Annotated in this window: 50 protein-coding genes and 3 pseudogenes; 23 read left to right on the top strand and 30 right to left on the bottom strand. The window is 71.2% G+C overall.

Features of this window, described 5'->3' with window-relative positions; all coding sequences use genetic code 11:
- Positions 1 to 24: 24 nt before the first annotated feature.
- A pseudogene (locus FNH08_RS53890) lies at positions 25 to 1194 on the bottom strand (MMPL family transporter); the annotation flags it as partial.
- 260 nt (positions 1195 to 1454) lie between these two features.
- Between FNH08_RS53890 and FNH08_RS03705 the strand changes: the two are divergent.
- Both FNH08_RS03705 and FNH08_RS03700 read left to right on the top strand, forming a co-directional pair.
- Positions 1455 to 2609 carry a glycoside hydrolase family 64 protein gene (locus FNH08_RS03705; RefSeq protein ID WP_152769793.1) on the top strand — a complete coding sequence of 385 codons (1155 nt, stop codon included), beginning with the start codon at positions 1455 to 1457 and terminating at the stop codon, positions 2607 to 2609.
- 23 nt (positions 2610 to 2632) lie between these two features.
- Positions 2633 to 3088 (top strand): RpiB/LacA/LacB family sugar-phosphate isomerase, encoded by a 456-nt coding sequence (locus FNH08_RS03700; RefSeq protein WP_152769779.1) that lies wholly within the window; start codon positions 2633 to 2635, stop codon positions 3086 to 3088.
- On the opposite strand, the gene FNH08_RS03695 is transcribed toward FNH08_RS03700, so the two are convergent.
- From FNH08_RS03695 to FNH08_RS03675, 5 genes are all read right to left on the bottom strand, one after another.
- Entirely contained in the window at positions 3085 to 3771 is a 687-nt protein-coding gene (locus FNH08_RS03695; RefSeq protein ID WP_152769778.1) for a Clp protease N-terminal domain-containing protein, read from the bottom strand. The two genes, FNH08_RS03700 and FNH08_RS03695, sit on opposite strands and share 4 nt — an antisense overlap.
- An 87-nt stretch (positions 3772 to 3858) precedes the next feature.
- Positions 3859 to 4668: an SAM-dependent methyltransferase gene (locus FNH08_RS03690; protein WP_152769777.1), complete on the bottom strand. Its 810-nt coding sequence runs from the start codon at positions 4666 to 4668 to the stop codon at positions 3859 to 3861.
- Between the two features lie 59 nt (positions 4669 to 4727).
- Positions 4728 to 5228 carry a hypothetical protein gene (locus tag FNH08_RS03685; RefSeq protein ID WP_152769776.1) on the bottom strand — a complete coding sequence of 167 codons (501 nt, stop codon included), beginning with the start codon at positions 5226 to 5228 and terminating at the stop codon, positions 4728 to 4730.
- A gap of 268 nt (positions 5229 to 5496) precedes the next feature.
- Positions 5497 to 5742, bottom strand: coding sequence for a DUF397 domain-containing protein (locus FNH08_RS03680; protein WP_152769775.1), 246 nt, complete (start codon positions 5740 to 5742; stop codon positions 5497 to 5499).
- Position 5743: 1 nt separating this feature from the next.
- Positions 5744 to 6565, bottom strand: coding sequence for a helix-turn-helix domain-containing protein (locus FNH08_RS03675; RefSeq protein WP_152769792.1), 822 nt, complete (start codon positions 6563 to 6565; stop codon positions 5744 to 5746).
- Between the two features lie 302 nt (positions 6566 to 6867).
- Between FNH08_RS03675 and FNH08_RS03670 the strand changes: the two genes are divergently transcribed.
- The gene (locus FNH08_RS03670) at positions 6868 to 8298 is read left to right on the top strand and encodes a tetratricopeptide repeat protein (RefSeq protein ID WP_152769791.1); all 1431 of its coding nucleotides are present in this window, start codon (positions 6868 to 6870) and stop codon (positions 8296 to 8298) included.
- 128 nt (positions 8299 to 8426) lie between these two features.
- Entirely contained in the window at positions 8427 to 8993 is a 567-nt protein-coding gene (locus FNH08_RS03665; RefSeq protein ID WP_152769774.1) for a DUF6624 domain-containing protein, read from the top strand.
- Between the two features lie 33 nt (positions 8994 to 9026).
- Here the strand turns inward: FNH08_RS03665 and FNH08_RS03660 are convergent, their stop codons facing one another.
- The 4 genes from FNH08_RS03660 to FNH08_RS03645 form a co-directional block, all read right to left on the bottom strand.
- Positions 9027 to 9989: an aldo/keto reductase gene (locus FNH08_RS03660; protein ID WP_152769790.1), complete on the bottom strand. Its 963-nt coding sequence runs from the start codon at positions 9987 to 9989 to the stop codon at positions 9027 to 9029.
- Between the two features lie 53 nt (positions 9990 to 10042).
- Positions 10043 to 11395: an MFS transporter gene (locus FNH08_RS03655; RefSeq protein WP_407704326.1), complete on the bottom strand. Its 1353-nt coding sequence runs from the start codon at positions 11393 to 11395 to the stop codon at positions 10043 to 10045.
- A 79-nt stretch (positions 11396 to 11474) separates the two neighbouring features.
- Positions 11475 to 12152 carry an NUDIX domain-containing protein gene (locus FNH08_RS03650; protein WP_152769788.1) on the bottom strand — a complete coding sequence of 226 codons (678 nt, stop codon included), beginning with the start codon at positions 12150 to 12152 and terminating at the stop codon, positions 11475 to 11477.
- A 129-nt stretch (positions 12153 to 12281) separates the two neighbouring features.
- Positions 12282 to 13784, bottom strand: a complete 1503-nt coding sequence (locus tag FNH08_RS03645; RefSeq protein WP_152769773.1) for an FGGY-family carbohydrate kinase — start codon at positions 13782 to 13784, stop codon at positions 12282 to 12284.
- 119 nt (positions 13785 to 13903) lie between these two features.
- Here FNH08_RS03645 and FNH08_RS03640 point away from each other — a divergent pair, with 119 nt between their 5' ends.
- Together FNH08_RS03640 and FNH08_RS03635 are read left to right on the top strand one after the other, a co-directional pair.
- Complete coding sequence (locus tag FNH08_RS03640; RefSeq protein ID WP_152769772.1) at positions 13904 to 14581, top strand: AIM24 family protein; 678 nt, start codon at positions 13904 to 13906, stop codon at positions 14579 to 14581.
- Positions 14582 to 14695: 114 nt separating this feature from the next.
- Positions 14696 to 15337, top strand: coding sequence for an alpha-ketoglutarate-dependent dioxygenase AlkB (locus FNH08_RS03635; protein WP_152769771.1), 642 nt, complete (start codon positions 14696 to 14698; stop codon positions 15335 to 15337).
- Between the two features lie 43 nt (positions 15338 to 15380).
- Here FNH08_RS03635 and FNH08_RS03630 read toward each other — a convergent pair whose 3' ends face one another.
- The 3 genes from FNH08_RS03630 to FNH08_RS03620 form a co-directional block, all read right to left on the bottom strand.
- Positions 15381 to 16592, bottom strand: a complete 1212-nt coding sequence (locus FNH08_RS03630; protein ID WP_152769770.1) for an FAD-dependent monooxygenase — start codon at positions 16590 to 16592, stop codon at positions 15381 to 15383.
- A gap of 72 nt (positions 16593 to 16664) precedes the next feature.
- Complete coding sequence (locus FNH08_RS03625) at positions 16665 to 17375, bottom strand: ribonuclease H family protein (protein ID WP_152769769.1); 711 nt, start codon at positions 17373 to 17375, stop codon at positions 16665 to 16667.
- 63 nt (positions 17376 to 17438) lie between these two features.
- On the bottom strand, positions 17439 to 18236 hold the full coding sequence (locus FNH08_RS03620; protein ID WP_152769768.1) for a VOC family protein: 798 nt from the start codon (positions 18234 to 18236) through the stop codon (positions 17439 to 17441).
- A 160-nt stretch (positions 18237 to 18396) separates the two neighbouring features.
- Between FNH08_RS03620 and FNH08_RS03615 the strand changes: the two genes are divergently transcribed.
- The 3 genes from FNH08_RS03615 (at position 18397) to FNH08_RS03605 (ending at position 21979) form a co-directional block, all read left to right on the top strand.
- Positions 18397 to 19413: a zinc-binding alcohol dehydrogenase family protein gene (locus FNH08_RS03615; RefSeq protein WP_152769787.1), complete on the top strand. Its 1017-nt coding sequence runs from the start codon at positions 18397 to 18399 to the stop codon at positions 19411 to 19413.
- Positions 19414 to 19638: 225 nt separating this feature from the next.
- Positions 19639 to 20313, top strand: coding sequence for a response regulator transcription factor (locus FNH08_RS03610; protein WP_152769767.1), 675 nt, complete (start codon positions 19639 to 19641; stop codon positions 20311 to 20313).
- A 16-nt stretch (positions 20314 to 20329) separates the two neighbouring features.
- Positions 20330 to 21979, top strand: a complete 1650-nt coding sequence (locus FNH08_RS03605) for a hybrid sensor histidine kinase/response regulator (protein ID WP_152769766.1) — start codon at positions 20330 to 20332, stop codon at positions 21977 to 21979.
- A 23-nt stretch (positions 21980 to 22002) separates the two neighbouring features.
- Here the strand turns inward: FNH08_RS03605 and FNH08_RS03600 are convergent, their stop codons facing one another.
- On the bottom strand, positions 22003 to 24909 hold the full coding sequence (locus FNH08_RS03600; protein WP_322723598.1) for a SpoIIE family protein phosphatase: 2907 nt from the start codon (positions 24907 to 24909) through the stop codon (positions 22003 to 22005).
- Positions 24910 to 25115: 206 nt separating this feature from the next.
- Between FNH08_RS03600 and FNH08_RS03595 the strand changes: the two genes are divergently transcribed.
- Positions 25116 to 26039: an SGNH/GDSL hydrolase family protein gene (locus FNH08_RS03595; RefSeq protein ID WP_152769765.1), complete on the top strand. Its 924-nt coding sequence runs from the start codon at positions 25116 to 25118 to the stop codon at positions 26037 to 26039.
- Here FNH08_RS03595 and FNH08_RS03590 read toward each other — a convergent pair.
- The 8 genes from FNH08_RS03590 to FNH08_RS03555 form a co-directional block, all read right to left on the bottom strand.
- The gene (locus FNH08_RS03590; protein WP_152769764.1) at positions 26032 to 26670 is read right to left on the bottom strand and encodes a TetR/AcrR family transcriptional regulator; all 639 of its coding nucleotides are present in this window, start codon (positions 26668 to 26670) and stop codon (positions 26032 to 26034) included. The two genes, FNH08_RS03595 and FNH08_RS03590, sit on opposite strands and share 8 nt — an antisense overlap.
- Positions 26667 to 28685, bottom strand: coding sequence for a CocE/NonD family hydrolase (locus FNH08_RS03585; protein WP_322723596.1), 2019 nt, complete (start codon positions 28683 to 28685; stop codon positions 26667 to 26669). The genes FNH08_RS03590 and FNH08_RS03585 overlap by 4 nt, the downstream gene beginning before the upstream one ends.
- A complete protein-coding gene (locus FNH08_RS03580; protein ID WP_152769763.1) occupies positions 28682 to 30430 on the bottom strand; it encodes a dipeptide ABC transporter ATP-binding protein in 1749 nt (582 codons plus the stop codon). The genes FNH08_RS03585 and FNH08_RS03580 overlap by 4 nt, the downstream gene beginning before the upstream one ends.
- Entirely contained in the window at positions 30430 to 31326 is an 897-nt protein-coding gene (locus FNH08_RS03575) for an ABC transporter permease (protein WP_152769762.1), read from the bottom strand. Before FNH08_RS03575 ends, FNH08_RS03580 begins: the two co-directional genes overlap by 1 nt.
- On the bottom strand, positions 31323 to 32279 hold the full coding sequence (locus tag FNH08_RS03570) for an ABC transporter permease (protein WP_152769761.1): 957 nt from the start codon (positions 32277 to 32279) through the stop codon (positions 31323 to 31325). Before FNH08_RS03570 ends, FNH08_RS03575 begins: the two co-directional genes overlap by 4 nt.
- Before the next feature lie 2 nt (positions 32280 to 32281).
- Positions 32282 to 33865: an ABC transporter substrate-binding protein gene (locus tag FNH08_RS03565; RefSeq protein WP_152769760.1), complete on the bottom strand. Its 1584-nt coding sequence runs from the start codon at positions 33863 to 33865 to the stop codon at positions 32282 to 32284.
- Positions 33866 to 34087: 222 nt separating this feature from the next.
- A complete protein-coding gene (locus FNH08_RS03560; RefSeq protein WP_322723594.1) occupies positions 34088 to 35059 on the bottom strand; it encodes a TerC family protein in 972 nt (323 codons plus the stop codon).
- Positions 35060 to 35290: 231 nt separating this feature from the next.
- The gene (locus tag FNH08_RS03555; RefSeq protein WP_152769758.1) at positions 35291 to 35773 is read right to left on the bottom strand and encodes a VOC family protein; all 483 of its coding nucleotides are present in this window, start codon (positions 35771 to 35773) and stop codon (positions 35291 to 35293) included.
- Positions 35774 to 35898: 125 nt separating this feature from the next.
- On the opposite strand from FNH08_RS03555, the gene FNH08_RS03550 reads away from it, so the two are divergent.
- On the top strand, positions 35899 to 37125 hold the full coding sequence (locus FNH08_RS03550; protein WP_152769757.1) for an epoxide hydrolase family protein: 1227 nt from the start codon (positions 35899 to 35901) through the stop codon (positions 37123 to 37125).
- Positions 37126 to 37151: 26 nt separating this feature from the next.
- On the opposite strand, the gene FNH08_RS03545 is transcribed toward FNH08_RS03550, so the two are convergent.
- Positions 37152 to 37400 carry a hypothetical protein gene (locus FNH08_RS03545; RefSeq protein WP_407704328.1) on the bottom strand — a complete coding sequence of 83 codons (249 nt, stop codon included), beginning with the start codon at positions 37398 to 37400 and terminating at the stop codon, positions 37152 to 37154.
- On the opposite strand from FNH08_RS03545, the gene FNH08_RS53885 reads away from it, so the two are divergent.
- The 3 genes from FNH08_RS53885 to FNH08_RS03535 all read left to right on the top strand — a co-directional run bounded on the left by FNH08_RS53885 (position 37311) and on the right by FNH08_RS03535 (position 39050).
- Entirely contained in the window at positions 37311 to 37688 is a 378-nt protein-coding gene (locus tag FNH08_RS53885; protein ID WP_407704327.1) for an aromatic-ring hydroxylase C-terminal domain-containing protein, read from the top strand. The two genes, FNH08_RS03545 and FNH08_RS53885, sit on opposite strands and share 90 nt — an antisense overlap.
- A 103-nt stretch (positions 37689 to 37791) precedes the next feature.
- Positions 37792 to 38445 (top strand): ATP-dependent Clp protease proteolytic subunit, encoded by a 654-nt coding sequence (locus tag FNH08_RS03540; RefSeq protein ID WP_152769756.1) that lies wholly within the window; start codon positions 37792 to 37794, stop codon positions 38443 to 38445.
- Positions 38446 to 38447: 2 nt separating this feature from the next.
- On the top strand, positions 38448 to 39050 hold the full coding sequence (locus tag FNH08_RS03535) for a ClpP family protease (protein ID WP_152769755.1): 603 nt from the start codon (positions 38448 to 38450) through the stop codon (positions 39048 to 39050).
- Between the two features lie 26 nt (positions 39051 to 39076).
- Here the strand turns inward: FNH08_RS03535 and FNH08_RS53440 are convergent, their stop codons facing one another.
- Entirely contained in the window at positions 39077 to 39553 is a 477-nt protein-coding gene (locus FNH08_RS53440) for a helix-turn-helix domain-containing protein (protein ID WP_322723591.1), read from the bottom strand.
- 104 nt (positions 39554 to 39657) lie between these two features.
- Between FNH08_RS53440 and FNH08_RS03525 the strand changes: the two genes are divergently transcribed.
- Positions 39658 to 40440 carry a class I SAM-dependent methyltransferase gene (locus FNH08_RS03525; protein WP_152769754.1) on the top strand — a complete coding sequence of 261 codons (783 nt, stop codon included), beginning with the start codon at positions 39658 to 39660 and terminating at the stop codon, positions 40438 to 40440.
- A 29-nt stretch (positions 40441 to 40469) separates the two neighbouring features.
- Here the strand turns inward: FNH08_RS03525 and FNH08_RS03520 are convergent, their stop codons facing one another.
- A complete protein-coding gene (locus tag FNH08_RS03520) occupies positions 40470 to 41375 on the bottom strand; it encodes a MurR/RpiR family transcriptional regulator (RefSeq protein WP_152769753.1) in 906 nt (301 codons plus the stop codon).
- 126 nt (positions 41376 to 41501) lie between these two features.
- Here FNH08_RS03520 and FNH08_RS03515 point away from each other — a divergent pair, with 126 nt between their 5' ends.
- From FNH08_RS03515 to FNH08_RS03485, 7 genes and pseudogenes are all read left to right on the top strand, one after another.
- On the top strand, positions 41502 to 42704 hold the full coding sequence (locus FNH08_RS03515) for a C45 family autoproteolytic acyltransferase/hydolase (protein WP_152769752.1): 1203 nt from the start codon (positions 41502 to 41504) through the stop codon (positions 42702 to 42704).
- A gap of 31 nt (positions 42705 to 42735) precedes the next feature.
- Positions 42736 to 44382: pseudogene (locus FNH08_RS03510) on the top strand (ABC transporter substrate-binding protein).
- A gap of 4 nt (positions 44383 to 44386) precedes the next feature.
- Positions 44387 to 45340 (top strand): ABC transporter permease, encoded by a 954-nt coding sequence (locus FNH08_RS03505; RefSeq protein WP_152769751.1) that lies wholly within the window; start codon positions 44387 to 44389, stop codon positions 45338 to 45340.
- Positions 45337 to 46179, top strand: coding sequence for an ABC transporter permease (locus FNH08_RS03500; protein WP_152769750.1), 843 nt, complete (start codon positions 45337 to 45339; stop codon positions 46177 to 46179). The genes FNH08_RS03505 and FNH08_RS03500 overlap by 4 nt, the downstream gene beginning before the upstream one ends.
- Positions 46180 to 47136 carry an ABC transporter ATP-binding protein gene (locus tag FNH08_RS03495; protein WP_152769749.1) on the top strand — a complete coding sequence of 319 codons (957 nt, stop codon included), beginning with the start codon at positions 46180 to 46182 and terminating at the stop codon, positions 47134 to 47136. It begins immediately after the preceding gene.
- Positions 47133 to 47954 carry an ABC transporter ATP-binding protein gene (locus FNH08_RS03490; protein WP_152769748.1) on the top strand — a complete coding sequence of 274 codons (822 nt, stop codon included), beginning with the start codon at positions 47133 to 47135 and terminating at the stop codon, positions 47952 to 47954. The genes FNH08_RS03495 and FNH08_RS03490 overlap by 4 nt, the downstream gene beginning before the upstream one ends.
- Positions 47955 to 48091: 137 nt before the next feature.
- Positions 48092 to 49561: an FG-GAP-like repeat-containing protein gene (locus FNH08_RS03485; RefSeq protein WP_152769747.1), complete on the top strand. Its 1470-nt coding sequence runs from the start codon at positions 48092 to 48094 to the stop codon at positions 49559 to 49561.
- A 2-nt stretch (positions 49562 to 49563) separates the two neighbouring features.
- On the opposite strand, the gene FNH08_RS03480 is transcribed toward FNH08_RS03485, so the two are convergent.
- Positions 49564 to 50820 carry a DUF6777 domain-containing protein gene (locus FNH08_RS03480; protein WP_322723589.1) on the bottom strand — a complete coding sequence of 419 codons (1257 nt, stop codon included), beginning with the start codon at positions 50818 to 50820 and terminating at the stop codon, positions 49564 to 49566.
- A 215-nt stretch (positions 50821 to 51035) separates the two neighbouring features.
- On the opposite strand from FNH08_RS03480, the gene FNH08_RS03475 reads away from it, so the two are divergent.
- Complete coding sequence (locus FNH08_RS03475) at positions 51036 to 52325, top strand: streptophobe family protein (RefSeq protein ID WP_322723602.1); 1290 nt, start codon at positions 51036 to 51038, stop codon at positions 52323 to 52325.
- A 12-nt stretch (positions 52326 to 52337) separates the two neighbouring features.
- Here FNH08_RS03475 and FNH08_RS03470 read toward each other — a convergent pair whose 3' ends face one another.
- The 4 genes and pseudogenes from FNH08_RS03470 to FNH08_RS03455 form a co-directional block, all read right to left on the bottom strand.
- A complete protein-coding gene (locus FNH08_RS03470; RefSeq protein ID WP_152769746.1) occupies positions 52338 to 53282 on the bottom strand; it encodes a serine/threonine-protein kinase in 945 nt (314 codons plus the stop codon).
- Entirely contained in the window at positions 53279 to 53944 is a 666-nt protein-coding gene (locus FNH08_RS03465) for a hypothetical protein (protein WP_152769745.1), read from the bottom strand. The genes FNH08_RS03470 and FNH08_RS03465 overlap by 4 nt, the downstream gene beginning before the upstream one ends.
- Positions 53945 to 53948: 4 nt before the next feature.
- Positions 53949 to 56282, bottom strand: a complete 2334-nt coding sequence (locus FNH08_RS03460) for an FHA domain-containing protein (protein ID WP_152769744.1) — start codon at positions 56280 to 56282, stop codon at positions 53949 to 53951.
- A 62-nt stretch (positions 56283 to 56344) separates the two neighbouring features.
- Positions 56345 to 56585: pseudogene (locus tag FNH08_RS03455) on the bottom strand (hypothetical protein); the annotation flags it as partial.

The following is a 56585-nucleotide window of genomic DNA, read 5'->3' as shown; positions in this document are numbered from 1 at the left end:
GAGGAACCACCACGGGCGGCGCTCCACGCGTTGCGCGTAGCGGTGCCAGGTGCCCTGCGGCTGAGCGCCCTCCCCGGTACCGATCTCGGCGACGGGGCGGCGGACGTGGTACCGGTCGATGTGCCGGCCGATGAGCCCGAGCAGGGCCGGTACGAGCGTGAGGGCCCCGAGGACGGCCGACACCACCGTCACGGCGGCGGCGATGCCGAGCTTGCCGATGAAGGAGACGCCGGACACCCACAGGCCCAGGAGGGCGACGATCACCGTGCAGCCGGAGACGAGTACGGCGCGACCGCTGGTGGCGGTGGCGTGGCCGGCCGCGCGCTCCGGGTCCATGCCGTCCATGAGGTTCTGCCGGTGACGGGTGATCAGGAACAGGGCGTAGTCGATGCCGACACCGAGCCCGATCATGGTGGCCAGGGTCGGGGACACCGTGGCGAAGACGAAGCCGGCGGCGAGCAGCCCCAGGCAGGCGAGACCCACGATGACGCCGACGAGGGCGGTGACCAGGGGGAGGACGGCGGCGATCACGCTGCCGAAGCCGATGAGGAGGACGACGATCGCCACCCCGAAGCCGATCAGTTCGCTCACCCGGTCGTCGGCGGCCGGACGCGCCAGTTCGCCGAGCTGTCCGCCGTACTCGACCTGGGCGCCGGCGGACCGCAGCGGCTGTACGGAGCTGTCCACTCCGTCGAGGTAGCCGTCGCCGAGCAGGGAGGGCTGCTCGTTGAAGCGGATGGTGATGTACGCCGTCTTCTTGTCCGTCGACAGGGGGCCGACGTTCGGCTGCTGGGAGTCGCCCGACGGCTGCGAGCCGGACGCGGTGAGCGGGTTCTGGACCGACAGGACGTGCGGCAGCTTCTGCAGATCGCCGACGGTCTGGGACATCTGGGAACTCAGCGAGGTGAGCTGCTTCTGCGCGTCGTGCACGACGATCTGGCTGCTGTAGCCGCCGGCCGACGGATCGTGCTCCTTGAGCACGTCGAGGCCCTGCGTGGACTGCACGTCCGACAGGGCGAAGTCGTCCGAGTAGTCCCCGCCGACGGAGCGGTCCAGCACTTGCAGGGCCACGAGGGCCGCGAGCCAGACGACGATGACGACCACGAAATGGCGGGCGCACCACCGGCCGAGTCGGCGCAGCCTCCCCTCTGAGGCCTGCTCACCGCCCTCTGCACGGGAAGGGGTTGCACGCATGGGTCGGCCTCTCCAGCAGGAGACACGTCGGGCATCAGTCATTAAATGCCCCAGCCGTCACTCCAGCATCTCGGGCGACACCGCGGCGCGGGAGGGTGGTGGCGTCGAGAGCGTTGACATGTACGCACCCCCAACGGGACGCTGAGAGCGCTCTCAAAAAAGTACGGACCAAACCCCCACTACGGCTCTCGTACAGGAGGCGGAGAGTGCTGACCGAACGACTCAAGCACCGAACCCTGGCCGTCACCGCGGCGCTCGGCATGGCTCTCGCACTGGCGGTCGCCCTGCCCGAGTCGGATGCGCCCGCCCACGCGGCGGTCCCCGACACCATCCCCCTGAAGATCACCAACAACTCGGGCCGGAGCGAACCGGTCTACGTCTACACCCTCGGCACCCAGCTCTCCTCGGGCCGGCAGGGCTGGGCCGACGCGGGCGGCGCGTTCCACGCGTGGCCCGCCGGCGGCAACCCGCCCACCCCGGCACCGGACGCCTCCATCGCCGGTCCGGCCGCGGGACAGTCGAAGACGATCCAGATCCCGAAGTTCTCCGGGCGGATCTACTTTTCCTACGGCCGGAAACTCGACTTCAGGCTGACCACGGGCGGACTCGTGCAGCCCGCCGTGCAGAACCCGAGCGACCCGAACCGCGACATCCTCTTCAACTGGTCCGAGTACACGCTGAACGACTCCGGGCTGTGGCTCAACAGCACCCAGGTCGACATGTTCTCCGCGCCGTACGCGGTCGGCGTGCAGCGCGCCGACGGCAGCACGACCAGCACGGGCCACCTCAAGCCGGGCGGCTACAACGGCTTCCTCAACACCCTGCGGGGCCGGCCGGGCGGCTGGGCGGGCCTCATCCAGACCCGCTCCGACGGCAGCGTCCTGCGCGCGCTCTCCCCGCTCTACGGGCTGGAGAACGGCGCGCTGCCGAGGTCCGTGATGGACGACTACGTCAACCGTGTCTGGCAGAAGTACGCCACGACGACCCTGACGGTCACCCCGTTCGCCGACCAGCCCGGCACGAAGTACTACGGCCGGGTGTCGGGCAACGTCATGAACTTCACCAACGGCGCCGGAGCCGTCGTCACCAGCTTCGAGAAGCCGGACGCGGGCAGCGTCTTCGGCTGCCACAAACTGCTCGACGCCCCGAACGACCAGGTGCGCGGCCCGATCTCCCGCACCCTGTGCGCGGGCTTCAACCGGTCCACCCTGCTCGTCAACCCCAACCAGCCCGACGCCACCTCGGCCGACTTCTACAAGGACGGGGTGACCAACCACTACGCCGCCGGGATCCACGCGCAGATGGCCGACGGCAAGGCGTACGCCTTCGCCTTCGACGACGTCGGCAACCACGAGTCGCTCGTCCACGACGGCGCCCCGCGGCAGGCGTGCCTCACGCTGGATCCACTGAGCTGAGCCCGTCAGGTACCCTCCGGGACATGCGGATCTCCGTCTCCTCCGACATGGACGAACCCGTGGCGCGCTTCCTGCTCGCGGAGCTGCGGGGTCGCGGCCACGAGGTGGTGGCGCACGGGGCGCTGAGTCCCGGCGACGACCCCCAGTGGGCGGCCTGTTCGGAGGCGGCCGCCCGAGAGGTCGCCTCCGGGACGTCGGACCAGGCGGTCGTGTGCTGCTGGACCGGCACGGGCGCGTCGATCGCCGCCAACAAGGTGCCGGGTGTCCGGGCGGCCCTGTGCACGGACGCGTACACGGCGGACGGCGCACGCCGCTGGAACGACGCCAACGCGCTGGCGCTCAGCCTGCGGCTGACGTCCGAGCCGCTGCTGAGGGAGATCCTCGACGCCTGGTTCGCCGCCGACGCCAGCGAGGACGCCGACGACCGGGCGAACGTGGACCGCGTCGGGCGGCTCGACGAGGGCAGGACCGCCTCCTAGAAGGCGACCACGTCCGCCAGGTCGAAACCGGCGTCCGCGAGGACCGTCGCCGCCGCTCCGCGGCCGACCTGCGCGAGACCGACGAGCAGGTCGTCGCAGTCGATGAGGTCGCCGCCACCTCCTTCGGAGCGTGACTCCGCGAGGGCGATCGCCTTGCGGGAGTAGGGCGTCCACGCGATCCGCTCGGCCGCCTGGGAGGCCCCCATGCTCAGCCGGGTCGCCACGGAGTGGTGGACGGTCTCGGGCTCGACCCCGACGTCCCGCAGCAGCCGGGTGGCGCTGTTGTCCTCCACCGTGAGCCCCCACAGGAGGTGCTCGGTGCCGATGTAGTTGTTGCGGTTCTGCACGGCCGCCCGCTTGACGTGCGCCATCGCCTTGCGGAGGTCTTCCGTCATCGTCTCGGGGCTGTAGCGCTTGTGGGGGGCGTGGAAGCGCTGCTGCACGGCCTGCCGGGTCACGCCGAGCGCCGCGCCGACGTCCGTCCACGAGCACCCGTGCATACGGCAGTGCTCGACGTAGTCCTCGACCAGGTCGTCCGCCAGCGCCTGGAGTTGACCCGATATCTGTGCGGCCGCCGTCAACAGGGCGAGCCAGTCCGGTTGTTCCTGCCCGTCGGCGCGGTGCGCGGTGGCGCAGGTTCGGTCCACTTCGGCGATGAGGTCGTCAAGATCCGGGAGAGGCATGACGCAAGTACGCCTTGACAGTTCGGAATTGTCAAGGCGTACTTGCCCCATGCTCCTTCGCCGCGCACCCACCCGGCGGGCGGCGGGTCACCGCTTGTACGCCACTCCCCCGTACACGTCCGTGGGAACCGGGCTCGTGCCGGGCTCCGGGCGCCACAACGGGCAGGAGACGATGCCGGGTTCGAGCAGTTCCAGGCCCTCGTAGTACGCGGCGAGCTGTGCCGGACTGCGCAGGACGTAGGGGACGGCGCCGGTGTCGTCGTAGCCGTCCTGGGCGCGCTTCAGCTCCTCGTCGGTGTCCGTGCTGTCGTAGTGCACGAAGTAGCTGCCCGGGGGGAGCGCGGCCTGGAGGCGGCTGACGATCGACTTGGCCTCCTCGTAGTCCTGGATGTGCCCGAGGATGCCCATGAGCATCAGGGCCACGGGCTTGTCGAAGTCCAGGATCTTGCCCGCCGCCTCGAGGATGTTCTCGGGGTCGTGCAGGTCGGCGTCGACGTAGTCGGTGACGCCCTCGGCGGTGCTGGTGAGCAGGGCCTGGGCGTGACGCAGGACGAGGGGGTCGTTGTCGACGTAGACGATGCGGGACTCGGGGGCGACCTTCTGGGCGACCTGGTGGGTGTTGTCGTACGTGGGCAGCCCGGTGCCGATGTCGAGGAACTGCCGGATGCCGCGTTCCCGGGCCACGAAGGTGACCGTGCGGATCAGATAGACCCGGGACGCCTTCGCCATCGTCTCGATGTTCGGGGCGATCTCGTGGTAGGCGTCACCCGCGATGCGGTCGACCTCGTAGTTGTCCTTCCCACCCATCCAGTAGTTCCAGATGCGGGCCGAGTGCGGCACCGTGGTGTCGATCTTCGACAGGGCTTCCTGGTCGGGGGTGGGACGGCCGTCTGTCATGGGGGGTCTCCTGCCTCGCATCGCGGTCATCGCAAACCTACCGTCAACTTCCGTGCCATTCACCAGAGTTGGTACTCCTGAGCAGGGTGGGCGCGGATGGGGTTCGCCGGCTCCCCGACGTCGAGGGTCACCACGGGCACGTACTGGGCGAGGGTCACGAACACGCGGACGTACGCCGCCGCGGCGTCCACCGCCTCCTCGCCGTGCTGCCGCGCGCGTGCGGCGGGGAGCGACGCGGTGAGGTGCAGCATGACTCCGTCGCGCTCGGCCACTGCCTCGGCGAAGTCGAGGGCCTGGATCCAGGTGACCCGGGAGCGTCCGCGGCGCAGCGGTCCGTAGACGAGTTCCCTGATGATGCTGCCGTCGACGGCGAGGCGGCCCGGGGCGGAGAGGAGCTCGCGGTAGGGCCGGGTGGGATCGAGGTGGTGCGGTGTCGTCGGCATACGGCGGACCAGAAAGCCGAGGTGGGCGAGGTCCGCGACGAGGTCGTCCCTGCGGGTGCCTTCATGGCCCTCGACGATCACGGTCCGGTACCGGGTGAGGAGATGCGGCGGGGTCATCCCCGCCCCTCGGGAGCGGCCCGGCCCCGGCAGCCCGGGCCTCCGCCGGGCGGCACGGCTCGTCCCGGGTCGCGCGGCGGCATACGCATGCCGCTCCCTTCGACTGATACCGGGCGGGTGACAACTCTCCCAGTGTGGGCGGCACCTCCGAACCGCGGAAGTGCGCGTACGAGTTGTCCGGTTGTGCGGGCGTAGTGGCGGAGCGGCTGCTTCCGCTGGTCGGAGCCGCCGCCACGACGCCCGCACCGGTCCGGGCGCCCGGGCCCGCTCAGGCGATCAGGAAGTCCGCCTGACCCGCCTTCGCCCCGTCCAGGAACGAGACCATCTCGTCCCGCGAGTAGACCAGGGCGGGGCCGGCCGGGTCCGTGGACTGCCGGAAGGCGACGCTGCCGTCGGGCAGGCGCTTGGCCTCGACGCAGGAGCCGCCGTTGGTGCCGCTCCAGGGCTTGTGCCAGCCCTCGGTGCCGAGGTCGCGCGCGGGCATGCCGTTGTAGATGGGGCCGTCGGTTGCCATGTCACAGCTCCTTACGCAGTGCTGCCAGGATGTCCCTCGTACGGGAGACCGGTTCCGCCTGCACGGACATCCGGTCCAGTATTTCCAGGTAGGTGACGACGTCGTCGGGCTGGTCGACGTACTGGGAGCCCGCGAGGCTCTCGGTGTAGACGATGTCCGGGAGTTCGGAGAAGCCGAACCGGAAGTAGTGGAAGGGGCCGAAGGCTCCCGGGTGGGGTCCGGCGGCGAAGCGCATGATCTGGATCCTGACCCGCGGGCTCGCCAGTATCTCGGTCAGGCGGTCGATCTGGGCCCGCATCACCTCCAGGCCGCCGACGGGCCGGCGCAGCACCGTCTCGTCGAGGATGGCCCAGATCGCGGGTGCCTCCGGCTTGGCCAGCAGGTCCTGGCGCCTCAGGCGCAGCGAGACCCGCCGTGCGATGTCCTCCTCGGTCGCGTTGGGGAAGCCGACGCGCATGAGTGCGGCGGCGTAGTCCGGGGTCTGCAACAGGCCGGGGACGTACTGGGGTTCGTAGAGCCGGATGACCGCGGCTTCACTCTCCAGGCTGACGTAGGCGCTGAACCACTCCGGCAGGACGTCGCGGTACTTGTACCACCAGCCGGGCTGGTTGGCCTCGCGAGCGAGGGAGACGAAGTCCTCGATCTCCTTGGCCGATACCCCGTAGGTGCGCAGCAGCTCCTTCACGTAGGGGATGCGGAGGCCGACCTCGGCCTTCTCCATGCGTCGGACCGTCAGTGCGGTGACCTCGATGGCCCGCGCCGCCTCCTCGAAGGACACTCCGGCCTGTTCGCGCAGCTGCCTGAGCCGCTTGCCGAGCACCATGCGCAGGACGGTGGGGGCCGCCGGGGCGCCGCCTCCTGAGCGGGTCTCACTCACGTGCTGCCTCCCGGGACGGGATTCACAGCGTGCAGTGTGCCACGCCGTCTGTTGACACCGACAGGTCCTTGCAGTTCATTCTGAAATTATCAGAACGCTGGTTGCGAGCTGAGTCTGTCGGCCACCATAGTGATCGAGTGACCTGGCGCACATTCGCGGCAGCGTCGATCGAACTCATCCGGCCCGCCCGGGAGTTGGCGCCTGGGCTGGACCGGTCAAGCCGCACGCCGACATGGAGCGAGACCTGGATGGTCGCCGTGACGAACGGACAGCCAAGAAGCTTGGGCAGGGGTGCCAGGGACTCTGGTGGGCCCAACAAGGCGTTGGCGGCCGCCCTCAAGGAAGCGGGGTGCTCGTACGCCTCGCTCGCCCTCCGGGTCAACGAACTGGGCCGCTGCCAGGGCGCGGACACCAACTACGACAAGGCGTCCGTCACGCGCTGGCTCCAGGGCCAGCAGCCCCGCGGCAACACGCCGGAGGTCATCGCGGCGGTCCTCGGCGAGCGCCTCGGGCGCCAACTGACGCCCGCCGACCTCGGTTTCCCGCTCGACGGCGGACGGCCCGTCGTGGGGCGGGCACTGGTGTACGGGGAGAACGTGGCGGAGACACTGCACACCCTGGTCGAACTCGGTTCCACCGACATCGCCCGGCGGACCCTGCTGGGAGCGGTCCCCTTCGTGCCGGGCGCCCTGATCAACCCTCAACGGGCCTGGTTGTTATGGCTGGTGGAGACGACGACCGAGGAGACCGCCACCTGGCCGGCACCCGTGTCCGACGCGGGGCCCGTGGAGCAGGTCCACGCCATGATCGCCATGTTCGACGAGATGGACAACCACTACGGCGGCGGTGGGGTGCGCACGAGCATCGTGCAGTACCTGTCGGCCGAGGTGGTCCCCCTGCTGCAGCAGCGCGGCACGACACCGCGGCAGCGGCGGGAACTGTTCGCCGCCGGGGCGAGGCTCGCGGCGATGGCGGGCTGGAGTTCGTACGACGCCGGGGAGTACGGACTGGCCCAGCGCTACATGACGCAGGCGCTGCGGCTGTGCGCGGAGGGCCGCGACCATGTACTGGGTGGGCAGATCCTCGCGGGTCTGTCCCACCTGGCGACCAGCCTGGGCCGGCCCGACGAGGGGGCGGCGCTGGCCCGGGCAGGTATCGCCACCGCGCGTGACACCGGCAGTCCGCTCGGGCTGATGCGTCTGTACGCGATGTCGGCGCGCGCCCACGCGGCGCTCGGCCGGCCGCGTGAGACCTCTGCCGCCCTGCGCGCCGCCGAGAAGCAGTTGGACGCGAGCCGCGGGGCCGCGCAGGAGTCCCCGTGGGTCCGTTTCCTCGACCACCACTACCTACAGGCCGAGTCCGCCGTGTGCTTCCGCGATCTGGGGCTCGCCGCGCAGGCCGAACAGACCGCGAGCGAGTCCGTTCGCGCGCACGCCGACCGCCGTCGGCGCCAGGCCATCAGCCGGTCGGTGCTGGCGACGGCGCACCTCCAGCAGAACCGGCTGGACGAGGCCGTCGCCACGGCCACCGAAGCGCTCGACGCGCTGAGCGGCGTCCACAGCGAACGGTCCATCCAGGCCCTGCGCGACTTCCGGGGGCGCCTGGCGTCCCGCCGCAAGGAGCCGCTCGTGCGGGAGTTCGAGCAGAGGTCGCGGATGGTGTTGGGGGTGGCGGCGTGACTTCTGTGGATACAGCCCACATCACCACGATCCCGCAATCGAAGGAGACACACGATGACGGCAGCCAGTGTCGGTGTACGTCGCCGCCGGATCCCTGCCACGTTGTTAGCCGGCCGGGTGACGTTCCCTTGATCTCGTTCAGCAGGCACGCCCCCGTACGGGAGCACGCACTCGCCGACGAACTGGTCCGCAGGATCGAGGAGGAGCACCGGCTGGCCCGTGAGGCACGGTCGGTGTCCGCCGCGCTCGGCCGGCACCGCATCACCCGCTGCCGAGAGGCCAACGCGGAGGCCCTCAGAGCCCTGGTCGCCCGCCACGGCTGGCCCACCTCCGACATGGTCGGCGAAGCCGCGTCGACGGCCGCGCTGCTGATCCTGCTGCACGCCTCGCACCTGGGCTTCCAGCTCACCTGCCGCGACCTGATCGCGGAGGCCGTCGCGGACGGTGCCTGCCCGGCTGTGCACCACGCGTACATCGCCGACCACTGCGCGGTCGAGCTGAGCCAGCCGCAGTTCTACGGCACACGCATCAACCCCCGTACGCTCCACCCGTACCCGATCCGCCACCCCCAGACCGTCGACGAGCGCCGCCATGATGTGGGTCTCGGCCCGCTGGACGACCATCTGCGGGCGCTGCGGGGCGGACTGCGGCAGTACGGAACGCGCGACGCGGAACCCGGTGTCGCCGATCAGTGAGGTCGCGAGGCGCGAGGCCGCCGCGGTCCGGCCTCAGTGGCCGCTGATCGCCCGTGGCGTGTAGGACCGTTCGAGATCCTCGATCTCCTTGTCGGTGAGGTCGATGTCGGGGGCGGCCACCGCGTCCTCGATGTGCCGCGGTTTGCCGGCGCCCACGATGGGGGCCGTGCTCCGGCGCAGCAGCCAGGCGAGGGCGATCCGCGCGCGGGGGACGCCGCGTTCGGTGGCGATACGGCCGACGGCCTCGACGATGTCGCGGTCGCCGTCCCGGTAGAGGGTGCTGCCGAACTGGTCCGTGCGGCTGCGTTCGGTGGTGGTGTCCCACTCGCGGGCGAGGCGGCCCCGGGCGAGCGGGCTCCAGGGCAGGACGGCGACGCCCTGGTCCTCGCACAGCGGCAGCATCTCGCGCTCCTCCTCGCGGTAGAGGAGGTTGTAGTGGTTCTGCATGGAGACGAACCGTGTCCAGCCGTTCAGCTTCGCCGTGTACTGGAGCTTGGAGAACTGCCAGGCGTACATCGAACTCGCCCCGATGTAGCGGGCCTTGCCCGCCTTGACCACGTCGTGCAGGGCCTCCATGGTCTCCTCGACGGGAGTGCCGGGATCGAAGCGGTGGATCTGGTAGAGGTCCACGTAGTCGGTGCCCAGGCGGCGCAGGCTCTTGTCGATCTCCGTCATGATCGCCTTGCGGGAGAGGCCGTGGGCGTTGGGTCCCTCGTGCATGGCGCCGTACACCTTGGTCGCGAGGACGATCTCCTCACGCGGTGCGTACTCGGCGAGCGCCCGGCCGACGATCTCCTCACTGGTGCCGTCGGAGTAGACGTTCGCGGTGTCGAAGAAGTTGATCCCGGCCTCCAGCGCCTGACGGATCAGCGGACGCGACGCCTCCTCGTCCAGCGTCCAGGTGTGAGCACCGCGATCGGGCAACCCAAAACTCATGCAGCCCACGCAGATCCGTGACACGTCCAGACCCGTCGAACCGAGCTTCACGTACTGCATCGTCGCCACTCCTGTCATCGGGGGTGCTCCTGGGGAGCAGCGTACGGCGGCCGTCAGACGCGGTAGCGGCGCAGGGCCGGTGTCGTCGTGGCCAGCAGGAGCATCGCCGCGACGACGAGGAGGCCGCCGCCCGCGACGGCCGCGCGGGGGCCGAAGACCGAACCGGCGGTGCCGTGCAGGACGTCGGCGAGGCGTGGGCCGCCCGCGACGACGACCGTGAAGACGCCCTGCATTCGGCCGCGCATCTCGTCGGTGGCGGCCGAGAGGAGGATCGCGCCTCGGAAGACCATGGAGACCATGTCGGCGGCCCCGGCGACGGCGAGGAACGCCACCGCGAGCCAGAGGCTCGTGCTCAGTCCGAACCCGGTGATCGCCACGCCCCAGGCCACGACGGCCGCGATGACCATGAGCCCGTGCCGGCGCGCACGGGAGAACGTGCCCGAGAAGAGCCCGCCGAGCACGGCCCCGATGGGTATGGCCGCGAACAGCAGCCCCAGCGCGAGGCCCTCCCCGTAGGGGGCGTACGTCTCGGCGGCGAGTTGGGGGAAGAGGGCGCGGGGCATGCCGAGGACCATCGCGATGATGTCGGCGAGGAAGGACAGCAGCAGCACCTTGTGCAGCGAGATGTAGCGGAAGCCCGCGGCCACCTCGCGCCAGCCCGCCCGCCGCCCGGAACCGGGAGTGGTCAGGGGCGGGAGCGCGGGGAGTCGTACGACCGCCCAGACCGTCACGCACAGGGCGAGGGCGTCGATCAGGTAGAGCTCCGCGAGGCCGATGACCGGGATGAGGGCGCCGGCCAGGAGCGGGCCCGCCACGAGGCCGGTCTGCATGACGGTCGAGCCCAGCGCGTTGGCCGCGGCGAGTTCGTCGGCGGGCACCAGGCGGGCGATGGAGGCGTTGCGGGCCGGTGAGTTCAGTCCGAAGAAGGCCTGCTGGAGGGCGAGCAGGACCATCAGCACCGCGACCGAGTCGAGTCCGGTGAGGGCCTGGAGCCAGAAGAGGACCGAGGTGACGGCGATGCCGATGTTGGTGATCAGCATGAGCGTGCGGCGGTCCATGCTGTCGGCGACCGCGCCGCCCCACAGTGCGAAGACCATCAGCGGCAGGAGTCCGGCGAGGCTCGCGTAGCCGACCCAGGCGGAGGATCCCGTGATGTCGTAGATCTGCTTGGGTACCGCGACGGCGGTCAGCTGGCTGCCGACCGCCGTGACGATGGTCGAGGACCACAGGCGACGGTAGGCGGGGCGGCGCAGCGGGCGCGTGTCCATCGCCCAGCGGCGCCACCCTCGGCCGGGGGACTTGTCCGGCTCGCCCACGCCGCTTCCCCCGTCGTCCGGCACCGCCGCACTGCCGGTACCGCCGTCCTGTCCCGTATCCCTGCTCGCGCTGTTCTCGCTCGTGTCCACCGGCGTCCTGGTTGCTCGCTACAACTTTCGGTACGGGGCATCACTATCGCAGGGCGCGGCCACGGGACAGGGCCCGGGATCAGGCTCCGCCACCCCCGGCGCTGAACGGGCCCTCCAGTGCCGCCCACTGGAGCAGCATGATGGTCTTCGCGTCGGCGATCTCGCCCGAGCGGATCATCTCCAGGGCCCGGCGGAAGGGCAGTTCGACGATCTCGATGTCCTCGCCCTCCTCGTCCAGTCCCCCGCCCTCGTGCGTACGGGTCGACGGGCCATACGAGGCCGCGTAGAAACTCACGCGCTCGGTGACGGAACCGGGGCTCATGTAGACGTCGAAGACGTGCTGGATCTCGCCGATGGTGTGGCCCGTCTCCTCGACGACCTCGCGCCGCACGGCGATCTCGGGGTGCTCGTCCTCCTCGTCGAGCAGCCCGCCGGGCGTCTCGACCAGCATCCCGTCGGGGTGGCCGTTGACGTACACGGGGTAGCGGAACTGCCGGGTGAGCAGCACGGTCCGGCGCTCGGCGTCGTACAGCAGCATGGTGGCGCCGTTGCCCCGGTCGTGGGTCTCGCGCTCCTGGGTTCGCCAGGTGCCGTCGGCGTGCCGGAAGTCGAAGGTCGTGGTGCGTTCCACGTACCAGTGGCAGGACAGCAGCCTGACGTCCCGCACCCTGACCCGTGGATTGCCCGTCAGGTCCCGCCCTACGCGGTCGAGACCCGTGCGGCCGCGGCGGTCCGGGGTGTCGATACCCGCGGTCATCGGGTGCGGGCCGGGTACGTGCGGGGAGTCCCCGGGACGGCGTGCGAGCAGGGAGAACACGGTGAGGAGGGGGAGCAGGCGCAGTTGAACTTGGTCATGCCCGCTTCTACCATTCCCCTCCGGTCGGTGTCAGGCGTTCCCCGCACGGGTCGGGTCGGACGCGGAGGCATCGCGCTGGTGCCGGGCCAGTGTGTGCGCGACGTCGCGCGTCGCCGGATACAGGCGGAGGTAGAGCTCGTACAACTCCTCGTACCGGGACCGGAGCCGTGGATCGGGTGTGACGCGCTCGCGTACGGGGTTCCAGGCGTCCATGTCCGCCGCTCCGAGCGCGCTCGCGGCCAGGTACGCGGCGCCGTAGCTCGCCCCGAGAGTGACGCTCCTGATCTCCTGCTCCAGGCCGGTGACGTCGGAGACGACACGCGTCCACAGTCCGCCGCGGGTTCCGCCGCCGACCGCCACGACACGGTCGATGCGGGCACCGGCGGCGCGCATCGCCTCGACGTTGTGCCGCACGCCGAAGGCCGTGGCCTCGAGGGCGGCGCGATAGAGGTCGCCGCGCGTGTGCTCCACCGTCAGTCCTGCGATCAGGCCGCGTGCGTCCGGGTCGGCGACAGGGGTCCGCTCCCCGGCGAAGTACGGCAGCATCAGCAGGCCCCGGGCGCCCGGCCCCGACCGCTCGGCCTCCGCGAGGAGCGCGGCGGGTTCGGGCGCGCCGAAGAGCTCCCGCAGCCAGTCGGTGACCATGCCGGAGGTGGCCATGCCGCCCGCGAGGCTGCGGGTTCCCGGCAACGCGCCGACCGTGCTCCACAGTTGGGGCACGAGAACGCGCTCGACGGTGGTGTTGATCAGGAACATGGTGCTGCCATACATGAGCATCAGGTCACCGGTGTGCTGGGCATCCACGCTGAGCGCCTCCGACCAGGCGTCGATGGTGCCGGTGACGACAGGAATGCCGACGGGGAGTCCGGTGGCTGCGGCGGCTTCGGCGGTGACGTGGCCGGCGATGTCCCCGGGCCAGCGCAGAGGCGGGAGTTCGAGATCCGGAGCGATGTGCCGGGCCCACGGGTCGTACCAGCCCTGGGCGAGTGAGTCGTAGAGCGGCACGGCCTGGCTGGCGGAGTGGTGGTCGAGGACGTAGGCGCCGCTCAGCCGGTGGACGAGGTAGGAGCTGGGCATGTACAGCCGCCGGGCACGGGCGGCCACCTCGGGCTCGTGCTCCGTGAGCCAGGCGATCTTCGGGCCCACGGCCTGGGTGGAGAGCACGGAGCCGCAGCGCTCCAGCACCGCGTCCCGGCCCAACTCGCCCTCCAGGCGCGCGATCTGCTCGGTCGCCCGGGTGTCGACGCCGTAGAGGATCGCGGGACGCAGCGGGGTACCCGTCTCGTCGGTGAGGGCGACACAGGGGCCCATGCCGCTGACGCCCACCGCCGTGACCGGCCCACCCGACTCGGTCAACTCGCGGGCGAGGGAGACGAATTCGTCCCACCACACGTGGGCGTCCATCTCGACGTGGCCAGGTCGCGGCCGGCTGACCGTGTGCGGCCGTACGGCCGTGGCGAGCACCGTCCCGTCCTTGTCGACGAGTACCCCTTTGCTGCTGGACGTCCCGATGTCGACTCCGAGTACGGTCATGCGGTCACGGCTCCCTTCACTGCGCGGGTACGGCACTCGGCAATCCTTCCGTTCCAGGGCGGCGACAATGCGGTGCGCCGAACTTGGCGGAGGCAGTGCCTCCGGGACAGCATGCCTGCATGAAGGGTGATCTCTTTTCCAGCGAGCACATGGTGCAACCGGCGTACGCGCCGGGGATGAGCGTGCAGAACGCGAAGACCATCAAGTACGCCCTCAACGGGGAGATGCTCGCGCGGCAGGGGGCGATGATCGCCTACCGGGGGAATCTGCAGTTCGAACGCAAGGGCCAAGGCATGGGCGGCATGCTCAAGCGCGCGGTCACCGGCGAGGGGCTGCCACTGATGACGGTGCGCGGGCAGGGCGAGGCGTGGTTCGCGCACGAGGCGCAGAACTGCTTCGTCGTCGAGATCGACCCGGGGGACGCGCTCACCGTCAACGGGCGCAACGTGCTCTGCTTCGATCCCACACTGGCGTACGAGATCAAGACGGTGAAGGGCGCGGGCGTCACCGGCGGCGGTCTGTTCAACAGCGTGTTCACCGGTCAGGGGAAGCTCGGGCTGGTCTGCGAGGGCAATCCGCTGGTCATCCCCGTGTCGCACCAGCAGCCCGTGTTCGTCGACACCGACGCCGTGGTGGGCTGGTCGGCCCACTTGCACACGTCCCTGCACCGGTCGCAGTCGTTCGGTTCGATGATCCGCGGCGGCTCCGGTGAGGCCGTCCAGCTGAAGCTGGAGGGCGAGGGCTTCGTGGTCGTACGGCCGAGCGAGGCGACCCCGCAGAAGGTCCAACAGCACTGACGTGGGGGTGCCCCGCCGCGGCCGGGGCGGGGCACTCGACCTCACGGACACCGGAGCCTGCACCCACCCCCTTCCGCTCGAACATTCATCCGAATGCGAGGTACGCTGGCGCGTATGGCCACGCACCTCAAGGGCCCGCCCCTCCAGGGCTCGCTCTTCGACCAGTCCGACACCGTCCAGCTCTCACCGCTGGAAGGGACACGCCGGGTCGCACTCGGCGCGGGGGCCTGGATCGACCTGCTGCCCGGATGGCTGAGCGGAGCCGACGCACTCTTCGCGCACCTCGCCGAGGAGGTGCCCTGGCGGGCCGAGCGGCGGCAGATGTACGAGCAGGTCGTCGACGTACCCCGGCTGCTGGCGTACTACGCGGCCGACGATCCGCTGCCGCACCCCGTCCTCGACGAGGCCCGCGACGCGCTCACCGCACGCTACGCCGGCGAACTGGGCGAACCGTTCGTCACGGCCGGGCTCTGCTACTACCGCGACGGCCGGGACAGCGTGGCCTGGCACGGCGACCGGATCGGCCGGGGCGCCCGCCAGGACACGATGGTGGCCATCCTGTCGGTGGGCACGGCACGTGATCTGGCCCTGCGTCCCCGCCGGGGCGGCGACACCCAGCGGTTCCCTCTGGGCCACGGCGACCTGATCGTGATGGGCGGCTCCTGCCAGCGCACGTGGGATCACGCCGTACCCAAGACACACCGCGCGACGGGCCCGCGCATCAGCATCCAGTTCCGGCCGCAGGGCGTGAACTGACGGGCACGGCGCACCACCGTCAGTCGCCGACCGCGTGGGGGCGCTACCTCCGTGAGGCCAGTGCGCGGGTCTGCGCCGTGCGGGCCAGACGCGGGCCCAGCCAGCGCTTGAAGCGGCGCAGCACCTCCAACTGCCCGGCGGCACGGTCGAGTCGGTAGTACAGCTGCGGCGGTACGTACGGCAGCAACGGGGAGTGGCGCTGGCCGAGGAGGGCGAACATCTGCCGTGGGGGCAGGTGGATGTAGCGCGGGAGGTTCTCGTACCACTGGGCGCTCAGGCGGGCCGCGCTCTGCAGCCGGAGGAGTTCGGCCTTGCGCTCCCGTTCGTACCGGGCGAGCGCCGGCCGGAGTTCCGTGCGGTCACGCAGGGCTCCGGCCAGGGAGATGGCGTCCTCCAGGGCGAGGGTGGTGCCCGCGCCGATGGAGTAGTGCGTGGTGTGGGCGGCGTCGCCGATGAGGACGAGGTTGCCGCGGGACCACGTGCGGTTGGTCAGGGTGCGGAAGTTCAGCCACTGCGCGGCGCCGTCGGCCCGGTCCCGGCCGATCAGCGGGTGGCCGTCGAGGATGTCGGCGAACAGCTTCTCCAGCAGGGCCAGTCCGTCCGCCTCGCCGGCGCGGTCGAGCCCGAGTCCGGTCCAGGTCTCCGGGGAGCACTCCACGACACAGGTGCTCTGCTCCCCGCTGAACCCGTAGGCGTAGGCCCAGATCCAGCCGTGGTCGGTCTCCTGGAAGGAGAACGTGAACGTGTCGAAGACCTGGGTGGTGCCGAGCCAGATGTAGCGGTTGCGGCCGAGCCGGACGTCGGTGCCGAAGTGGCGGGCGTGGCGCTCGCGCAGGGCGCTGTTGACTCCGTCGCCCGCCACCACCAGGTCGGCGTCCGGGATGCGGTCCGCCGCGATGTCGCGCTCGAACTCCAGCCGCACTCCGAGGGATTCGGCGCGCCCGGCGAGCAGATCGAGCATGCGGCGCCGGCCGATGCCGAAGCCGTCGTCGCCGCGGTGGACCGTACGGACGTCGCGGACATGGGCGACTCCGTCGCTCCAGCGGACCGAGTTCTCACTGACGGCCGCCGCCGACTCGGGGTCGTTCTCGCGAAGCTTGTCGAGCAGCCCGGCCCAGTAGGTGACGCCCCAGCCGTAGGTCGAGCCGGCCGGGTTGCGCTCGTGGACGGTGATGTCGCAGGACGGGTCCTGGCGTTTCATCAGGATCGAGAAGTACAGGTTTGCGGGGCCGCCGCCGACGCACGCGATCTTCATGCACACTCCCCTGCATTGCACAGAGCGACACGTTGAATGCGCAGCGTAACAGCAGGGAGGGTGATGCTCCCGTTACGCGCCCGCTGCAGCTGCCGTACGGCACTCCGGGTGGCCCCACCCCTGGTCGTTCTTCGCGATGGGCTCGCCCGCCGCGTAGGGGCGCCCGCACACGCAGCGACCGGGGAACTTGGCCTTGATCGTGCGGGAGCTCGTCCGGGACGAGGCGCCTTTGCGTGCGGCGGCCTTCTTCGGCTTGGCCTTCGAAGAAGTGAGGGTGCCGGCCGGGGCGGGGGGCGGCTCCGGTGAGCCCAGGTCGCTGCTTGCGGGTTCCTGGACGGTGGCCGCCTGGCTCGCGGCGCGGTCGGCGAAGTCGTTGAGGCGGTCACCGTCGACCTGGTGGGCGGGAACGTAGCGGAAGTCGACCGAACGTCCCTCCAGGAGCTCGTCGATCCGCACGACGAGCTCCTGGTTGGCGACGGGCTTGCCCGCGGCCGTCCGCCAGCCGTTGCGCTTCCAGCCGGGCAGCCACGTGGTGACCGCCTTCATCGCGTACTGCGAGTCCATGCGGATCTCGAGCGGTACGCCCGGGTCCGTGGACGCGAGCAGCCGCTCCAGGGCGGTGAGTTCGGCGACGTTGTTGGTGGCCTTGCCGAGGGGACCGGCCTCCCAGCGGGTGGGGGTCTCCTCGGCGTCGGCGAGCACCCAGGCCCAGCCGGCCGGTCCGGGGTTGCCCTTCGACGCCCCGTCACAGGCGGCCACTACGCGTTCCATGGGTCCGATCATGCCACGACCTGGGAAGCGCGCGGCCCACGGGTGTGGTGCCTGGCTTCGGTTCCGCCGGAGGGTTCAGGTCACGTCCCTGGTCTTCGGCATCTCACCCTCGGTGGTGGTGAGGTCGATGACGGAGAACGAGGCTCCCTGCGGGTCGCTGAGGGCCGCGAAGCGGCCGAACGGGGTGTTCATCGGGCCGAAGCGGAGAACGCCACCCAGCTCGGTCGCACTCTTGATCGCCACGTCGCAGTCGTCGACGGCGAAGTAGACGTTGATGTACGGCGGCACCTCGGGCGGGAACTCCTCCGTCATCTTCATACGGCCCATGACCGTGTCCCCGCCGAGCTCGAAGAGCCGGAAGTCGACCTGGTCGTCCTCCATCTGCTTCGCCTTGTAGCCGAAGACGGCAGGGAAGAACGCGTCGGACTTCTCGGGCTCGCGGGTGAAGACCTCGCACCAGGCGTACGCGCCGGGTGTACCCGTCGCCTCGAAGCCCTCGTGGGTGCCCGCCTGCCAGGCGCCGAAGACGACGCCGCTCGGGTCGCGGGCCAGCAGCATCGAGCCGAAGTCACCGACCTGCATCGGCTCCATCAGCGCCTCACCGCCGTATCGACGGACCCGCTCGGCGGTGGCCTTGACGTCCGCCGAGGCGAGGTACACGCACCATGCGGACTGACCCTCCTGACCGGGCATGGGCGGGACGACGGCGGCGACCGCCTTGCCGTCGACGTATGCCTGCGTGTAGTTGCCGTACTCCGACTGCGCCTCGCCGAACGTCCAGCCGAGTACGTCGCCGTAGAAGCTCTTCGCCCCCTCGACGTCACTGAACATCGCGTCGGCCCAGCAGGGCGTTCCCTCTTGTCGTACAGCCATGACTGGCTCTCTTCGGTTCGACGGATGGTTTGCCTCTGGGAGGATATTCCTCTTTTTTCACGCTAGACAGGGTCGGAGCGAGATGCGCGCCGAATGGGACGGAATCCCGCAAACTGGTGGTGCGGCGGCGCGGTGGTCGTGGACGAAAGGGGGCCGGATGATGCACGCCTGGGAGGTGTTCCGGCCGGGGCCGATCGAGGGCGGGCCGCTGCGGTTCGTCGAGAAGCCGATGCCGGTGCCCCGGCCGGACGAGCTGCTCGTGCACGTCCGCGCGAGCGGTGTGTGCCGCACGGACCTGCACGTCAGCGAGGGTGATCTGCCCGTGCACCGTCCCGGGGTCACCCCGGGGCACGAGGTCGTGGGCGTCGTGGCGGCGATCGGCGAGGACGTCCGCGCGTACGCGCTGGGCGACCGCGTGGGTGTGGCCTGGCTGCGGTACACCGACGGCACCTGCGCGTACTGCGTGCGCGGCGCCGAGAACCTGTGCCCCGAGTCCCGGTACACGGGGTGGGACGCCGACGGCGGTTACGCGGAGTACACGACCGTTCCGGCCGCGTTCGCGTACCGGCTGCCCGCGGATGTCGACGACGTGACGGTGGCGCCGCTGCTGTGCGCGGGCATCATCGGCTACCGGGCGCTGCGGCGGGCCGCGCTGCCGACGGGCGGGCGGCTCGGACTGTACGGGTTCGGCGGCAGCGCGCACCTGTGTGCGCAGCTGGCCCTGGCACAGGGCGCGACCGTGCACGTCCTGACCCGGGGAGCGGCCGCCCGTCGGCTCGCGCTGGAGCTGGGGTGCGCCTCAGCGGGCGGGCCGTCCGACGTGCCACCGGAACCGCTGGACAGCGCGATCCTGTTCGCCCCGGTGGGCGACCTGGTACCGGTGGCCCTTCGCGCACTGGACCGCGGCGGGGTGCTGTCGGTCGCCGGGATCCACCTGAGCGACACGCCTGAGCTGCACTACGAGAGCGAGCTGTTCTACGAGAAGGAGCTGCGCAGCGTCACGTCCAACACCCGTGAGGACGGACGGGAATTCCTGGCGCTGGCGGCTCACCACGGCGTGCGGGCGACGACACACACCTATCCGCTGTCCGAGGCGCGGCGGGCGCTGGAGGATCTCAAGGCGGGCCGCTTCGACGGGGCGGCCGTGCTGGTCAACGACCTGTCGGCGCGGCACTGACCGGGGTGGCCCCGCGCGCCGCGCCGGTGTGGGCTCGTGCGGCGGCACGCCCTCCCCCGCTCCGCACGAGTCCACACCGGAACTCCCCCCGATAACTTCCCGCGGTCGGCTCCCCCTTGAACCGTGGGCAGTTCCGTTCTACCGTCCCCACATGGTCGGGGCCTCAACGCCCGCTCACCAAGGCCACAACATGTGGGCGGCGGCGGAACCCGGCGAGGCGGGATGATGCGCCCCCGTCTCGCGCTGATCGAGGACGACCTCGACTTCGCACTCATGTGCCGTTCCTATCTGGAGCGTCAGGGTTTCATCGTGACCTGGGTGATGGACGCCCGGGCCGGCAGGTCCGTCCTGCGCGACGGCGCCGTCGATCTCGCGGTCCTCGATCTGGGCCTGCCGGACGGCAGTGGCCTGGAACTGCTGCGGGCCCTGCGGTCCGCCAGCCGTCTCCCGGTGATCGTCGTCAGCGGGCGCGGCGAGGAGGCGGACCGGGTGGCGGGGCTGGAGATCGGTGCGGACGACTACCTCGTGAAGCCGTTCTCACAGCGGGAGCTGGTGGCCCGGATCCGGGCGGTGCTGCGCCGTTCCCAGCCGCCGGACGAGCCGGAGGTGCTCCTGGTCGGGGTGCTGCGGGTGGACATGGGGGCCCGGCAGGCGAGCGCGGCGGGTGTCCTGCTGACGCTGCGCCCGAAGGAGTACGCGCTACTGGAGACCCTCGCCCGCTCCCCCGGCCGGGTCCTGTCCGCCGAGTTGCTGCTGCACCAGGTCTGGGGTGCGTCCTGGCGGCAGCCCGCGACGGTGACCGAGCACGTGTACCGGCTGCGCGGCAAACTGGCCCGGCTGCCCTCGCCCGCACCGCGGATCACCACCGTGCGCGGCTACGGCTACCGTCTCGATCCGTGACGGGGTGAGCCCGGACATGTCAGCTCCCCGCCCCCTTCCCGCCCCGGACTTCCGGCGTCTGTTCGACGCGACGCCCTCTCCGTCGCTCGTCCTGGCACCGGACTTCACGATCGTGGAGGTCAACCGGGCGTATCTCACGGCCACGCACACCACCCGCGACATCGTCGGCCGGCCCGTCTTCGAGGTGTTGCCCGACAACCCCGACGACCCGTCGGCCGACGGCGTCAGGAATCTGCGCCGCTCGCTGGAGACGGCGGTGGCGAGCGGCCGCACGGACACGATGGCGCTGCAGCGGTACGACCTCCCCTCCGGTGACGACGGTGCCTTCACCGAGCGGTACTGGAGTTTCGTCAACACACCGGTCCTGGACCCCGAAGGGCACGTCGCACACGTCATCCACCGGGGCGAGGACGTCACCGAGTTCGTGTGTCAGCGCCGGGTGGGGCGCGCGCGGGAACGGGCGGAGGGCATGGAGATCGACCTGTTCGTACGGGCCAGGGAGATACGCGAGGTGAACGAGCAGCTGCGCATGGTCAACCTCGAACTCGACGCGGCGGGGAGGCGGTCGCGGGAGGAGCAGCGGGCCAAGGACCGGTTCATCGCCACGCTCGCGCACGAGGTGCGCAATCCGCTCGCCGCCGCGACCGCGGCCACCGAGCTGCTGTCCCTGGACCTGTCGGGCGGCCATCCCGCCCTGTCGGTGCTGGAGCGCCAGTTGGCGACGCTCGCCCGGATGAGCAACGACCTGCTGGACGGTGCACGGGCGGTGACCGGACGGCTGGAGCTGGTCCGCGAGCGGGCGGACCTGCGCACGGTCGTGGACAGTACCTGCGCCGACATCCGGGGCCTGTTCGCGCACGAGAACCGCACGCTGGACGTGCGGGTGCCGACGGAGCCGGTTCTGGTCGACGGGGACCGGCTGCGACTGGCCCAGGTCCTGACGAACCTGGTCTCCAACGCGCTCAAGTACACGCTGCCGGGCGGCCACACGACGGTCCGGCTCACCACGGAACGCGACGAGGCCGTCCTGCGCGTCCAGGACGACGGAATCGGCTTCGCTCCCGACCAGGCCGCGGAACTCTTCGGCGTTTTCATGCGTGCGGTACCCGCCGGTCCCCGCGCCCCCGAGGGCCTGGGCCTCGGGCTCTCCGTCGCCCGCACCCTCACCGAACTCCACGACGGCACGATCACCGCGCAGAGCGACGGCCCGGGAACGGGTGCCGTATTCACGGTACGGCTCCCGTTGCCCTCGTCGACCACGCCCGAGTTGTCCCTCCCGAAGCCCCCGGATCACAAGCGGCGCGAGCTCGCGATCCTGATCGCCGAGGACAACGCGGACCTCGCCGCGACGTACCGCACCCTGCTCGAACGACACGGTCACTACGTCACCACCGTGCACACGGGCGCCGACGCCCTCACCGCGACCGAGTCGCAGCTCTTCGACGTCGTGCTGTGCGACCTGGGCCTCCCCGACCTCGACGGCTGCACGGTCGCCCGGCGCATCCGCTCCCGCCCTCACGGCACAAAGCTCCGTCTCATCGCCGTCTCGGGCTTCACCCACCCCACGGACCACGCACGTTCCCGGTCCGCCGGCTTCGACGCCCACCTCCCCAAGCCGCTGCCGCTGGCGGAACTGCTGGAGCTGCTGGATCCCGTGGAGGACTGAGGTGGCGGCGGGTGCCGAGGTGGTCACCGCAGTGGCTGCTCCGCCCAGATGATCTTGCCGTCGGGGGTGTAACGGGTGCCCCAGCGGGCGGTGAGCTGGGCGACGAGGAAGAGGCCGCGGCCGCCCTCGTCCTCGGTCCGGGCGCGGCGGAGTCGGGGCGAGGTGCTGCTGCCGTCGGAGACCTCGCAGATGAGGGTGCGGTCGCGCAGGAGGCGGAGCTGGAAGGGGCCGGTGGCGTGGCGGATGGCGTTGGTGACCAGTTCGCTGGCGACGAGTTCCGTGGTGAAGGCCAGGTCGTCCAGGTCCCAGGCGGACAGCTGGCGCGTGACCGCCACCCGCGCGCGGGAGACCATCGCCGGGTCGTTGGGGAAGTCCCACTGAGCGACGCGATCCCGGCCCAGGGCGTGGGTGCGGGCGACGAGCAGGGCCACGTCGTCGCTCGGGCCGGCCGGCAGCAGGGCGTCGAGAACCGCTTCGCAGGTGTCCTCGGGTGCCCGGTCGGGACAGGACAGGACGGTACGCAGCTTGTCCAGGCCGGTGTCGATGTCCCGGTGCCGGTCCTCGATCAGGCCGTCGGTGTAGAGGACGAGCTGGCTGCCCTCGGCCAGCTCCATCTCGACGGTCTCGAAGGGCATCCCGCCCAGGCCGAGGGGCGGGGCGGACGGCAGGTCGACGAAGTCCACCGTTCCGTCGGGGCGGACGATCGCGGGGAGGGGGTGTCCGGCGCGGGTGAGGGTGCAGTGCCGGGACACCGGGTCGTAGACCACGTAGAGGCATGTGGCGCCGACGATGCCGGAGTCGGCGTGGGTGTTCTCCACCGCCCAGCCCTCGCCCCGGTCGAGCCGTCCCACCAGGTCGTCGAGGTGGGTGAGGAGGTCGTCGGGCGGCAGGTCGAGGGAGCAGAAGTTGTGCACGGCCGTGCGCAGCCGGCCCATGGTGGCGGCGGCGTGCAGGCCGTGACCGACGACGTCCCCCACCACCAGAGCCACCCGTGCGCCGGACAGCGGGATGACGTCGAACCAGTCGCCGCCCACCCCGGCCTGCGCGGGCAGATACCGGTAGGCGACCTCGACGGCGCTCTGATCGGACCGTCCACGGGGCAGCAGGCTGCGTTGCAGGGCGAGCGCGGTCTTGTGCTCGCGCGTGTAGCGGCGGGCGTTGTCGATGCTGATCGCGGCCCGGCCGACCAGTTCCTGGGCCAGGGACAGGTCGTCGTCCTCGAAGGGCGCGGGCTCCTCGGAGCGGTAGAAGCTCGCCATGCCGAGGGTCGTGCCGCGTGCCCGCAGCGGCACGGTGATCAGGGAGTGGATGCCTGCCGCCAGTACCCGTTCGAGCCGTTCCGGGTCCTGCGCGATCCAGCCCGTGGCCTCGGACAGTACGGGTTCGAGCACGGACTGTCCGGTCTCCCAGCTGCGGGCCTGAGGTGTGGAGCCGACGAACGGGAACAGGGCGCCGACCTCGTACAGATGGGACTCCTGGTGGATGGAGTTCAGCGCGATCCTGCGGAGCATGGAGCCGGGGCCGAGCGACCCGGGTTCGTCGCCGTGCAGCACGGAGTCGGGCAGGTCGACGGCGGTGAAGTCGGCGAACCGGGGGACGGTCACCTCCGTCAGTTCCTCGGCGGTACGGGTCACGTCCAGGGTGGTGCCGATGCGGACGCTGGCGTCGTGCAGCAGTTCCAGGCGCCTGCGGGCCAGCACGGCGAGCCGGCCGACCCCGGGCTCGCCCACGAGCAGCAGCCATCCCCCGGCGCCGGAGTCGCCATCGCCGTCGTCCGCCGGGACCGCGGTGGGCGCGAGCGCCTCCGGCGGCGGCGTGGACGGGGGCGCAGGGGCGACCGTGCGAACGGCGAGGGCAGGTGGTGGTGCGGGAGGCGCGATCGGCAGTGTCGCGGGCGGCGGGCCCGGGGCGGCCGGCGCCGGTGCCGGCATACCGGTCGCCCTGACCGGTACGGTCGGCGCGGCCGGGGCAGTGAGCTCGACGTGGCGCAGGCGCGGGCCGCCCAGGACGCGGGCCTCGACGACCACGCCCGTCTCGCCGGCGGCGCCCATGACCGGGCGCCGCAGCAGGGTCGCCACCCTGCCGCCGGAGAGGGCGACTTCGTCGAGAGTGCGGTGTGGTGAGGCGATGAGTTCCTCGGCCTTCTCGCGCAGTACCGCCAGGTCGACCCTGCCGAGACCGTGGCCGTCGTGGCCGTCTGCGGGCTCCCACGGCGGGGGCTCGGGCTGCGGCGGCCAGCCACCGCGTTCACCGTTTCTCCGGGAGGCCGTCCGGTACGCGGCGAGCAGCGCCCTCTCCCGGTCCGTGGACTGCTCCAGCAGCCGGGCCTCGATGTCGTGCGCGGCCTCACGTACCAGCCGCATCATGGCGGGGTCGCCGTCGTCGCGCAGACAGGTGAGGTCGAGGATGGCCTCGATCCGCCCACTGAGCGGATTCCGCACCGGCGCCCCGGCGCACGCGAACGGCGACAGGCAGTCGGCGAAGTGTTCGCGGCCGATGACGTAGGTGGGGCGCCGCTCGGCCAGCGCGGTACCGACGCCGTTGGTGCCCGCGGCGTCCTCGGACGCGCAGAAGCCGGGAGCGAAGTTCACCTCGTCGAGGCGTGAGCGCAACTGACGGTCACCGCCGTGCCTCTGCACCATGCGGGCCTGCGCGTCGCAGAGCACGACCGTCATGCTCACGTTCGCGAGCGAGGTGGTCAGGTGCTCCAGTACCGGGTCGGACGCGCGCAGGAGGGGATCCTCCATGACGAGGTCCGGCGAGTACGGGATCAGCAGCTGGTGCGGTTCGAGCCCCGCGGAACGGCATCGCTTCCAGGAATCGAGAACCGAGTCCCGGACATCCGAGTCGACCCGCGCTCCGGCCAGAAAACGCTCATGCGCATCGACGAGACCGCCGATGTCGTCCCAGGCGACGGACAACGGGATCACTTCCCTCACCCGGAGGCGGCCCCGTCGCGAACCGCCGCTCGGCTTGCCTGGCGGGGCGATCCTCCGAGCCACTTCACACTAGTCCTCCCAAGATGCAAGTCACAAATGTTGCATCTGGCTCGGAACCACATCCCGCACTCTTCCCCCTTTGGCCCTCCTGTGCTTGCCTGGGGAGCCGTTTCGGTCGCCGGAGCGGGAGTTGCCGTATGCGGAAGCCGTGGATCGTGGCGGTGTTACTCGCCGGAGTGCTGCTGGGCGCCTGCGGGGATCCGACGTCCGGGCCCGAGACGGCACCGACACCCGGCGAGCCGAGACCGACGACCACGCGCCAGCGGGCCGCGGCCTCCCCGACCGCCCCGACGGAGTCGGCCGCACCGGGTACTCCGCGGAAGGCGCCCGTCGTGCTCTACCTCGGCGACTCCCTCGCCATGGAGAACCAGAAGGTGCTCGGACAGCGGCTTCGCGGCGACCTCGACGCCCGCTACACCAGCGCTCCCTACTCGGGCACCACGCTGTGCGACTACCTGGAGGGCACCGACGACAGGTCGCTGGTGCCCCCGCAGGACAAGGCCGCGGCCCTCGTCCGCCGGCTCCGCCCGGACTTCGTGGTGTTGCAGTTCTGGGGCAACGCCTGGGGCTACACGCCCTGCATGGACGGCATCACGTACAACAAGGCCGAGGGCAGGTACTTCTCCCGGTACGCCGAGGACGCCGGGCGGCTGACGGAGCAGATCGCGGACGCGGGCGGAGCGCGACGGCCGACGATCGTCTGGGTGCTGCAGGGGCCCGACCCGATCACCCCTGACCGGGTGCGGCGCGTCAACGCCCTCTACGAGAAGCGGGCGGACGCCTCGGGCGACCTCGTGGCCGACGCGGGCAGGGTGGTGAGCCCGGCCTCGGCCCGCTACACGTGGGCGCGGTACCTGCCCTGCACCGCGTACGAGCGGGAGCACTCCGCGTACTGTACGGAGCCGGGTCAGGGCCGCACCGCCCTGCACCGCGACGACGACTACCTGCACTTCTGTCTGGCACCCACGACGTCGAAGCCGAAGCCGTGCCCGGTCCGCTCCCCCGGCATCCTGCGCATCGCCCGGGAGATCTCGCGTACGGTCGGCGAGCACGTCACATGAGCCGGAGTTCCGTCTCGATGAGGCGGTTGAGGTGCCGGCGGGCGTCCTGCGTGGTGAGGGGCGGCGACTGGCGCAGGCGCTGAAGGGCCAGGCCGTCGGCGAGAGCGGCGAACCGGACGGTGAACCCGTCGAGGTCGTCACAGGTGAACTCGCCCTCGTCCACGCCCCATTGGGCGAGCGACCTGATCTGTTGGTGCCAGGTCCCGTACCGCTGGGCCTGTCCGCGGGTGAAGCCCTGGTCCGGGTCCTGGTCTCCCGCGTTCCAGTAGTCGAACCACATGCGCCAGTGCCGGTCGGTGTCCTCGGTGAACAGCGCGTCGACCAGCAGCCGCAGCGCCTCGGCCGCGTCGCCGGCCCGCTCGGCGGCCTCGCTGAGCGCGGCGTAGTACCGCTCGATGTGCAGCACCATCGCCTCGGTGAGGACCTCCTGGACGCTGCCGAAGTGGTACGTGACGGTGCCCACCGACACGCCGGCCGCGGCTGCGACGTCCCGGACCCCCACCGACGCGTAGCCGCGCTCGGCGATCAGCGGCACGGCCGCCTCGACGATGAGGCGGCGGCGCACCTCGGTGGGCTGGCGGGTCCGTTCGGCGGCGGCGACCGCGCGGCGAGGGGGCCGGGCGGCCGTCATCCGGACGTCCTCGGGGTGGTGCGGTGCCACTGGCGCTTGGCCACTGTCTCTCCGTTCGACCGTGCTTCGATGCGGCTGTCCATGATGAAGTCCGCGCGCGTGGCCCGCAGCTCCGTCCTGGTGACGATCTCGGCGTCCCACGCGGTTCCATGGTCCTCACCGCGCCGCAGCCGGATCGTCCACGTGGAGACGGCCGAGGCGGACAGCGGGTCGTCGGAGCGGATCGTGTACGTCTCCGACGCGCTCTCCTCGTAGCGCAGACCGTCCGGGTACGTGCGCGACCCCCCGTAGTTGGGGTCGACCTCCAGCCGCCACTCCCCCGTGGCGACATCGTGCGTCACGAGCCGCTCGGGGCGCGGGTCGGCGGGCCGGTCGTACGTCACGGGTAGCGGCGGCGCCTGCTCGGGGTCCTCGAAGCGGATCGGCTGCCCGTCGGTGGTCTCCCGCACGGGCAGGAGTACGGCGCTGTCGGCGGGGACCACGCTGAGCGCGCCGCGTTCGCCGTGCGGCCACACCCACGGCCAGTAGGCGTCGGACACGGCGACCCGGACGCGGTGGCCGGGCGGGAAGGCGTACCCGGTGCCGTTCAGCTCGAACTCGACCGTCTCGTACGTCCCCGGCCGCCACTCCACGCTCCGGTCGCGTCCGTGCCTGCTGAGCAGGTTGAGGACGCCTCGGGTGACGAGGGTGGAGGATCCGTCGGGTGCGACGTCGCAGAGTCGGACGATGACGTGGGCGCGCGGTGTGGTGCTGTCGAGGCGGAGCCTCAGGCGCGGGCGGCCGAGGATCTCCACCCGCTCCGTGAGAGGCGCCGTGTCGAAGCAGACCGACCGGCCGTCCTCCTCACGCTGGTCGGGCGGCAGGTCGCTCGCGTTGCCGAACGGGAAGAAGCGGCCGGAGTCGAGGCCGGTGTGCTGGGGGGAGCGTACGAGAACGGGTGTGGGGTCCTGGGCCAGGACGCGTTCGTCCCAGGTGACCGTCGGGGAGGGCCAGTGGCGTTCGGCCACCCAGCGGCCGGGCAGGACGTCGTACGACGTGGCGGGCGGTACCGACTCGGTGAGCCAGGCCCGCAGCAGCGGCTCGTCCATGATCCCGGTGTCCTGGTCCTTCAGGTGCTGGTCCCACCAGCGGAGGGTCTCCTGGAGGAAGCCGATCACGGGGCCGGGCGGCAGGCCGCGGTCCGGGTACTGGTGCGACCACGGGCCGATCAGTCCGCGGACGCGGTCGCCAGGCAGGTGCTCGACGAGCCGGAGCACGGTGTCCCGGTACGGGTCGTTCCAGCCGCCCACCGCGAGGACGGCCGCGTCGACGGCGCCGTAGTCCTCGCAGACGCTGCCGTGCCGCCAGTAGGCATCGCGCTGCTGGTGGTCGAGCCAGGTGTGCAGGAAGGGTTCGAGGGCGGCGAGGCGCTCGCGCCACATGGGCAGCCAGCGGTCGGCGCCGACGTTCGCCGGGTCCGGCGGCCGGGAGGCGAAGGCCAGCATGGTGCCCGCCCAGGCGAGCATGTCGATGCCGAGGACGGCGCCGCCGGTGTAGTGGACGTCGTTGTCGTAGCGGTCGTCGGTGGAGCAGACGGTGACGACCGCCTTCAGCGGTTCGGGGGCGAGGGCGGCGATCTGGAGGGAGTTGAAGCCGCCCCAGGAGATGCCGAACATGCCGACCTTGCCGGTGCACCAGGGTTGTACGGCGAGCCAGTTGACGACGTCGACGCCGTCCGCGAGCTCCTGCGCGTCGTACTCGTCGCCGGGGGTTCCCTCGCTGTCGCCGTGTCCGCGGATGTCGACGCGCACGGAGGCGTAGCCGTGTCCGGCGTACCAGGGGTGGCGCTGGGCGTCGCGGGGCGCGGTCCAGTCGCTCTTGCGGTACGGCAGGTACTCCAGGAGCGCGGGCACGGGAGACGCCTCCGCGTCGGCGGGCCGCCAGACGCGGGCGTGCAGGCGGGTCCTGCCGTCCTGGGTGGGGATCCAGACGTCCTCGCGGACGACCCGGCGGTCGAACCGCTCGCGGTACTTCACGCGTTTCCTTCCGTGACGGAGGTGCTCCAGCGGCGGACGCGGTGGCCGTCGCCGTGGTCGGTCCACAGGTCGTCGGGTTCGGCCGTGTCGACCCACTCCGCGGTGTCCTCGGCCAACGGCTCCGCGTCCGGGTCGGGTTCGAGGGCGGCCGCCATCAACTGCCGGGTGTAGGGGTGTCCGGGCGAGGCGAACACCGCCTCGGTCGGGCCCTCCTCGACGACCACACCGTGCCGCAGGACGGCCACGCGGTCGGCGATGCCCCGGACGACGGCCAGGTCATGGCTGATGAACAGACAGGCCAGGCGGCGTTCGCGCCGCAGGTCGTCGAGGAGGCGCAGCACCTCCGCCTGCACGGAGACGTCGAGGGCGGTGGTGATCTCGTCGGCGATCAGCACGTCCGGTTCGCCCGCCAGTGCCCGGGCTATGCCGATGCGCTGGCGCTGGCCGCCGGAGAGCTGGGCGGGCAGCCGGTCGGCGAGTGCCGGGTCCAGGCGTACGTCGGAGATGAGTTCGCGGGCTCGTACGGCGGCGTCGGCCTGGCTGGTCGCCGAACCGAAGAACCGCAGGGGGCGGCGGACCGCGTCGCCCACGGAGCGGCGCGGGTTGAGGGAGGTGTCGGCGTTCTGGAAGACGAGCTGGACTCTGCGCCGCAGGGACAGGGGCCGCCGCTCGGCGGGGCGTGCCAGGTCGCCGGACTCGTGGGTCAGGGTGCCGCCGGAGGGGGTGCGCAGGCCCGCCAGCGTCCAGGCGAGCGTGGACTTGCCGCTGCCCGACTCGCCGACGAGAGCGAGGACTTCGCCCCGGCGGACGTCGAAGGAGACGCCGTGCACGGCACGCGTCGAGCCGTAGTCGACGGTCACCTCCCGGGCGGACACGGCCACCGTCGCCTCCACCGGTACCTGGGCCTTGGGGCGCACCTCCCGCTCCCCCGCCTCGCCGACGAGCGCGAGCCCGGCGTCGTCAAGACGCGGGACGCTCGCCAACAGCTTCCTGGTGTACGGGTCCTGGGGCGTGGCGAAGAGCGTGCGGGTGGACGACGACTCCACGACCCGGCCGGAGCGCAGCACGGTGACGTCGTCGGCCAGGTGCGCGACGACGCCGAGGTCGTGGCTCACCAGGACGGCGGCGAGGCCGAGTTCGTCGCGCAGGCCCGCGATCAGGTCGAGGACGCCGCGCTGGGTGACGACGTCGAGGCCGGTCGTCGGCTCGTCGAGGACGAGGACGTCGGGGCGGGCCGCGATGGCCATGGCGATGGCGACGCGTTGCTGCTGGCCGCCGGAGAGCTCGTGCGGGTAGCGGCGGGCGAGTTCGGCCGGGCGCGGGAGGCGTACCTGGTCCAGTAGGTCGACGACGGGGATGTCGCCACCCGCCTCCGCGATCTGCCGTCCGATCCGCATGGACGGGGTGAGGGCGTGCCCGGCGTTCTGGGCGACCATGGCGACGGTTCCGCCGCGCAGCCGCCTCAGCTCCCGTGGGGACAGGGCGAAGACGTCGCTGCCCTTGATGTGCACCGAGCCGCCGGTGATCCGGGATCCGTGCCGCAGGTGCCCCAGCAGGGTGGCCGCGACGGTCGACTTGCCGCTGCCGGACTCGCCGACGAGGGCCACGGTCCGGCCGGGGGCGACCTCCAGCGACACCTCGCGCACGACCGGCACGTCCCGGCCGCCCGAACGGTAGGCCACGGAAAGGGAGTTCACGGAAACGATCGGAGTGGCGCCGCTGGACGCCGTACCACTGGCACCCATCAGGACCCCTCCCTGATCCGGTCCACGCCCCAGGCCTTGGACAGGCCGTCGGCCGCGAGGTTGAGCCCGATCACGAGCGTGGCGAGGGCGATGATCGGTGCGAGGCTCGCCATCGGGACGACGGTGATGGCGGTGCGGTTCTCGGCGACCATCAGTCCCCAGTCGGGGGTGGGCGGGTCGGCGCCGAAGCCGAGGAAGGACAGTGACGAGATCAGCAGCACGACCCAGGAGGCCCGCATGGCGAACTCCACGCACACCACGTCGGTGATGTTCGGCAGGATCTCGCGGCGCAGGATCGCCCAGGTCCCCTCGCCGCGCGCCCGCGCCGCCGTCACGTAGTCCTGCGGGACGACGGCCAGGGCGGCGCCTCGTACAACCCGTACGACCTGGGGGACGAACACCACGGCGATCGCGAGGACGATGACCGAGGGTCCGGTGCCCAGCGCGGTCACGACGACGAGCAGGGACAGGACCGCGGGCACGGACAGCACCGCGTCCAGGATCCGGCCCAGCACGTCGTCGAACCAGCCTCCGCGCAGGGCTGCCGCGCAGCCGATCACTGTGCCGAGCGCGACGGTGATCAGGGTCGCGGTGACGGAGACACCGAGCGCGTACCGGCCGCCGTACAGCACACGGGCGAGGACGTCGCGGCCGTACTGGTCCGTGCCCGCCCAGTGCGCCCCGCTCGGCCCGAGGAGTGCCTCGTCGGCGTTGTTGGCGATGGGGTCGTACGAGGTGAGGAGCGGGGCGAGGAGCGCGATCAGCACGTGGACGGTGACGACGGACAGTCCGATGACGGCGGCGCGCGACGAGCGGAGGGTCCGCCAGACGCGCACCACGGCACGGGTGGGAGCGGGGGCCGTCGCGGCGACCGGTGCGGTGTCGAGGGTGGTCATCGAGTCCTCCCGCGCGTACGGAGCTTGGGGTTGAGGGCCATGGTCGCGAGGTCGGCGGCGAGGTTGCAGGCGACGTACACGACGGAGCTGACGAGGGCGATGGCCTGGATGACGGGCAGGTCGCGGTTCTGCACCGAGGAGAGCATCAGTTTGCCGATGCCCGGGTAGTTGAAGACGTTCTCGACGACGGCGACGCCGCCCGCGAGCCACGCCACGTTGAGCGCGATGACGTGCAGGGTGGGCAGGAGCGCGCCGGGCAGGGCGTGCCGGGTGACGACCCGCCAGGTCGACAGGCCCTTGAGGCGGGCCGTGGTGACGTACTCGCTCGCCATCACGTCGATGACGGAGGTGCGGGCCATCCGCACGATGTACGCGGCCATGACGACGGCGAGGGCCAGGGCGGGCAGCCACACGGCGGGCAGGAGCTGGCCGACCGACGCGTCCGGACCGTACAGGACGACGGCCGGGAACCACGGCAGCGCGATGGAGAAGCAGAGCACCAGCACCGTGGCGACGACGAACTCGGGGACGCTCATGCCGACGAGGCTGACGGTGGAGATCAGGTGGTCCGGCCAGCGGTCGCGGTACAGGCCCGCGAGGACGCCGAGGACGATCGAGCCGGTGACGGCGAAGAGGATGGTGATTCCGGCGATGAGCGCGGAGTTGCCGAGGTACGCGGACACCTCGCCGCCGACCGCCTTGCCGGTGACGAGTGAGGTGCCGAAGTCGCCGTGGAGGGCGCCGCCCACCCAGTCGGTGTACCGCTCCCAGGCGGGTCGGTCGAGGCCGAGTTGCCCACGCAGGGCGGCGACGGCGTCCGGGGTGGCGTCCTTGCCGAGGACCTGGGTGGCGACGTCGCCGGGCAGGGCCTGGACGGCGAGGAAGACCAGGACGGAGGCGAGCAGCAGGGTGCCCAGCGCGGCGGCGATGCGGCGGGCGAGGAAGGACAGCATGCTCAGGCTCCCTTCAGGCCGATGCCGAGGTAGTCGAACTCGAAGCCGTGCTCGGCGTATCCGCGTACCTTCCGGGAGATCCCGACGAGCCGGTCGGCGAACATCGGGGTGATCGCCCCGCCCTTGTCGATGACGAAGGTCTGTGCCTCGCCGTAAAGTTCGCGCCGCCGTGTGTCGTCGGTCTCGCGCCGGGCGCGGTCGAGGAGGGCGTCGAAGTCCTTGTCGGACCAGGCGGTCTCGTTGTACGAGGAGCCGCTGCGGAAGACCTGGGTGAAGAGCTGGTCGACGGGTCGGCCGGTGTACCAGTAGGTGGCCATCAGCGGTTTCTTCATCCAGATCTGCGTGTAGTACGAGTCCGCGGCGGCCGTCTTGACCCGGACGCGGATGCCGGCGCGCCGGGCGGAGTCCTGGTAGGCGAGCGCCATCGGCGTGAACACCGGGTCGTAGGAGGACGTGTAGAGGTCGACGGCGAGCCCTTCGTACCCGGCCTTCTTCAGCAGGTACCGCGCCTTCTCCGGGTCGTGCTCCGGGTGTGCGGAGATGTGGGCGGGGTCGCTCGGCGGCACGGGGTTGTCCCAGCCGGCGGTGCCCGCACCTTGCAGAGCGACCTTGACCACGTGCTCGGGGTCGTAGGCGAGCTTCATCGCCTGCCGTACGCGGACGTCGGTGAAGGGCTTCTCGGTGGTGAGCATCGGCAGCACGTACCACTGGCCGTTCTCGACGCGGGCGATGGTGGCGCGGTCGGAGGCGGCGATCACGCGGGCGGTGGCGAAGTCCAGGTTGGTCTGGGAGAGCAGGTCGACCTGCCCGGCGAGCAGGGCGTTCGAGCGGGCCGACATGTCAGCGACCGTGTAGAAGGTGATGGCGTCGAGGACGGGGCGGCCCTGCCAGTGGTCCGCGAACGCGGTGACGCGGCCGGGCCCGGCGGGTGCGAAGGACTCCAGCTTGAAGGGGCCGGTGCCGATGCCCGTCCGTCCGATCGAGCGGGCGCTGCCGTCGGGGACGACGTAGCAGTTGTAGTGCGTCAGGAGAGTCGGGAACTCGGCGTGGGGAGTCCTGAGCGGGACGACGAGGGTGTGGTCGTCCGGGGTGCGCAGCCGGTCCGGGTCGATGAGCGGGGCGAGGACGGCTGCCTGCGGGGATGCGGTCTTCTTGTCGAGGATGTGGCGCAGGGTGTAGACGGCGTCGGCCGCTGTGAAGTCCCGCCCGTCGTGGAAGGTGACGCCTTTGCGGAGCCGGAAGGTCCAGGTGCGGGCCTTGCCGTCGGGCTCCCAGGACTCGGCGAGGTCGGGCACGAGGGTGCCGTCCTTGTCTACACGGACGAGCCGGTTGTAGAGGGCGCCCAGGTATTCGTACGCCGACAGCGCGCTGGCCGGATCCAGCGTCTCGGCGTCGGAGGCGGGAGGCCGGGCGATGCGAAGGGTGCCACCCCGGTCGGGGGCGCCCTGCTGTGCGGCGACTGGCAGCACGGGGGCGGACGCGGCGCCCGTGCAGCCGGTGAGCAGCCAGGAGGCGCCGAGTGACGCGGCACCGGCGGCGCCCGCGGCAAGGACCGACCGCCGTCCCGGGTGGTGGATGTCGGACATGAACCGACCGCCCCTCCCCGCTATTCGTTCAGCGGAACGATTGAGTGAAGTCCGTGAACGATAACGGGGGGTCGGTTTCACGCCAACCCCCGGTACCGGGAAATCCACCGTGGGACACACGGGCGTCACGGACAGTGCCCGCGGGGCACAACCCCGCACAGCACGCCGCACGCCCCGACCGGAGCGGCCGGGGCGTGCGGTGATCGATCTGGCGGCGGTGGCTCAGCCGACGAGGTCCGACCGGGGCTCCTGCGTCTGCTTCTTCGTCGCCCACAGGCTGGTCGCGGTCGTCACCGCGAGGACCAGGACGATGAAGCCGAGTGAGAAGGGAATGCTGATCTCGGGGACGTGGACGCCGGACTCGTGCAGGGCGTGGAGCACCAGCTTGACGCCGATGAAGCCGAGGATGATCGACAGTCCGTAGGAGAGGTGGACCAGCTTCTTCAGCAGGCCGCCGATGAGGAAGTACAGCTGGCGCAGGCCCATCAGGGCGAAGGCGTTGGCGGTGAACACGATGTACGGGTCCTGGGTCAGGCCGTAGATCGCGGGGATGGAGTCGAGCGCGAACAGCACGTCCGTGGAGCCGATCGCCAGCATGACGACCAGCATCGGGGTCATGACCCGCTTGCCGTTCTCCTCGATCCACAGCTTGGTGCCGTGGTACTGGTCGGCCACTCCGAAGCGCTTCTCGACCGCCTTGAGCAGCTTGTTCTCCTCGTACTCCTCGTCGTGGCTCCCCTTGCGGGCGTCCTGGACGAGCTTCCAGGCGGTCCAGACGAGGAAGGCGCCGAAGATGTAGAAGACCCAGGAGAACGTGGAGATGATCGCCGCGCCGGCCGCGATGAACCCCGCGCGCAGCACCAGCGCCATGAGGACGCCGATCATCAGCACACGCTGCTGGTACTGCGAGGGCACCGCGAACTTCGCCATGATCAGCACGAAGACGAACAGGTTGTCGACGCTCAGCGACTTTTCCGTGATGAATCCGGCGAAGAACTCACCCGCGGGCTTGCCGCCGGCGAAGGCCAGTACGCCCAGTCCGAACGCGATGGCGAGGGCGATCCAGACGGCCGACCAGATGCCGGCCTCCTTGATCGACACGTCATGGGGTTTGCGACCGATGAAGAAGTCGACGGCGATGAGCACGCAGAGCACTGCGATGGTCAGCACCCAGCCGGTAAGGGAGACGTTCACTGATCCTCCGGGGGCCTGTGGGGGAGCTGTCAGCCTTACCGCCGCCCGGGATCACTTCCACCCGGAAAAGGTAAACAACACATCCCGTCCTGGCATACGACCTGTCACGAAGTGATATCGGGAATCCGCATCGCGGACGGGCCGGCCGGCGGACACGCGTCGGTCGCCCCGCCGCACGGTGTCCGTACGAGAGGGCGACCGACCGCACCAGAGTGCCGCCGCGGGGCACTTCTACTCGCCCGCGTACGCCTTCTCCAGGGTGGGGAGGTCGAGCTTGCCCATCGTGAGCATGACCTTGGTGGCGCGAGCCGCCCTCTCCGGGTCCGGATCGGTGACCATGTCGATGAGCCTGCTGGGGACGACCTGCCAGGACACGCCGTACTTGTCCTTGAGCCAGCCGCAGGGGCCGCCCTCACCGCCCCCGTCGGTCAGCTTGTTCCAGTAGTGGTCGACCTCGGCCTGGTCCTCGCAGAGGATCTGGAAGGAGATCGCCTCGGTGAACCTGAACTCCGGACCGCCGTTCAGCGCGACGAACTGCTGGCCGTTCGCCACGAACTCCACGGTCATCACGGATCCGGCGGTGCCCATCCCGCCTTCGGTGTAGCGGGCGATCCGGCCGATGCTGGAGTTCTTGAAGACCGAGACGTAGAAGTGTGCCGCCTCCTCGGCCTGGCCGTCGAACCACAGACAGGTGGTGAATCCGTTCGCGGGCATGGATGCCTCCTCGGGCGCGAGAGTGTCGTCACCTGTATCGACCGATCCTCGTCCACGAACTCATCGGTGGCGCGGGCACGATTTTCCGTAGGCCGGACCACCTCACGGAACTAACATCGCCGCACATGATCTCTTCGAACGCAGAGGGCACGAACGACCTGGACGGCGCCGACGCCATCCGCCCGTTCCGCCTCGACATCCCCGGGACCGACCTCGACGATCTGCACGCCCGGCTCGACCTGACGCGCTGGCCGGACGAACTTCCCGGCGTGGGCTGGTCGTACGGCGTTCCCCTGGATCATCTGCGGGAGCTCGTACGGTACTGGCGGCACGACTACGACTGGCGGGCCGCGGAAGCACGGCTGAACACGTGGCCGCAGTTCACCACGGAGATCGACGGCGCGACCGTGCACTTCGCGCACATCCGGTCACCGGAGCCCGACGCGACACCGCTGGTGATCACCCACGGCTGGCCGGGCTCGATCGTCGAGTTCACGGACATGGTCGGGCCGTTGACCGACCCACGGGCGCACGGCGGCGATCCCGAGGACGCGTTCCACCTGGTGATCCCCAGCATCCCGGGGTTCGGCCTGTCCGGGCCGACGCGGGAGCCCGGCTGGGAGTTCCGCCGCGTCGCGGCCGCGTGGGCCGAGCTGATGGAGCGGCTCGGCTACCGGCGGTACGGCGCACAGGGCGGGGACTGGGGCGCGGCGATCTCCCGGGAGTTGGGCCGCATCCGTCCCGGCCACGTCATCGGCGTCCACCTCAACCTGCTCCCGGACTCCGCCGCGGTGGCACCGCCCACAGAGGAGGAACTGGCGGGGCTGAGCCCCAAGGAGCGCGAGCGCACGCTGGCCTCGTGGGCGCGCACCGAGGAGTGGGTGCGCGAGAGGCAGGGGTACGGCGTCGTGCAGTCCACCCGCCCGCAGACGTTGGCGTACGCGCTGACCGATTCGCCGGTCGGGCAACTCGCCTGGATCGCCGAGAAGTTCGCGGAATGGACCGACTCCGGGGACCGTCCCGAGGAGGCCGTGGACCGCGATCTGCTGCTGACCAACGTGATGCTGTACTGGCTGACCGGCACCGCGGGCTCCTCGGCGCGCATCTACTACGAGCGCGCCCACGCCGACGGCTGGGGCGCCCCGCCGGACCCCTCCACGACCCCGACGGCACTGGCCGTCCTCCCGGAGGAGAACTTCATACCGCTGAGGCACATCGCGGACCGTACGAACACCATCGTGCGATGGACGGAGTTCGACCGGGGAGGCCACTTCGCGGCGCTGGAGGAGCCGGACCTGCTGGTGGGCGATGTGCGGGCGTTCTTCCGGCAACTGCGGGAGGCGGTGCGGTAACCGCCGCCCCCGTGAGGCGGACGACGTCACGCACGGGCACCTCGGCCGATGAGCGCGCGGACCCCGAACTCGAAGCGCTCGTCGAAGGATCCGGCGTCGAGGTGTGCGAGAACCCGGTGCAGTGAGGGGTGGCTCGTGCCGGAGACCGACTGGGCGACGCGGTCGCCCCCGGACACCGGCACGGCCTGCTCCTCCTGGGTCAGCCCGAGCGTGAAATAGCTGACCGCCCAGACGGTCCATGCCGCCTCGCGTTCGGTCATGCCACCGTCGAGCAGGGCACCGACGAGCGTGTCGGCGAAGCGCAGGGTGTCGAAACCGGCCGCCCCCTCTCCCTGTTCGCCCTCCTGCGCGCCGACGCGTACGTCCTGCTGCGGCTGGCGCCGGCCTCGGAGGGCGAGTCACCGGCCGACCGGACGCTCCCCGGGCTCACCGTGCGCCGAGCCTCCTTCCCGGAGCCCTCGGCGGACTGGGCCGGCGTACGCACGGTGCTCCTCCGCCCCGACGGCCATGTCGCCGGAGTGCACGCCTCCTTGGAGGACACGGCAGTGCTCCTCTGCTCGTAGCGAATCTGCCGCGGGCAGAGAAATCCCATGTCAGAGGTGTTTCGTGGCGAGAGTGGAGGAGGCGGGATCGCCGCCGCGCAACCGTTCACGACAGGGAGGACCCATGACGTCACTGATCACCGGCTGGGCGCCGGCTCTCGCTCCACGGGCCGAGGAGGGGGACACGCCTCCGTCGCGTTTCGACGACCATCTGGCCGCGCAACTGCTCGCGCAGCGGATCGTGTTCCTCGGCACGCAGGTCGACGAGGTCTCCGCCAACCGGGTCTGCTCCCAGCTGCTGATTCTGTCCGCGGAGGACCCGCGCACCGACATCGGTCTCTACATCAACAGCCCCGGCGGGTCGGTGACCGCGGGCCTCGCGATCTACGACACCATGCGGCTGATCCCGAACGACGTGGCCACGCTCGTGATGGGCTTCGCCGCGAGCATGGGGCAGTTCCTGCTCAGCGTGGGCACGAACGGGAAGCGGTTCGCGCTGCCGAACGCGCGGATCATGATGCACCAGCCGTCAGGCGGCATCGGGGGCACCACCGCCGACATCGAGATCCAGGCGGAGAACCTGGAGTTCACCAAGAGGACCATCGAGCGGATCACCGCGGAGCACACCGGCCAGACCGAGGAGACCATCTCCCGGGACGGCGACCGCGACCGGTGGTTCACGGCCGAGCAGGCGAAGGAGTACGGGATGGTCGACCAGGTCGTGGAGTCGTTCAGCGACGTCCGGCCGGCCTCGTCACGACGCAGGATGGGGCTGTAGAGATGGGAACGTACACGATTCCGAACGTCGTCGAGAGGACCCCGCAGGGCGAGCGGTCGTACGACGTCTTCAGCCGGCTGCTGAACGAACGGATCATCTTCCTCGGCACCGAGATCGACGACGGGGTCGCCAACGTCGTGATCGCGCAGCTCCTCCACCTGGAGTCGTCGGCGCCGGAGAGCGAGATCGCGATCTACATCAACTCGCCCGGCGGATCGTTCACTTCGCTCATGGCGATCTACGACACGATGACGTACGTGCAGGCGCCCATCTCGACATGCTGCGTGGGTCAGGCGGCCTCCACCGCGGCGGTCCTGCTGGCGGGCGGGGACCCGGGCCGACGCTCCGTCCTGGAACACGCACGGGTGCTGCTCGGGCAACCCGCGAGTGGCGGCCGCCAGGGAACGGCCTCGGACCTCTCCCTCCAGGCGAAGGAGATGGTCCGGATCCGCTCCCAGGTCGAGGAGGTCCTCGCCCGGCACACCCACCACGACGTTGCGACGCTCCGCGCGGACATGGACCGTGACAAGGTCTTCACCGCCGAGGAGGCCGTGGCGTACGGGCTCGCCGATGTTGTGCTGAGCCGGCGGCTCGTGGGGGTCTGACCCGCTGTCCCCGAGCCGCCGGGACGTCAGGCGACGAGGCAGAGCCCGTTGTACGGCGACGTGGTGGTCGTGGCGGCGGTCATCCTGGCCGTCGTCGCGCGCGTCGTCCGGGTGCGTCGCGTGAGTTCACCGTGGGCGAGGGAGAGCAGGTCAGAGAGGCCCAGGCCGAGGGCGTGGGCGGCGGCCGCGAGGACCTCCGACGAGGCCTCCTTGCGGCCCCGCTCCAGCTCCGAGAGGTACGGCATCGAGATCCGTGCCGCCTCGGCCACGTCCTTCAACGTGCGCTCCTGCGCCAGCCGTTCGCGCCGCAGCACGTCACCGACGAGGTCCCGCCAGAGGGGTTCCTTGGCGGGGGCCGGTTCCGGGGACTCCCGGACGGGACGCGCCTGCGGGGCGAGCGCCGGGCGCTGTTGCCGCGGTGCGGCGGCCGGGACATCGGTGGGGACCGGTGTGGCCGCCGGGCGCAGGGGAATGACGCGAGCGTTCGACGTTTGGTTCGTCACCCCTTCAGACTAGGAGCCGAGCGCCCCACGGGAAGGGATCGACGTTCCGCCCTCAGTGGAATCCCGCAGTGGAATCGCGATCCGACCGGGGAAGGGTTACGGCCATGCTGCGCGACACGTTCAACGAGGCGGCCGAGCTGTACGACAGGGCCCGCCCCCGCTATCCCCGTGCCCTGGTGGACGAGTTGGCCGGGCAGGCGGGGCTGGGCCCCGGCAGCCGCGTCCTGGAGATCGGTCCCGGCACCGGGCAGCTCACCGTCCCCCTGGCGGAGTCGGGCTGCGACCTCACGGCCGTCGAGCTGGGCCCGGCGATGGCGACGGTCGCCCGGCGCAATCTGCGCCCGTTCCCGCACGCCCACGTGGAGGTCGCCGACTTCGAGCTGTGGCCCCTCCCCGCCGAGCCGTTCGACCTCGTGGTGTGCGCCACCGCGTTCCACTGGCTCGATCCGGCCATGCGGGTCACCAAGGTGGGCCAGGCCCTCCGCCCGGGCGGCACCTTCGCGCGGGTCACCACCGAACACGTCAAGGGCGGCACCCTCGACTTCTTCGCCCGTGTCCAGGGGTGCTACGAGCGCTGGGACCCGGCCACGCCACCGGGCCTGCGGCTGCAGGACGAGTCGGAAATCGCCACGGACACAGACGAGTTGGCCCACTGGGACGACCTCCGCTCCTTCCGGTGGACGCGGGAGATCACGTACTCGACGCAGGAGTACATCGATGTGCTCCTGACGTACTCCGGCCACCGAGCGCTCGAAGCTGCCCGCCGGGAGGGGCTGTTGGGCTGCATCCGCGAACTGATCGACACACGGCACGGCGGCCGGATCACCAAGTGCTATCTGCACGAGCTCATCATGGCGAGGCGGCCTTCGCAGACCGGCGCCCCCTGAACCGTGGCGGCGTGTTCCGCGCTCATGTGTCAGCTCTTGCGGTTGCCCTTGTGTGACAGCAACTGCTCCCGCAACACGGTCAGTTGATGTGAGGCGTCCACCGCCCGGGTCTCGTCCAGGGTCGTGAGGGCGAGGAGCAGCACGTCCGCCACAACAAGCGCGGTCAGCGCCTCCGAGGTGATGCCGGTCGGGGTGTGCGGTGCCGTGAGGACGGCGTCGACACGGTCTCCGAACTCCTCCCCGAGTTCGTCGGTGACGAGGAGGGTCCGCGCGCCGACCGCCCGCGCGCGCTCGATGAGGACGGTCAGCTCGGTCAGCGCCCGCCCGGGCTGGAAGATGACCACGGCGTCGTTCTGGCGCAGCGCGAGGAGATGGTCGGCGAGCGCGAACCCGGTCGCGTCGATGAAGCGGGAACGGCGGCCGAGGCGGCCCAGCGCGAGCGCCAGGTGCCGGGCGGCCGGTTCGGAGGCGGCGATCCCGAAGCAGTGGATCTCCCCGGCGTCGGCGAGTGCCGTCACCGCGGCGCGCAGGGTGTCCGGGTCGGTCAGCCGCCGGGTCTGCTCGATGCGCTCCTGGGCCTCGTCGATCACATCGCTCCAGATGCCATCCAGGTCCCGGCCGACATGGGCGATGCGCTGCTTCAGGCGCACCTCGGGCGCCACCGCCGCGGTGAACCCGGAGGCCAGTTCGCGCTTGAGAGCGGGCAGGCCGGCGTACCCGAGACGCTGGAGTGCCCGGACGACGGTGGCGTTGCTGGTCCCGCTGGCCGAGCCCAGTTCCTGGGCCCCGGAGAAGAGGAGCTGCTCGACGGGCGCGGTCGCCAGGTACTGGGCGACCGCACGCTCGGACGCGGAGAGGTTCTCCCAGTTGTCACGGACGGCCGCGCGGAGCCGGGCCAGGCCCTCGCCGAGATCTCCAGGATCTGAAATTTTCATTACAGGCATTGACTTCCTTGTGACGGCCGTTACCCTCCTGGGCAACGCATTCCAAGAGGAGAGCATCTCGTAACCGACGTTACAACACGTCGTGAACACACGCTGCTCTCCGTCGCGAGGAGAAGAATGACACCCCCCTCAGCTCTGGCATCCCCCTCATCCCGTTCTCTGCCCCTCATCGAGATCTCCGGCACCCCTCTCGAGCGCGGACGGCAGTACGGCGAGGCGGTGCGGCCCCAGCTGCACGCCGCTCTCGCCTACTACGAGGAAGCCTTCGGTCACGCCGCCGGACTGACCTGGTCCCAGGTCACAGCGCGCGCCGCCCGCTGGCAGGAGCCGGTGGAGTCGTACGCCCCGCACCTGCTGGAGGAGATGCGCGGCATCGCCGACGGGGCGGGGGTGAGGCTTCTCGACGTGCTCGCGCTCAACGCCCGGGGCGAGGTCATCTACGACCAGTCGTTCGCCGACCTGTCCGAGTCGGACGAGACGGTCGAGGAGGAGCGGGTCGAGGGCTGCACCTCGTTCGCCGTGTACGGCGCCGCGAGCGGCGACGGGCATGTGTGGGCCGGGCAGAACTGGGACTGGCGGGCGGGCGCGGCCGACACCGTGGTCATGCTGCGGATCGTGCAGCCGCCCGCCCCCACCCTGATCATGCAGGTGGAGGCCGGACAGGTCGGCCGCCAGGGCGCCAACTCGGCGGGCATCGCGCTCAACGCCAACGGCTTGGGCGGGCGCTTCGACAACACCGTCGGCCTCCCGCAGACCGTCGTCCGCCGCAGCACTCTCGACCAGTCCACCATCACGGACGCGCTGGACGTGCTGTGCAGAACCCGCGCGCACATCGCCTCCAACGCACTTCTGACCTGCCGCGAAGGCTTCGCCGTCGACCTGGAGACCACCCCCGCCGGGCACGGTTGGCTGCACGCCGACGACGGCCTCCTGGTGCACGGAAACCACTACCAGGCGGGTGTCCCCGCGGCCATCGCCGCCGACTACCGCCCCCTGTCCTCGGACTCTCTGGTGCGCGTGCCCCGCGCCGAGCAGGGGCTGAAGGCGCTGCGCGGGTCCACCGGACCCGACGAGTCCCGGAAGCTGATCAAGCAGGCCATGTCCGACCACCTCGGCCGACCCGAATCGCTGTGCACCCACGTCGACCCCCGCCGGCCGGCCGTGGAGCACTGGACCACGCTCGTCTCCTCCTGTGTGGACCTGACCACCGGCGACTACCACGTGACCGCGGGCACGCCCTGCGACCACGACTACCAGCACATGCCCTGGAACCTCTACGACGGCCCCCACGGCGACACACCCACCGACTGTCCCAGCTGAAAGCACAGGAGTTCATCCGATGGCGACGACGATGACGACGAACAAACGGAGAGCGGTGACCGCCGGGCTGGTCGCCGCGGGCCTGCTCACCGCCGTGGGCTGCAGCGGAGCCGACACCGCCACCACCGGGGGCAAGCCGGCCGACGCCGCCAAGCTGAAGCTCACCCCCACCACGCCCGCCGCCCAGGGCGCCGTACAGAAGGTGAACTGGCTGCTGGAGGACGAACCGGACTCCCTGGACCTCGACACCCAGGGTTCCAGCGCCGGCCGCGTCGTCCTGACCAACGTCTGCGAGCGGCTCTACCAGCTCCAGCCCGACATGACCGTCAAGCCCTTCCTGGCTCAGAAGGCCGCCACCCCCGACGACAAGACGCTCGTCCTGACCGTCCGCGACGGCGTCACCTTCCACGACGGCTCGAAGCTCACGGCCGACGACGTGCTGTGGAGCCTGAAGCGGCACGCCGACCCGGACATGGAGCAGAGCGACGAGTTCCTCAACGTCGCGTCCATGAAGAAGACGGCCGACAACGAGATCACCATCCGCTTCAAGAAGCCCGACGCCCTGGTCACCAAGGCGCTCGCGGGTGACGCCGGCATCGTCTGGAACAAGGAGTAGGTGGAGAAGGCCGGCAAGGACTTCGGCACGCCCGGTCAGAGCGACGCCTGCTCGGGCCCGTACGAGCTGACGAGCTGGAAGTCCGGCGACTCGATCACCATCCGGGCGTACGACGGCTACTGGGGCAAGAATCCGCTCACCCAGGAGGTCGACTTCCGCTGGGCGTCCGACAGCGCCCTCGTCAATGCCCTCAAGACGGGGGCCGCCGACGGAACGTTCGCCGAGTCGCCCAACACGGCCGCCGCCCTGCGCGACGCCAAGGGACTCAGCCAGTACTACGGCCCCTCGACCGCCACCCTCGACCTCATCCCCACCGAGCACGGCGGCCTGAAGGACGCGAAGATCCGGCGGGCCCTGTCGCTCGCGCTCGACCGGGCGGGCATCGCGAAGTCCGGCTACGGAGGGTTCGTCGAGCCCTGGGCCAGCCCCGTGGGCTCCGGTTCCTGGGGCTATGCGAAGGCGGAGTTCGCCGCCGCACAGAAGAAGCTGGCCGCCACCGCGCCCGCCTCGCCGAGCGCCGACGACATCGCCGAGGCCAAGCAACTGGTCAAGGAGGCGGGGGCGCCCACCGAGCCGATCGTCATCGGCACGGACGCCACCCAGGGCCGTACCGTCATCGCCAACGCCGTGCGCGCCGCGCTCCAGCGCATCGGGCTCAAGGGCACGATCAAGACCGTGCCCACCACGCAGTTCGAGGAGTTCTACAGCGACCCGCAGGCCCGCGCTGGCATCGACGTGCTGACCGCCGACTGGTACATCTCCAAGTCCGACCCGATGGGCTTCTACGACAACGGCCTGTCCGACTCGTCGAACAACTGGGTCGGCTTCAAGGACGCCACGTACGACAAGAAGGTGAACCAGGCGCTGGGCACCCTCGACGACGCCGAGCGTGCGGGCCTCGCCATCGACGTGCAGCAGCGGTTCGCCGAATCCGCCGTGTGGATCCCCGTCGCGCAGGTGCCCTCGGTTCTGATCCTCAGTGACAAGCTGACCGGTGCACCCGCCTCGCAGGCGTACCTGTACTACCCGTGGGCGGCCGACCTCGGCGCCAAGAAGGGCTGATCGGATGCCCGTACGCATAGTGCGGCGTCTGGCCGGATTCCTGGCCACGCTCTTCGCCGCCTCGTTCGTCATCTTCGCCGCCGTGTACGCGGCGCCGGGCGATCCCGCCGTCTTCCTGGCCGGCGGCCGCGACAAGCTCACCCCCGAGCGGCTCGCGGCCGTCCGCGCCCAGTACCACCTCGACGAGCCCCTGGTCGTCCAGTACGGCCGCTGGTTGTGGGGCTGCCTCCACCTCGACCTCGGCCGCTCCTTCAAGTACAGCGACCAAGTGGCCGACCTGGTCGCGACCCGCCTGCCGACGACCCTGGCGCTGGTCGCCTACGCGACCCTGCTGTTCGTCGTGCTGGGCGTGGGCGCGGGGATCCTCGCGGCGGTGAAGCAGTCGAGCTGGGTGGACTCGGCGGTCGTGGGCGGGACGACACTCGCCGCGTCCGTGCCGTCGTTCGTCGCCGCCATCGCGCTCGTCTCGCTCTTCGGGGTGCGGCTCGGCTGGTTCCCGGTGACGGGCAGCGGCAGCGGGTTCACCGGCACGCTGCACCATCTGACACTGCCCGCCCTGTCGTTGGCGCTCGGCGCGCTCGCCCTGATCAGCCGGGTCACCCGACAGGCCATGGCGGACGCCGCCGCCTCCGACCACGTCGAGGCGGCCCGCGCCTCCGGCATCCCCGAACGGGACATCATCCGCAGGCATGTGCTGCGCAACGCGCTCGGCCCGATCATCACCATGTGCGGCCTGGTCATGGCGGGGATGCTCGTCGGGACGGTGGTCGTGGAGACCGCGTTCGGCATGAGCGGCATCGGCTCACTGCTCGTCGGCGCGATCAACACGCACGACTTCCCCGTGGCCCAGGCCGTCCTGCTGCTGATGGTCACCGGCTACATCGTCGTCACCACCGTCGTGGACCTGGTCCACCCGCTCCTCGACCCGCGCGTCCGCGAGGAGGCCCGTACCGCATGACCGCGCTCACCCTCACACCCGTCCGTGTCCGGGCCCGTCGTCCCCTGGGTGTCACGATCGCCGCCGGACTCCTGGCCCTGGTGGTTCTGGCCGCGGCCCTGGCACCCCTGCTCGCGCCGTACGCACCCGACACGATCGACCTGTCCGCGTCGCTCGCCGGCACCAGCGGCGACCATCTCCTGGGTACCGACGCGTCCGGCCAGGACCTGCTCTCACGCGTCCTGTACGGCGCCCGCACCAGCCTGATCGCACCACTGCTGCTGCTCGCGGTGGCGGCGCTGCTCGGGGTCACCCTCGGCGTGCTCGCAGCGTGGCGCGGCGGCTGGGTCGACGCGTTCGTCTCCCGGCTCACGGACGTCATGTACGCCTTTCCCGGGCTGCTGTTCACCGTCCTGATCATCGCCGTGTTCGGCACCGGCATGACCACGTCGGTGCTGGCCCTGGGCCTCGCGTACACGCCGACCGTCGCCAAGTACACGCGCTCGCTCGCCCTCTCCGAGGCCCGCAAGCCGTACGTCGACGCCTACCGGGTGCAGGGCATGGGCGGCGCCCGCATCTGCGCGTTCCATCTGGTGCCGAACCTCGGCCGGGCGGTGACCGGCTATCTGGTGGTGCTCTTCGGTGAGGCGCTGATGTCGCTGGCCACCCTCTCCTACCTGGGTTTCGGCGCCCAACCGCCGAGTTCCGACTGGGGGTTGATGGTGCAGGAGGGGCAGGCCGCCGTCGTTCAGGGCGCGCTGCTGCCCGCCCTCGTCCCGGGCACGGCGATCGCCGCGGTCGTCGTGTCCTTCAACGTGGTCGGCGTCTGGGCGGCCGACCGGCTCGGAAGGCAGGGCTGAATGCTCCTCACCATCGACCACCTGACCGTCGGGATCCCGGGGGCCGCCCGGCCGCTCCTCGACGACGTCTCCCTGCGCATCGCCCCGGGCGAGGTCGTGGGTCTGGTCGGCGAGTCCGGTTCCGGCAAGTCCACGACGGCGAAGGCCGCGCTCGGGCTGCTGCCGGGCGGGGCTCAGGCCTCCGGCACGGTACGGGTGGGTGACGCGGACGTCCTCTCCCTCACCGGCGAGGAGTTGCGCCGCCACCGCGCCCGCACGGTCGCCATGATCCACCAGGACCCGCGGGCCGCCCTCAACCCCGTACGCCGCATCGGTGACTTCCTCCTCGAACGGGGAGCGGACCGGAAGGAGGCCGCCGAACTCCTCGGCGCCGTCGGGCTGTCCGACCCGGAGCGGCGGCTGCGGCAGCGCCCGCACGAGCTCTCCGGCGGCATGCTCCAGCGTGTCGTCATCGCCGGAGCACTCGCCGCCCGGCCCCGGCTGCTCCTCGCCGACGAGGCGACCAGCGCGCTCGACGTCACCACCCAGGCCGAGATCCTCGCCCTGCTGCGCACCCTGCGCGCGGAGCACAAAGCCGGGCTCCTGTTCATCACCCACGACCTGCACCTCGCGGCCGCGTACTGCGACCGGGTGTACGTCATGTACGCGGGCCGGGTCGTCGAGGAGCGCACCGCCGGGGCCCTCTTCGCCGATCCCGTCCACCCGTACACCCGCGGCCTGCTCTCCTGTTCGCCGTCCCTGGACGACGCTCCGCGCAGCCTCCGGCCCATCCCGGGCCGCCCACCGTCCCTGAGCGACGCCTTCCCGGGCTGCCCGTTCGCATCCCGCTGCCCCGACGCACAGCCCGACTGCGAGACCTGGCACCCGGAGGCGGTGGCGCTGCCGGACGGCGGGACGGCCGCCTGCCTCCGTGTGCCGGCCGCCGTGTCCGCCACGGGCGAGAGGACCACGACATGACCGACTACGGCGACGACCTGCTCGTCGTGGACAAGCTCCGCAAGACCTATCCCCTGCCGGGGCGGGGCCGACTCACCGCGGCCGCGGACGTGTCCTTCACCGTGGCCCGCGGCGGCTCCCTCGGCATCGTCGGGGAGTCCGGCTCCGGCAAGACGACCGTGGCCCGGATGCTCGTCGGCCTGGTACGTCCCGACGCGGGCACGGTCGCGGTGGACGGCCGCCCTCGCGAGCCGCGCACCCCTCGGCGCAGGGAGGCCCGGCTGGCCCGCGCCCGGGAGATGCAGATGGTCTTCCAGGACCCGTACGTCTCCCTCGACTCGCGGCTGACGGCGGGTCAGTGCCTGCGCACCGCGCTGCGGCTGCACGGCCGGGACGAGAACCTGGCCGCCGAGTTGCTCGACCGGGTCGGGCTCGGCGCGCGGGAGGCCGAGGCGCTGCCCCGGCAGCTGTCGGGAGGCCAGCGGCAGCGGCTCGCCATCGCCCGGGCTCTCGCGGTCGACCCGCGCGTGCTCGTCCTCGACGAGGCGGTGGCCGCGCTGGACGTGTCCATCCAGGCCCAGATCCTCCAGCTCCTCGACGGGATCCGCCGCGACACCGGCGTCGCCCTCGTCTTCGTCAGCCATGACCTCGCCGTGGTCCAGCACATCACCGACGAGGTGCTGGTCATGCGGCGCGGACAGGTCGTCGAACAGGGGCCGACACGGCAGGTGCTCAGCGAACCGGCCGACCCGTACACGCGGTTGCTGCTCGCCGCCGTACCGAGGGAGGGCTGGGACCCGGACGACGCGGTCGCGGCGCGGGCGGCACTCGCCGGGTAGGAACCGTCCCCCGCTCGCTTGGCACGCCCGTACAACTTTTGCGCACCATGCGGTGTCAAACAGGGCGCCGGAAAAGGAACGGGCCCTTTCCGGACACCCCCGCGCTGCCCGGCCGTTTTTACTGTCAGGAGCCGCACATGCGCAAGAACCGTTCGGCTGCCCTCGCGGCGGCAACATTCCTTCTCGTCTCCGGCGCGGCGATCGCCGCCGCTCCCTCCGCGTACGCCGGTGCGCCCGGAAGTACGCACGCGAGCGACCGCAACAGCGACTTCAACGGCGACGGTTACGAGGACGTGCTGGTGGGCGCGCCCGGTGCGACCGTCAGCGGCAAGAAGGGCGCCGGTCTCGTCACCGTGCAGTACGGCTCGTCGAGAGGCATCGGCACATCCAACGTGGCGCGGTTCAGCCAGTCCACGGCCGGGGTCGCCGGTGCCGCCGAGGCGGGTGACGGCTTCGGGAAGGCCGTCGCGACCGGTGACCTCGACGGGGACGGCTATGACGACGCTGTCGTCGGCATTCCCGGCGAGGACCTCGGCACCGTCAAGGACGCGGGCGGTGTCGCCATCCTGTGGGGGTCGAGGTCCGGGCTCACCGGTGCCGCCAGCGACTGGCTGCAGACCGAGGAGCCCACGGCGGGCGAGCAGTTCGGCGTCGGCCTGGCCGCCGCCCACTTCACGGACGAGACGCCGGGTGACCAACTGGCCGTCCTCGACCGGTACGACCCGGAGCTGTTCGCGTACGTCTCCGGTACGCAGAGGGCACTGAAAGAGCGTTCCACACAACGACTGTCCGCGCAGGCCGAGCCCCAGGGCATCCAGCCCAAGTCGCTGACCACGGGCGACTACGACAACAACGGCTACGCCGACCTCGTGGTGTCCGGGGTGACGGTCGGCGACCAGCCGGGCAACGGCTGGTCCGTCCTGCTGTCGGGCCACGCGGACGGGCTCTCGTACACGCGCGAGTTCGAGGGCGGCCCGGTCTCCGCGTCCGGTGACATCAACAAGGACGGGTTCGACGACCTGGTGACGGGTGAGCCGCACGGTCCGAACGACGTCTACGGCGAGGTGTGGGCAGGAGGCGTGCTCGGCGTGCGCCTCGGCGGCCCCGACAGCATCACCGAGGACGCCGACTGGTGGACCCAGGCCTCCCCCGGCGTGCCCGGGAACCCCGAGGTCGGCGACGGCTGGGGCACGGACCTGTCGGTCGCGGACACCAACGGTGACGGGTACGCGGACGTGGCGATCGGCGCGGCGGGCGAGGACATCGGGACGGTCGCCGACGCGGGCGCCGTGTGGGTGCTGCGGGGATCCGCGGGCGGCCTCACGGGCACCGGTGCGAAGTCGTGGGACCAGAACTCGGCGAACGTGCCGGGTGTGCCCGAGAAGGGCGACAAGTGGGGTGCCCAGGTCCGCCTCACCGACCCCAACCGTGACGGCCGTTTCGGTCTGCTCGCCTCCGCCCCCGGCGAGAACACCGGCGACGGCTTCATCTGGGTGCTGTCGGCGGGCTCCGGCGGTGTCACGGCCTCCGGGTCGTGGACGTACAGCGCCGGGTCGCTGGGCGCTCCGTCCCTGGACGCCGCGTTCGGTGCGGCGATCGACGAGTAGCCTCACAGCCCCGGAGACGGTGCGGTCACCGTGTCCGGGGTGTCCAGGTCGCCGGAGGCCGACGTCGTGCCGGGTGAGTCCGCCGTGGGTGGCGACTGCGTCGTGGGTGTGGAGGGCGAGGACTTCGAAGCCGAAGGGGACGACGGCGACGGCTTGGGAGACGACGAGGACGGCTTGGGAGACGAGGAGGACGGTGACGGAGGCGAGGAGGACGGCGAAGGGGACTTACTCGTCGGTGAGCCGGTCGACGCCGACGGCGACGCCGTGTTCTTGGGCGGGTTCGTTTTCTTGTCCTTGCCTCCGGTGTCGCCCCTGAGCCGCTCGAACCACTCGTCGCTGTCGAGGTTGATGACGACGAACATGTTCATGATCGTCGCGGCCTCCTGTACGACCACGACCTTCTGCGGCTGGTACCCCGGCCACGGGTCGCCCGTCACCTTGAGCGTGGACTTCTGGGCGACCGGCGGGGTGAGCGGGTTGCCGCACGCGCAGCGCACCCGCGGCACTCCGCGGTCGTCGACGAGCACGGCCGTGCCGGTCTGGAGGACCGCCTGATAGGGCGCGGCCTCGCCGCCCCGGAAGCCGTGGTTGGTGACACGGGTGTCGTAACGCAACTGGAGAGGGGTGAGCGAACGCAGGTAGTCAGCAACCCCGGAAGGCTGGACGTCCTCGGCGGAGGCGAACGCCCGGTTCTTGTCGGGGGCCGACCCGAGAAACCCGATCTGCTTCTCCGTGTCGCAACTGGCCTTGTCACGGGTGCCGCCGTACAGGCCGGGCGCGTCGCCGCGCGCGGAGCGTACGACGTTGGTGTCCTGTGTCGGTGTGGCCGACGACGTCTCGGGAGGCACGGAGCTGTCGGTGGCCGACGACGGGGTGAACGGGTCGGGACCGGTCTCGGCGGCCGGCTGGAGGAACACCTCGCCGTCGGCCGCGGTTCCACCGTCGGAGTCGGATCCGCCGCCGGAGCGGCTGAAGACGACGGCCATCACCACGGCCGCGACGACCACCGCGGTGACGGCGGCGACGCGGGGCGCGGACCGCCACCAGGGCCGCTCGGGGCCCCCGCCCTCCGGACCGGACGAACCCCCGGGACCGGACGGACCACCCGAGCCTCCCCCGCCGGGACCACCGGCGTCACCACCCGACGGCCCCTGCGGGGAGCCCCCGGCCGGCTGGGTCCCGCCCGGCTCGGGCCGACCCGACAGCGGGCCCGACGGTGGTCCTGTGGGGCTGCCGGACGAGGGCTCTTCGACGCTCACGGGCTCTTCTTCCCGCCGTAGGGATCGCTCGGCACTCTCAGGTGTTTTGTGCCGTTACTTCGACAACGGGCCTATTGTGTGCCCCGGTCCCGCACGGCTCGCAAGCGGACGCGACCCGGCTTCCTGGTGTCACTCGCCCTTCAACACGGTCGGACTGCCCCGGCGGGCGAACCACCCCGGCCCTGCCTAGCGTGGGCACCGTGCGTCTCCGGGCCGTGCGCTCACCGACCCCCTCCGACCAGGCGTCGTCACGCGGCCGCGGGGCGGCCCGGCACGGCTGGGCGCAGGCCGTGGTGACGGTCCTCGCCGGGCTGGTCGCGATGACGGTGGTCGCCGCGCTCGGACTGTGGGCGGCCGGCGCCACGGACCTCCCGGACAACGCCTACCCCCGGGTGGTCGCGGCCACCGTGGCGGCGGCGGTCGGCGGCACGATCGAACTCTCGGGCAGTGCCGGCGCATTCGCCGCGACCGAGGGCGGGCTGACCGTGATCCCGCTGTCGGTGACACTCGCGGGAACCCTGGTGATCGCCACGGCTTTCCTGCGGCCGCTCCGGCACCGGGCGGTGGCGGGGGCACCCGAACTCGCCGGCTGGGCGGCACGCGTCGCCGCGCTGTGGCTGGTCGCCCTGATCGTCCTGTCCCTCGTGGCCCGCGAGACGTTCCCGATCTCGCTCGGCGACGACGTGGACGAGGACCTGGGCGACCTGTTCGGTGACTCCGGCGCCGAGGTGGGCTTCACGTCCGACGTGCCGCAGACGGTGCTTTTCGGGTTGCTGTGGCTCGCGGGCGTGTTCGTGCTGGCGTTGCTGGTCTCGCGCGGGGCGCCGCTGCCTGCCCGGCTGCTGCGCTTCCAGGAGTCGGTACGTCCGGCCGCCCACGCGATGGTGGTGCTGCTGCTCGCATGCGTCGCCGTGGGGCTCGTGATCGCGGTGGTGGTGGCGGCCACGCGGGGGCACGCCAGGACGACGTTCGCTGTGATCATGCTCGGGCTGCCGAACCTGGTGTGGCTCGCGTTCACGATCGGTCTCGGCGCCTCCTGGAAAGGCCATGTGGAGGGCCCGTTCGCGCTGCCCATGCCGCACGTGCTGGACCAGGTGCTGCGGACGCCGCAGGACACCACGCTGAACCTGCTGACGCTCGCCGAGTACGACGGCAACGTGTGGTGGCTGCTGGTCGTGGACGCGGTGCTGCTGTCGGCGGCGGCGTTCGTGATGGCCGTCCGCTCCCCGGCGCGTGTCCGGTGGTGGCAGCACTCCGTGCACATGGCGGTCGCGCTCGTGCTGACCGTGCTCATGATCTGTCTGGTCGGGCGGATCGGCGCCCGCTACGGGCTGTCGGTGCTCGGAATCGGCGACCTGGGCGGCAGCCTGTCCGGCGAGCTGTACCTGCGGCCCGAGCTGTGGAGCGCCCTCGGCTTCGCCGCGCTGTGGGGGCTGGTGACGGGATCCCTCGGCGGCCTGCTGGCGAAGCGCGTCCGGCGACGGGGCGAGGTGGACTGGGCCTAGGGCAGAAGGACCCTAGGTGTGTTGATCACGAGCGAAGACCGGGCGGGCCCACAACGGCGGTTCGGGGACGTCGGGCTGACGCGGTGTGGGCAGGGCGGCGGCCCGCAGTGCGGCGACGAAGGCGCGGCAGGAGTCGTACCGGTCGTCGGGGCTCTTCGCAAGGGCCTTCGCGAGGACACCGCCCACGGCGGGCGTCAGGTCGGGCCGCTGCCCGGTGAGAGGCGGTGGCTCCTCGTTCTGGTGGGCCCACAGCACCGCGATGTCGTCGTCGCGCTCGAAGGGAGACCTGCCCATGAGGGTCTCGTGGACGACGCAGGCGAGGCTGTAGACGTCACAGCGGCCGTCGACCGGCTTTCCGGAGATCTGCTCGGGCGCCATGTAGTCGATGGTGCCGACGAACTGGCCGACCGTCGTGAACCCGGTCAGCGACAGCGACCGCTTCGTCAGTCCGAAGTCGGTGAGGTAGACGTGCTCGGGGTGGTCGCTGTCGATGCCCGGCGCGATCAGGATGTTGCCGGGTTTGACGTCCCGATGCACCAGCCCGTGGTCGTGCGCGGCGTCCAGCGCCGAGGCCACCTGTGCGGCGATCCGGGTGGCGTCCTCGATGGGCAACGGTCCCTCCCGGTCGAGTTGCCGGCGCAGGTCCCGCCCGTCGACGAACATCATCGCGATGTAGAGGACGCCGTCCGCCTCACCCGCCTCGAAGACCGGCACGATGTGCGGATGGTCGATCGCCGCGGCCACACGGGACTCGTGGGTGAAGCGACGGCGGAAGGTGTCGTTGCGTGCGAGTTCCGGAGCGAGCAGCTTCAGCGCGACACGGCGGTCCAGCCTCAGGTCCCAGGCCTTGTAGACCACGGCCATACCGCCGTGGCCGATCTCGCTCTCGACGCGGTAGCCGGCGATCTGCCGCCCGACGAGGTCCGACGGGCGTCCCGCGTACGGCGGGGGCGTCATCCGGCGTCACCCGGCCGGACGATACGCGTCGGTTCGCGGTCCCGCCCCCCTCCGGACTCGCGCTCCGGCTCCCCGGCCAGGCGCGTCGGTTCGTGGTCCCGCCCCCCTTCAGATCCGGGTTCCGATACGGGCCGGGCCTCCGTTTCCCGTACCACGGGGGCGGGCTCGTCGGCCGCCGCCGGGGCCCGCGGGGTGGCGTACGTGCTCAGCTGCGCCCCGTCGCAGTACAGCCACTGGTCGTGGTCGGTGTCGTACAGCCACAGCGACTCGCCGTCGACGACGAGACCGATCCGCAGCCCCAGGGTGCCGTCCCGGAACGACTGGCCGTCGAGGTTCCCGTCCGCAAGGTCCTCGATGATGCTCCGGTAGCGCCCCAGGGTCTCCTCGGCGCGGGCCAGCAGCGGCCGGGGATCCCGCGCACGGGAGGGGTCCGCCCCGGCGGCCGGTGGGTCCCGTGGTACGGCGACGAGGAGGCGGCCGTCCACCCAGGCCGACCAGCCGTTGGCGCACACCACGTGGCCCCAGTCACCGTGCCGCTCGACGAGTTGGACCGGCAGGAGGGCGTCGAGCGGCACGGTGGGTCGGGACGGGTCGGGTGTCTCCCAGGCGGGCAGGCCGTCCTGGGGGACGACGTGTGTGGGGTGGAAGCCGGGGGCGGTCATCGGGCTACTTCCGCATGACGGCGGGTTCGTGGCGCCGCAGCAGGCGGGCGACCGCCCATCCGCAGACGACCGACAGGACGACCAGCATCCCCACGTCGAGCAGCCACACGCCGGACGAGTGCCCGAACAGGGGGTCGGTTCTGTCGGTCATGATGCGGCCGAGGTCGATGGTGCCCGCCATCGCGGCGAACGCCCACCTCGACGGCACGAGCCAGGTCAGCTGTTCGAGCCCGGGCACCCCTTCCACGTCCAGCAGCGCGCCGCAGAACACGACCTGGACGATGGCGAGGAGCACCAGCAGCGGCATGGTGACCTCTTCCTTGCGGACGAGCGCGGAGATGAGCAGGCCGAGCATCATCGCCGTGAACGCGAGCAGCGCCACGGCCACCGTGATCTCCACCAGGGGCGGCATGAGCACGCCTTCGCCGTCGGGTGCGTTGAGGTCGACGCCGAGCAGCGCGACCAGGGTGAGCACGACGGCCTGGAGGATCGTGACGGTGCCGAGAACGACGATCTTGGACATCAGGTACGCGGATCTGGACAGGCCGACGGCCCGCTCCCGCTGGTAGATCACCCGTTCCTTGACGAGTTCGCGCACGGCGTTGGCCGCTCCGGTCAGGACGCCGCCGACGCACAGGATGAGCAGGGTGTTCAGCGCGGTCTCCCGGTCGAGCTCGCTGCCGGCCAGGGCCCGCGCCAGGCCGCCCATGACGAACGGCAGCGCGATCATGATGGCCAGGAAGACGCGGTCGGCGCTGAGCGCGGCCGCGTACCGGCGCACGAGTGTGCCGAGCTGGGCGCCCCAGCTCTGCGGCTTGGGAGGTCTGGGCGGTGGTTCCGCGGCGACGGGTGCGGCCCCGGGCAGGTAGGGCCGGTCCATCGACGCCTCGACATAGTGACCGTGGAACGGCGAGTCGCGGTACTCCCCCGCCCAGTCGCGGTAGCCGTCCCGGTCGAATGCCTCGAACGCCTCCGGCCACTGCTCGAAGCCGAAGAAGGCGAGCGCGTCGTCCGGCGGCCCGTAGTAGGCGGTCTTCCCCCCGGGCGCGAGGACGAGGAGCCGGTCGCAGACGTCGAGGCTGAGGACGCTGTGTGTGACCACCACGACCGTACGGCCGTCGTCGGCGAGGCCGCGCAGCATGTGCATCACCGAGCGGTCCATGCCCGGGTCGAGGCCCGAGGTCGGCTCGTCGAGGAAGAGCAGCGAGGGCTTGGTGAGCAGTTCCAGAGCCACGCTGACGCGCTTGCGCTGACCGCCGGAGAGGCTGTGGATGGGCTGCCGGGCGCGCTGCCCCAGGCCCAGTCCGCGGATCACCTCGTCGACCCGTGCCCGGCGCTCGGCCTTGGCCGTGTCCTGGGGGAAGCGCAGTTCGGCCGCGTACGTGAGGGCCCGGCGCACGGTCAGCTGGGTGTGCAGGATGTCGTCCTGCGGGACCAGTCCGATGCGCTGGCGCAGCTCGGCGTAGTCGTGGTAGAGGTCGCGTCCGTCGTACAGGACCGTGCCCGTGTCGGCGGGGCGCTGTCCGGTGAGGGCGTTCAGCAGCGTCGACTTGCCGGCGCCGCTGGGGCCGACCACGGCGAGGAGACATTTCTCGCCGACGGGAAACGTGACCTTGTCGAGCAGCGTCTTGCGGCCCCGGTCGACGGCCACCACGAGTTCCTGGACGTCGAGCGAGATCTCGCCGGTGTCGACGTACTCCTGCAGCTGGTCGCCGACGAGACAGAACGCGGAGTGACCGATGCCGACGATGTCACCCTGCGTGATCCTGGCCCTGTCGACGGGCAGGCCGTTGAGGTACGTGCCGTTGTGGCTGCCGAGGTCGACGATCTCGTACGTGCCGTCCGGGCGGGCCCGCAGCTCGGCGTGGTGTCGGGAGACGACGAGGTCGTCGATGACCAGGTCGTTGTCGGAGCCGCGGCCGACGCGGACGGTCCGCTCGGGAAGCGGGCGCACGCTGGTGGGCTGCCGGAAGGTGCCGGTGGAGGCCGGAGAGAAGACGCCGGAGGGCCGCTCCGGGACGGGGCCGGTCAGGACGGCACGAGGACCGTCGGAGGGGCTGCCGAAGTGGATGACGCTGCCCGGGCCGACCACCCACTCATGGACGCGATGGCCGTCCGCGTACGTGCCGTTGGTGCTGTTGTCGTCCTCGATCGTCCAATGGTCAACCGCGGGTCGGAGCACCGCGTGGTGCCACGAGACCCGGTCGTCGTCCAGGACGATGTCGCTCAACGGGTCGCGTCCGACGTGGTACTCACGGCCCGGGCTCATCACCGTGGAGCCCGTGTCGGTTTGGATGACGAGTTCGGGCGCAGTCGGCGCGACCTGCCGTTCTGTCATGCCTGAATTCTATCGATTCGCCCGACTGTGCGCCTGAGCGGAGTCGGGAGTCCGCAGGGCGCTCAGGCAGCGGGGGTTGCGATCACGCGGCCGGTGCGCTGCATGCGGAGCGCGTCGATGGACTCCGCGAGCAGCTCGTACTCGGTGGTGTCGTCGCTGGTGGCGATGCGGACCATGTTCCCGGCGGCCAACTCCTCGGCCACCAGCTCCTGTTCGGCCGGGCTGCCACTCCAGGCGCGCAGGACGCTGGGCACGTCCGGGACGGTGTCGGCGACCGGCACGAGGGAGTTCGGGGGGTAGGCG

Source organism: Streptomyces spongiae (assembly GCF_009377185.1).
Classification (GTDB): domain Bacteria; phylum Actinomycetota; class Actinomycetes; order Streptomycetales; family Streptomycetaceae; genus Streptomyces; species Streptomyces spongiae.
The sequence above is the reverse complement of the archived record's forward strand: the minus strand, read 5'-3'. Positions and strand labels throughout refer to the sequence as shown.

Coding starts and splice junctions, on each gene's coding strand:
- FNH08_RS03460 (WP_152769744.1), bottom strand. CDS start 56,282: ATGACAGAACGGCAGGTCGCGCCGACTGCGCCCGAACTCGTCATCCAA.
- FNH08_RS03690 (WP_152769777.1), bottom strand. CDS start 4,668: ATGACAGACGGCCGTCCCACCCCCGACCAGGAAGCCCTGTCGAAGATC.
- FNH08_RS03650 (WP_152769788.1), bottom strand. CDS start 12,152: ATGACCGCGGGTATCGACACCCCGGACCGCCGCGGCCGCACGGGTCTC.
- FNH08_RS03640 (WP_152769772.1), top strand. CDS start 13,904: ATGAAGGGTGATCTCTTTTCCAGCGAGCACATGGTGCAACCGGCGTAC.
- FNH08_RS03670 (WP_152769791.1), top strand. CDS start 6,868: ATGGTCGCCGTGACGAACGGACAGCCAAGAAGCTTGGGCAGGGGTGCC.
- FNH08_RS03705 (WP_152769793.1), top strand. CDS start 1,455: ATGGCTCTCGCACTGGCGGTCGCCCTGCCCGAGTCGGATGCGCCCGCC.
- FNH08_RS03495 (WP_152769749.1), top strand. CDS start 46,180: ATGCTCCTCACCATCGACCACCTGACCGTCGGGATCCCGGGGGCCGCC.
- FNH08_RS03515 (WP_152769752.1), top strand. CDS start 41,502: ATGACACCCCCCTCAGCTCTGGCATCCCCCTCATCCCGTTCTCTGCCC.
- FNH08_RS03565 (WP_152769760.1), bottom strand. CDS start 33,865: ATGTCCGACATCCACCACCCGGGACGGCGGTCGGTCCTTGCCGCGGGC.
- FNH08_RS03535 (WP_152769755.1), top strand. CDS start 38,448: ATGGGAACGTACACGATTCCGAACGTCGTCGAGAGGACCCCGCAGGGC.
- FNH08_RS03465 (WP_152769745.1), bottom strand. CDS start 53,944: ATGACCGCCCCCGGCTTCCACCCCACACACGTCGTCCCCCAGGACGGC.
- FNH08_RS03575 (WP_152769762.1), bottom strand. CDS start 31,326: ATGACCACCCTCGACACCGCACCGGTCGCCGCGACGGCCCCCGCTCCC.
- FNH08_RS03700 (WP_152769779.1), top strand. CDS start 2,633: ATGCGGATCTCCGTCTCCTCCGACATGGACGAACCCGTGGCGCGCTTC.
- FNH08_RS03555 (WP_152769758.1), bottom strand. CDS start 35,773: ATGCCCGCGAACGGATTCACCACCTGTCTGTGGTTCGACGGCCAGGCC.
- FNH08_RS03470 (WP_152769746.1), bottom strand. CDS start 53,282: ATGACGCCCCCGCCGTACGCGGGACGCCCGTCGGACCTCGTCGGGCGG.
- FNH08_RS03595 (WP_152769765.1), top strand. CDS start 25,116: ATGCGGAAGCCGTGGATCGTGGCGGTGTTACTCGCCGGAGTGCTGCTG.
- FNH08_RS03645 (WP_152769773.1), bottom strand. CDS start 13,784: ATGACCGTACTCGGAGTCGACATCGGGACGTCCAGCAGCAAAGGGGTA.
- FNH08_RS03660 (WP_152769790.1), bottom strand. CDS start 9,989: ATGCAGTACGTGAAGCTCGGTTCGACGGGTCTGGACGTGTCACGGATC.
- FNH08_RS03625 (WP_152769769.1), bottom strand. CDS start 17,375: ATGATCGGACCCATGGAACGCGTAGTGGCCGCCTGTGACGGGGCGTCG.
- FNH08_RS03485 (WP_152769747.1), top strand. CDS start 48,092: ATGCGCAAGAACCGTTCGGCTGCCCTCGCGGCGGCAACATTCCTTCTC.
- FNH08_RS03695 (WP_152769778.1), bottom strand. CDS start 3,771: ATGCCTCTCCCGGATCTTGACGACCTCATCGCCGAAGTGGACCGAACC.
- FNH08_RS03635 (WP_152769771.1), top strand. CDS start 14,696: ATGGCCACGCACCTCAAGGGCCCGCCCCTCCAGGGCTCGCTCTTCGAC.
- FNH08_RS03550 (WP_152769757.1), top strand. CDS start 35,899: ATGATCTCTTCGAACGCAGAGGGCACGAACGACCTGGACGGCGCCGAC.
- FNH08_RS03540 (WP_152769756.1), top strand. CDS start 37,792: ATGACGTCACTGATCACCGGCTGGGCGCCGGCTCTCGCTCCACGGGCC.
- FNH08_RS03580 (WP_152769763.1), bottom strand. CDS start 30,430: ATGGGTGCCAGTGGTACGGCGTCCAGCGGCGCCACTCCGATCGTTTCC.
- FNH08_RS03630 (WP_152769770.1), bottom strand. CDS start 16,592: ATGAAGATCGCGTGCGTCGGCGGCGGCCCCGCAAACCTGTACTTCTCG.
- FNH08_RS03675 (WP_152769792.1), bottom strand. CDS start 6,565: ATGGTGCTCGGCAAGCGGCTCAGGCAGCTGCGCGAACAGGCCGGAGTG.
- FNH08_RS03525 (WP_152769754.1), top strand. CDS start 39,658: ATGCTGCGCGACACGTTCAACGAGGCGGCCGAGCTGTACGACAGGGCC.
- FNH08_RS03590 (WP_152769764.1), bottom strand. CDS start 26,670: ATGACGGCCGCCCGGCCCCCTCGCCGCGCGGTCGCCGCCGCCGAACGG.
- FNH08_RS03610 (WP_152769767.1), top strand. CDS start 19,639: ATGCGCCCCCGTCTCGCGCTGATCGAGGACGACCTCGACTTCGCACTC.
- FNH08_RS03685 (WP_152769776.1), bottom strand. CDS start 5,228: ATGACCCCGCCGCATCTCCTCACCCGGTACCGGACCGTGATCGTCGAG.
- FNH08_RS03605 (WP_152769766.1), top strand. CDS start 20,330: ATGTCAGCTCCCCGCCCCCTTCCCGCCCCGGACTTCCGGCGTCTGTTC.
- FNH08_RS03620 (WP_152769768.1), bottom strand. CDS start 18,236: ATGGCTGTACGACAAGAGGGAACGCCCTGCTGGGCCGACGCGATGTTC.
- FNH08_RS03490 (WP_152769748.1), top strand. CDS start 47,133: ATGACCGACTACGGCGACGACCTGCTCGTCGTGGACAAGCTCCGCAAG.
- FNH08_RS03570 (WP_152769761.1), bottom strand. CDS start 32,279: ATGCTGTCCTTCCTCGCCCGCCGCATCGCCGCCGCGCTGGGCACCCTG.
- FNH08_RS03505 (WP_152769751.1), top strand. CDS start 44,387: ATGCCCGTACGCATAGTGCGGCGTCTGGCCGGATTCCTGGCCACGCTC.
- FNH08_RS03680 (WP_152769775.1), bottom strand. CDS start 5,742: ATGGCAACCGACGGCCCCATCTACAACGGCATGCCCGCGCGCGACCTC.
- FNH08_RS03500 (WP_152769750.1), top strand. CDS start 45,337: ATGACCGCGCTCACCCTCACACCCGTCCGTGTCCGGGCCCGTCGTCCC.
- FNH08_RS03520 (WP_152769753.1), bottom strand. CDS start 41,375: ATGAAAATTTCAGATCCTGGAGATCTCGGCGAGGGCCTGGCCCGGCTC.
- FNH08_RS03615 (WP_152769787.1), top strand. CDS start 18,397: ATGCACGCCTGGGAGGTGTTCCGGCCGGGGCCGATCGAGGGCGGGCCG.